Origin of the sequence: Acidocella aminolytica 101 = DSM 11237 (assembly GCF_900129125.1) — a bacterium.
Taxonomy (GTDB): Bacteria; Pseudomonadota; Alphaproteobacteria; order Acetobacterales; family Acetobacteraceae; genus Acidocella; species Acidocella aminolytica.
Genome location: NZ_FQVJ01000022.1, coordinates 1 through 55,849, shown reverse-complemented (window position 1 = coordinate 55,849; position 55,849 = coordinate 1). Strand labels below are relative to the sequence as shown.

Here is a 55,849-nt window from a genome sequence, read left to right as displayed (position 1 = left end):
TCAATTCCGGCGACCCGTCCGCCATTGCTGAGGTCGTACGCGACCTGCACCGCAATGCCGGCCAGCCGGACCAGAGCTTCTCTGAACGGCAGATTTACGAATCAGCCCTTGACCGTCTGGCCGCCGAATATGCGGCGCTGGAGCAGGTGGACAAACCCACCGCGATCGAGAAGCTGCTGGGACATTTGAAGTCCGAATAAGAAAAGGGGTGGCCTCGCAGCCCCTCAGACTGCTGACAAACCCCTGGCTTTTGCCGGGGGTTTTTTGATTCACTTTTGGGATGTTGAAGAAACCTTTCTCGCCGCAGATGGCGCTTGAGATTGTGACGCTGGAGAGCCTGGTCCCGCCGGGCCATCTGCTGCGCAAGATCGAGGCTGTGATTGATTTTTCATTCATCCATGAGCTGGTGGCCGGGCTTTACTGCCCTGATAACGGGCGCCCGCCGCTTGACCCGACGTTGATGTTCAAGGCGCTGTTCCTTGGCTATCTGTTCGGCATTCGCTCGGAGCGCCAACTGGTGCGCGAGATCGAAGTGAACCTGGCCTATCGCTGGTTTTTAGGACTGCGCCTGACGGATCAGGTGTTTGATGCCTCGACGCTGAGCCAGAACCGGCGGCGGCGCTACCAGGACAGCACCGTGGCGCAGGCGATTTTCGACCGGATCGTGGAGCAGGCCATCGCGCATGGTCTGGTGGATGGCACGGTGCTGCACACCGACAGCACGCATCTGAAGGCCAATGCCAACAAGAACCGGTACGACAAGGCCGTGATAGCCAAATCCCGTGCTGATTACTGGGATGATCTGGACGCGGCAATTGCCGAAGATCGCGCCGCCCACGGCAAGCCGCCATTGAAGCCAAAGCAACGCCAGCCCGCGGAGAAGGAGACCAAAATCTCCCGCACAGACCCGCAAAGCGGCTACATGGTACGCGAGGGCAAGCCCACGGGCTTCTTCTACCTCGACCATCTCACGGTGGACGGGCGTCACGCCATCATCACCGACACCTACACCACGGCGGCGAATGTGCATGACAGCATCGTCTATCTCGGCCGGCTCGACCGCCAGCGTGCGCGTTTTGGCTTTGACGTAAAAGCCGTGGGGCTGGATGCCGGCTACGCCACAGCCGGCATCGCCAAGGGGCTTGAGGACCGCAAAATCCCCAGCGTCACCGGCTATCGCCGCCTCACCCCGCCCAAGCCGGGCATGCTGGGGCCGAAGGATTTTACCTATCAGGACGACCCGGAAGGCTATCGCTGCCCGCAAGGCCAAGTGCTGACCTACGCCACCACCGACCGCGACGGCTACCGCCACTATAAATCCGACCCCGCCATCTGCCGGACCTGCCCGCTGCTCGCCTCCTGCACAGCCAACGCGAATGCCGAGCGCAGCATCACCCGCCACGTCTGGCGCGATGCGCGCGAACGCACCGACGCCAACCGCCTCACCTCATGGGGCAAGGCCATCTATAAGCGGCGAAAAGAGACCGTCGAGCGATCCTTCGCCGATGCCAAGCAACTGCTCGGACACCGCTATGCACGGTTCCGAGGGATAACCGGCGTCACCTGCCAATGCCTCCTCGCCGCCGCCGCACAAAATATCAAAAAAATCGCCATGGCACTTGCCAAAACACCAAGCCCAAGCCCGGCGTGAGGGCAAGACCACCTCACAAATCACACCCGCACAGAGCCAGCCGTCGCGTAAAACAATTCCCCGCCCAAAAATGAGCGGGGTTTGTCAGCGGTCTGGGGGCCGAAAGGCCCTCTTTTTTTATGCTGCCGTGCCGCCCACTGTTAGGCCGGAGAGCTTGATGGTCGGCTGACCCACTCCCACGGGCACGCCCTGGCCGTTTTTGCCGCAAGTGCCAATGCCGGGGTCTAGCGCCATATCGTCGCCGATCATCTCCACCTTGGTCAGCGCATCCGGCCCGTTGCCAATAAGCGTAGCGCCTTTCACCGGCGTGGTGATTTTACCGTTCTCAATCAAATAGGCTTCGGACGCGGCAAAAACGAACTTACCGGAGGTGATATCTACCTGCCCACCGCCGAAATTGACGGCATACAACCCGCGCTTCACGGAGGCAAGCATATCCGCCTTGCTGTCCTGCCCGCCGAGCATGATGGTGTTGGTCATGCGCGGCATTGGGGCGTGGGCGTAGCTCTGGCGGCGGCCATTGCCGGTGGCGCGCATGTTCATTAGCCGGGCATTCTGCCGGTCCTGAATAAAGCCGGTGAGAATCCCATCCTCGATCAGCACGGTGCGGGAGGTCGGCGTGCCTTCATCGTCGATGGTCAGCGAGCCACGGCGGCCGGGGATGGTGCCGTCATCCACCACCGTCACGCCCTTGGAGGCAATGCGGCTGCCCATCAGTCCGGCGAAGGCGGAGGTCTGCTTGCGGTTGAAATCGCCCTCCAGCCCGTGCCCAATCGCCTCATGCAGCAAAATGCCTGGCCAGCCGGGGCCCAGCACCACGGGCATTTCACCCGCTGGGGCGGCAACGGCGTTCAGGTTCACTTCCGCCTGACGGATCGCCTCACGCACGGCGTTCTGCCAGAAATCCGGAGCGATATAAGCGCCATAGCCGGACCGCCCGCCCGCGCCATGGCCGCCTGATTCGCGCTTGCCGTTTTCCTCCAGCACTATGGAGATGTTCAGGCGTACCAGCGGGCGGATATCCGCCACGCGCGCCCCATCGGCACGGATAATCTCGATCACCTGCCATTCCCCGGCTATGCTTGCCATCACTTGCACTACGCGCGGGTCGGCGGCGCGGGCGAAATCGTCGATCTGCTTCAGCAGCGCCGCGCGGTCCGCGAAGGGGGCTTCGCCCAGCGGGTTCACGCCTTCATAAAGTGGTGCGTTGGCGGGGGGGGGGGCTCCGGCGGTGAAGCTTTGCTCCATCGCCTTGGCGGCGCGGATGGTCTCCGCCGCCCGCGCGAGAGCCGGGGCGGAAACATCCCCGGCATGGGCAAAATAAGCGGCTTCCCCCAGCACTGCGCGCAGGCCAAAACCCCGTCGCGTGTCGAAGCTGGCGGCGCGGATGCGGCCATCATCGAGGGAGATGGACTCCGACTCCCGGTATTCCAGGAACAGCTCACCATCATCCGTGCCATCTAAGGCGGTGGTGAGGTGTTTATGCGCGTCGTCCAGATCCAGCCCTTGCGGGCCATGGAACAGCTCGTCCGCTTTGCGCAGCGCGTCACTCATTTCAAATACTCCTATCCCGCCGCCAGCGCCCCAGCGGGCACCGCCACCGCACCGCGCACCCCATGGCGGGCGCCGATGGCAGAGGCGAACAGCAGCACTGCATTCAGCTCATGCACAAAGCCGAGCTCGTTATTTCCCAATACAAGGGTGGCCATGCCCAGCACATATTGCAACGACACCAGCCCGCCGAGCAGCAGAAAAAGATCCCGGGTGACGGGCGGCAGCTTCATACGCAGCCCCATCACGGCGGTGGTGAGCGCCGTGAGCGCCGTGATGGTGGCCAGCAGCCGGTGGCAGAACTGCACCGTGCCCTTATTGGTAATGAAATTCATCCAGAATGGCGCCTGGCCAAACATATCCGGCGGCAGCATATGGCCATCCATGGAGGGGAAGGTATTAAATACTTTCAGCGCGCCGGAGGTGGCCACCAGCGCGCCGAAGCCCATCGTCACCCAGATCAGCGCCACCGTGGCGGTGCTGAAGACGCGCAGGGTTGTGGCCCCTTCAATCCGCACCGGTTCCGCGTTGCGCAGGCTCAGGCCAGTCCAGAGCAGCAGAAACATGATCGCCATGGCGGACATCAGATGTGGCGCCGCCCAGGCGGGTGGGGGAGAGAGCACGCCGGGCTCCATGCCCGTCTGCACCATATACCAGCCATAGGTGGCCTGCCCGGCGCCGAGCAGAAAGATAAAGCCCAGCCATAACGCCAATTTACGCTGAATCCGGCCCTTGATGAGAAACACCGCGAACGGCACCAGAAAGACGCAGGCCATGAACCGGCCCCAGCAGCGGTCCAGGAACATCGGCCAGAACAGGGCTTTGTACTGCGCCATGTCGATCGGGTGGGCGTGATATTGCGAGGTTTGCTGAAACAGCTTGTAGAGCTGGTTCCAGTCGGTGGCGTCCAGCGGCGGGATAAACCCGGTGAATGGTCGCCAGACCTGAATGCTGAATCCCGCGCCGATGGTCCGGGCATGGCCGCCCCCCACCACCATGCCGAACACCATGCAGGCCAGCACCAGCAGCCAGGTTCCAACGGCACGGTCCTGTTTCATGTCAGGTCTTCGCTCCGCGCAACCGGTAGAGCATCAGTAGCACGCCGCCCATCAGCAGCACGGCGTTCATCTGATGCACCACACCGATATCAATCCGCCCGGAGACCAGCGCCGTGACGCCCAGAATAAATTGCAGGATTACAAGCCCGCCCACCACCAGCGCGGCATCGCGCACCGGACCGGGCGCCTCGGCCCGTAAGGCGCGCACAGTGAGGGAGAGAATGCTAATCGCGGCCAGCACGGCGAGGCATTGATGGCCGAAAATAATCGCCGCCGGACTGTTCAGCACGCCGCTCACCGGCCAGCCAGGCGGGGGCATGCCATCGCCCACATTCTTGGCGATACTGAAATCCGCGATGCCATGAATCCCGGAGACCACGGTGCCGCCCCACATCGCCAGCAGTAGAAGCGCAAAGGCCACTTGCGTATGGCGGCGCAGCCCGGCCATGTTTTCATAACGCACGGGCTCAGGTGCGCGTACCACCAGCGCCGTCCACAGCACCGCACTGAACAGGAACATCGCCCCGAAGAAATGCAAGGAGAGCCGCCAGCCCGCAACTGCCGTGGAGTCCGGCCGGAAGCCGGAGGAAACCATAAACCAGCCGATAAGCCCCTGCACTCCGCCTAGCAGGAACAGCAGAAACAGCCATTTCACCAACCGCTTCTCAATCCGCCCGGTGAGCGCGAACATGATGAGCGGCAGCAGCAGCACCGCGCCCATCAGCCGCCCCCACATGCGGTGGATATATTCCGGCCAGAAAAGTTGTTTGAACCCGGCCAGATCCATGCCCTTATGCAAGATCTGATATTGCGGGATGGTCTTATAGAGCGCGAACACCTTGTCCCAAGCATCCTTTGAGAGCGGCGGCATCATGCCGATAATCGGCTCCCAATGCATGATGGACAAGCCCGAGCCGGAGTCACGCGTATAGCCGCCCAGCCCCACCATCACCCAGATCATGAAGGCGAGCAGAAACAGCCAGGAGGAAACGAGTTTACGGTTGGCCACGCTGGCAGAGCCGCCAACAGGGCGGACGGCATGCAAGGGGCTGTTTGTCGGGCGGGCTATATCGCTCGGCACGGGCGGGCTCCTTTTTTCAAGCTTCGGCGCAGGGACTTACGCCCCTTACGCCAAGATCGCCAGAGCCCCGGCTGAATATCTGCAAATCAATATGTAACGCGGTTTTCCCGTTCCAGCCACGCCTGGTAGGAATCCCGTGCTTCATCAAGGAATTCCGTAAGCTGTATCGCGGGCGTAGCGCGTTGCGCCGGAGGTTTTTCAAGCTGGCGGTAGAATTCATGGTCATCAAAACCAATTTTCTCCGCGTCCTCCGGTGCGCAGGCATAGTACACCTTGCCGATCCTGGCCCAGAAGATCGCGGACATACACATCGGGCAGGGTAGCCCGTTCACATAAATTTCCGTCCCTGAAAGATCGAACTTGCCCTCATTCTGCGCGGCGTTCCGAATGGCCGTGACCTCGGCATGGGCGGTGGGATCGGTGGCGGAGAGCACGCGGTTATGCCCCTCGCCGATAATTTTGCCGTCCCGCACGATCACCGCGCCAAAAGGCCCGCCATGCCCGCCCGCAACTCCTTGCCGCGCCAAGGCAATGGCGCGCTTCATGAAAGGCTCGTGTTCGCTCATTTTACTCCGCCGTACAGGTTCTGCCCTGGATCATGGCCAGAAATTCGCGTCGGGTCGAGGGGTTGTCGCGGAACTCGCCGATCATGTGGCTGGTCACCATGCTCACCCCCGGCTTGTGTACGCCGCGTGTGGAGATGCATTGATGGTTCGCCTCAATCACCACCGCGACCCCGCGCGGCTTCAGTACGTCCTGAATGGTGTTGGCGATCTGCGCAGTGAGTTTTTCCTGAATCTGGAAGCGCTTGGCGTAAGCATCCACCACGCGGGCGAGCTTGGAGATACCGACTACGCGGGTGCTGGGCAAATACGCCACATGCGCTTTGCCGGTAATGGGCACCATGTGGTGCTCGCAATGGCTCTCCAGCCGGATGTCCCGCAGCAGGATCATCTCGTCATAGCCCTCGGTTTCCTCGAAGGTGCGGGAGAGAATGGCAACCGGGTCTTCCTCGTAACCCTTGAAGAATTCTTCGTAGGATTTTGCAACGCGTTTGGGGGTATCCAACAGACCTTCGCGAGTGGGGTCGTCACCGGCCCAGCGGAGCAAGATTCGCACCGCCTCCTCGGCCTCGGCACGGCTGGGGCGCGCCTGGGTCTGCTTGTGTTTCACCGGCGTGGCCGATTTCGTCTGGATATTCAAAGCGGACTCCGTTTCATATCTGCATGCCCAAAAGGCCATAATGTTTACGGTTATATGGGCGGGCTAGATCAATCCACCAGCAAAGTTAATGCAACTTTGTATCCTGGTGCGGGCTGTCCAGGCTGAAGGCGGGCACCGCCACATCAAACGCCACGCCGGAGGGCAGGCGCTGCATGTGGTAGGTGCCGACCATGAACCCGGTGGCGGTGGCCAGTGGGGTGCCGGATGTATATTCAAACTGTTCACCGGGTCTTAACACCGGCTGTTCGCCCACCACGCCCTGGCCATGCACACGCTGCACCTGGCCCTGGGCATTGGTAATCAGCCATGTGCGTTTGAGCAGCTGCACGATCTCGCCGCCACCATTAATGATGGTGACGTGATAGGCCCAGAAATATTGCCCGGCCTCAGGCTTGGACTGTTCATCCAGATAAGCCACGCGCACCTGCACGGTGATGTCGCTCGTGGTGGCTTCAAACCCCGGTTCCATGCGCCAAGCCTAGCCCAGCCTTGAAGCCTGAACAAGCAAGTCAAGCTTTTGCCGGGGCGCGGCGGCGCTGCTAGAGAAAGATCATGCGCATCTCCTTGCCGTTCGGCCGTGCCGCCATTGCTGCCTGTATTCTGCTTTCAGCCTGTGCGGCGGGGCCGGGAATCGGCGCGCCCGCCACTGTCAAAACCAAGCCGGACCCGGCGCTGGGCGCCTTTTTGGCGGCGCGCTACGCGGATACGGCTGGCGACCCGGCCAGCGCGGCGCGCTATTATGCTTTGGCCTTGCAGGCCGACCCGGCGAATCGGCGGCTTGTGCGCGGCGGGTTTCTGGCCGGGGTGCTGTCCGGCAGCCAGGAGGCCGTGCATCTGGCCCCGCTTCTGCCGGACAATCCCCTAGCCTTGCTGCTGCGCGGTAACGAGGCCGCTCTCAATGGCGATTACGCAACGGCCAAAACATATTTTCAAAACCTGCCTGATGACCAACTGGCGGCGCTGATCCAGCCGCTGCTGCTGGCCTGGACGCAATTTGGCCAGGGTAACGAGCAGGAGGCGCCGAAAATTTTGCAACCCTCCTTCAATAATAGCGCGTTCGGGGCGGTTTATTTGCTTAACGCGGCGCTGATCGCTGATGCGGCGGGGGATACCAAGAGCGCCGCCGAGCTATATGGCGCGGTGTCGCCCGCCTCGCCCAATCTGCGCCTCGCCCAGATTCTCGCAAGCTGGTATGCTCGCCAGGGAGACCGTGGCCAAGCGGAGGCGGTACTGGCGGCGCTGGTGGCCGCGCACCCGGACCTGGCCATCGCCTTGCCGCAGCTGCGCCAGCAGATGAACGCGCCGGTTATCTCCACTCCGGCGCAGGGCATGGCGGAGGCTTACCTTACCCTTGCCGCCTCGCTCTCACAGCCGCAGGCGGTGTTTCTGCGCACCGTGTTTCTGCGCTTCGCGCTGGAGCTGCGGCCCAATCTTTCCGCCGCCCGGCTGATTTTGGCCAATACCCAGATCAACGGCGATGACCCGAGCTACACCCCAACCCGGGTGCAGATTGAAAACGCGCTTGCCACGCTGGGGCCCATCCAACCTTCTGACCCGCTTTACGGCCCGGCGGCGGTGCAGGAGGCCTCGCTCCACGCCATGCTGGGGGAGCCGAATCAGGCAGTAGCGCTGCTGGACCGGATTCTGACCAGCTACCCGCATAATGCAGGACTGCTGGCCGCCGCCGGTGACATCCGCCGCACCGCCAACCAGTGCAATCTGGCGCTGCCTTATTATCAAAAAGCCATAGCCGCCGTTGGCGACCCGCCGCCCGCCAATGCTTGGCCGCTCTTTTTCGACCGGGGCATCTGCGAGGACCAGATGGGCAACTGGGCTGCCGCCGAGCCGGATATCCAAAAGGCGCTGAGCCTTTCGCCCAACCAGCCTTATGTGCTGAATTATCTCGGCTATAGCTGGGCCAAACGCGGTGAAAAGCTGGATCAGGCGAAGGCGATGCTGAAAAAAGCTGTCGCGCTGGACCCGAATGACGGTGCGGTGCTGGATTCGCTGGGCTTTATCGAGCTGAAGCGCGGCAACACCAAACAGGCGCTCACCGTGCTGATCCAGGCGGTTCAGCTCTCCCCGGACGATGCGGAAGTCAACGCGCATCTGGGGGATGCATTCGCCCAGGCCGGACTTACGCTTCAGGCCGTGTATCAATGGGACCGGGCGTTGAACCTGAACCCGGACCCGGCGTTGAAAGCGGAGCTTGAGGCCAAGATCAACCAGACATCCGCCCCCGCCGCGCCATGAGCCTTACCTCTTTCGCGCCGGCCAAGGTCAATCTGTATCTGCACGTCACCGGCAAACGGTCGGACGGGTATCATTTGCTGGACAGTTTGGCGGTTTTCCCCGCCGTGGGGGACAAGGTCACGGTCTCGGAGGCAGCGTCCCTCTCGTTGAGCCTTAGCGGTCCGTTTGGCGCGGCGCTGGAAGGCGAGGCGGATAATCTGCTGCTGCAAGCTGCCCGCTCTCTGGCGCAGGACAGCGGCGCCGCCTTGGCGCTGGAGAAAAACCTGCCTGTCGCCTCGGGCATTGGCGGCGGCTCAGCGGATGCGGCGGCCTGCCTGCGGGCCTTGTGCAAATTATGGGGCGTGCAGGGAGCGGATTTGCCCGCGCTCGCGCTGCACCTGGGGGCTGACGTGCCGGTATGCCTGCGCTCCATTCCCGCGCGAATGCAGGGCATTGGCGAGGTTCTGGCCCCCGCGCCGCGCCTGCCGGAATTTGGCATGGTGCTGGTGAATCCCGGTGTGGCGGTGCCTACCCCTTCCGTGTTCAAGGCACGGCGCGGCGGCTTTACCCCGGCTCCCATGCTGCCCGCCATCTGGCCCAACGCAGCCGCGATGGCTTCCGCCCTCAAGCGCTGCACCAACGACCTGCAAGCCGCCGCCATTACCATTCAGCCGGTGATTGGCGAGGTGCTCGCCACCTTGTCCACCTTACCCGGGGTTTTGCTGGCGCGCATGAGCGGCTCGGGCGCCACCTGCTTCGCGCTGTTTGCTACACCGGCCGAAGCCGAGGCCGCCGCCGCACAAATTCCGCAAGAAAGCTGGTGGCGGTGGGGTGGGGGGCTTTACCAGCCGCCCCAGACCGGATTATGAGAGCCCGCACACGTTGGGACGTAGCCAAGCGGTAAGGCAGCGGATTTTGATTCCGCCATGCGGAGGTTCGAATCCTCCCGTCCCAGCCACTTTCACATTATTGGAAAAATCAGCCGCGCGGTGCAGCCTTTCTGGGGGTCGCTCGCCAGGTCCAGCGTCCCGCCCGCGTGCTCGGCCACGCGCCGCGCAATGGCCAGCCCAAGCCCGCGCCCGGCGCCATTGCTGCGCGTGGTGAATAAAGGCTCCCCCGCACGGGCCAAAATCTCCGGGGTCATACCGGCCCCCTCATCCCGCACAGTCACCACCACCCGGCCCGATTCGACGCCCGCCGTCAGGTGCACAGTGGTCCCGGTTTCAAACGCGTTGGCCAGAAGTTCCAGCACGGCCTGGCGTAGCCCGCAGGTATCGGCTGCCACGCACAGTGTTTCATCCGGTAGCTTTAAATCCAGCCCCTTGCAATCAGGCCGGATCGCCAGCTCTTGCAGCAGAGGGGCGAGGGGGATGGGTTCCCGCTCGTGCAATGTATGACCGGAGAATAACACTAGCCGCCGGGCCAGTTCCGCCGCCCGCCCGCTGGCCTGCCGCGCCCCGGCAATCAGGCTGTCCACCCCGTCTTGCGGATTTTGCGCGGCGCGCAATTCCACAAGCTCCAGATGGCCGAGAACCCCGGTCAGCAGATTATTAAAGTCGTGTGCGACACGCGCGGCAAATTTTTCTACCGTGGCGGCTTCTGTTGTGCAGGCTGCGGGTTTGGCCGCCATGCCGCGTGAGGGTGATCCGTCTTCCATTTCTGGACGTACATTCAATTGTTGGTAAGTTTAGCACAAGCCCCGCAATCATATACCGGCCATATGCCAACGGAGCGTTAGATACTTCATGCGGATATTACTTATTGAGGATGATGATGCCGTGGCCAGCTTGGTGACGGTGGGTATGAAAGAATCGAACCATCACGTCACCCGCTCCTCTGACGGTCAGAACGGCCTTAGCCTCGCTATGGCGGAGCGGTTCGATGTGATGATTTTCGACCGTCAATTACCCTGTGGGATGGATGGCGCGGATCTACTGCGCCATCTGCGGGACCGGCAAGTGACCACACCGGCCTTGTTTCTCTCCGGTCATGGTGAGCTGCAGGACCTCATGGCCGGGTTGGAAGCGGGCGGCGATGATTACATTGCCAAGCCCTTTTCTTTTACAGACCTGCTCAGACGGGTTGAGGCGCTGCACCAGAGCCACGCAGAAAGCTGACCAATCCCGCCGTTGAGCTGTCAGCGGCGGCTTTCTGCTTGCCTTCCACCACCGGCAGCAGGCGGGTAGCGAGTTCCTTGCCCAGCTCCACGCCCCATTGGTCGAAGGCGTTAATGTTCCACAGCGCCGCTTCGGTGAACACACGATGTTCATACAGGGCAATCAGCTTGCCCATGGTCGCCGGATCCAACTTTTCATAGGCAGTGACCAGCGAAGGGCGGTTGCCAGGGAATACGCGGTGCGGGTTGCCCCCTGCTTCGCTCAAGGTCCGGCCCAGCAGCAGGGCCTGCATCTGGGCCAGGCAGTTGGCGATCAACAGGTCGTGATGCGCGGCCAACTCCGGTTCATGCCCCTGGGCGGCGATATAGAATTCGCAGGGAATCACATCCGTCCCTTGATGGATCAGCTGGTAGAAGGCGTGCTGGCCATTGGTTCCGGGTTCGCCAAACACCAGCGGGCCGGTGGCATGGGCAACCGGCTCGCCCTCACGCGTCACGCGCTTGCCGTTGGATTCCATGTCGAGCTGCTGGAGATACGCCGCGAAGCGCGATAGCCGTTGGTCGTAAGGCAGGATGGCCCTTGCCGGATACCCCAGCCCGTCGCGGTGCCATACCCCCACCAGCGCCAGCAGCACGGGCAGGTTCTGCTCCAGGGGCGCGGTGCGGAAATGTTCATCCATCTCCCGCGCGCCCGCCAGGAAGGCCCGGAAATTCGTCGCCCCGATGGCAATGGCCACCGGCAGCCCGACAGAGGACCAGACGGAATAGCGCCCGCCCACCCAGTCCCAGAACCCGAAAATCCGGTCCGGTGCAATACCAAAGGCCGCGCATTTGTCCAGGGCTGTGGAAACGGCGCAGAAATGCGCCCCCACCGCATCCTCACCCAGCGCCTTGGCCAGCCAGTGCCGGGCGGACCCGGCATTGGTCATGGTCTCCACCGTGGTGAAGGTTTTGGACGCGACAATGAACAAGGTCCGCGCCGGGTCCAGCTCGCGCAACGTGTCAGCCAGATGCGCGCTATCCACGTTGGAGACAAAATGCAGGTGCGGCCCGTCATGGTATGGGGCCAGAGCGCCGGTGACCATGGCCGGGCCAAGGTCGGAGCCGCCTATGCCGATATTCACCACATCGGTGAACGCCTTGCCGTCCGAAGCGGCGATACTGCCGCCGCGCACGGCTTCGGCAAAGGTCAGAAACCGGTCCAGCGTCTCCCACACATCCGGCACCACATTCCGGCCCGCGACCAGAATACTGGCATTCGCGGGTGCGCGCAGGGCGGTATGCAGCACCGCCCGCTGCTCGGTTATGTTGATGATCTCGCCCGTGAACATTGCGTCGCGTTTGGTTTCCACGCCCGCCTCGCGGGCTAGGCGCAGCAACGCGGCCAGGCTTTCATCCGTCAGCGAGGTTTTGGAATAATCCAGCAAAATCCCGGCGCCATGCGCGGAAAACCGGGTGAAGCGGTCAGCATCCGCCGTGAAAAGGGAACGTATGTCCGGCGCGCTGGCTGCCAGATTCTTCACATCCGTCCAATCTGTCTGGCTCATCCAATCCCCCTTTTTAATTGTCTCTTCATGGCGACCTTAGCCATTCCACGCGCGAAGCCAAGGGGAGGGGCTAATCCTCCAGCCGCACGCCAGGGTGGAAGAAAGCATAGACCGCCCGTGCCGTGGCGCGGTTGATGCCGGAAACCGCCTCCAAATCCTTCAACCCGGCCCCTTTGACCCCCCGCGCGGAGCCAAAATGCAGCAGCAGCGCTTTTTTTCGCGCCGCACCAATTCCGGGGACCTCATCCAGCTCCGAGACGCTGATCTTGCGGCTGCGCGCGGCGCGATGGGTGGTGATGGCGAAGCGGTGCGCCTCATCCCGCAGACGTTGCAGGAAGTACAGAACCGGGTCGCGCGGCGGCAGTTGGAAGGGCTCGCGATGTTCCATGTGGAACCATTCGCGTCCAGCATCGCGGTCCGGCCCCTTGGCGATGCCGACCATCGGGATATCCTCCAGCCCCAGATCCGCCATCACCGCCTTGGCGGCGGAAAGCTGTCCGGCGCCGCCATCAATCAGTACCAGATCCGGCCAGGCTTCGCCGGTGCGGTCCGGGTCTTCCTCCAGCGCGCGGCCAAAGCGACGTTGCAGCACCTCGCGCATCATTGCGAAATCGTCCCCTGGGGTGATGGCGCTTTTGATGGCGAATTTGCGGTAGGCGGATTTCATCGGCCCTTCCGGTCCGGCCACCACCATCACGCCATACGCGTTGCTGCCCATGATGTGGGAGTTGTCGTAGGTCTCGATGCGCTTGGGCGTTTCGGCCAGGCCGAACAGCTCCCCCACGGCCGCCAGCAGCTTGCCTTGCCCGGCGGTCTCGGCCAGCTTGCGCTCTAGCGCCTCGCGCGCGTTGGTGGCGGCGTGGGCCACCACATCGGCCTTCTCGCCGCGTTGAGGGAGCATGATATGCACGCGCCGGTCCGCCTTCAGGCTCAACGCGTCTTCCAGCAAACCCTGCTCCGCCGCGGCATGGTTCAGCAAAATCTGCGGTGGGGGCGGTTTGTCGTCGTAAAACTGCGCGATGAAGGCGGCCAGCACGTCCTCCGGCCCGTCCTCCTTCGTGGTGGCGGGGAAGAAACTGCGATTGCCGTTATTGCGCCCGCCCCTGATAAAGAACACCTGCACGCAGGCCTGACCTGCCTGCTGATAAAGCGCGAAGACATCCGCCTCGCCCAAGCTCTCAGGGTTGATGACCTCATTGCCCTGCACATAGGCTAGTCCGCGAATCCGGTCCCGCAGGGCGGCGGCGCGTTCAAACTCAAGATTTTCAGCGGCTTGCTGCATTGCGGTAGCAAGGTCTTTCTTTACCGCGCCGGTCTTTCCCCTCAGGAAATCCTTGGCCTGGGCCACCAGCGCTCCATATTCCTCAGCACTCACCCGGCCCACGCAGGGCGCGCAGCAGCGTTTAATCTGAAACAGCAAACAAGGCCGGGTGCGGTTGGCAAAGACCGTATCCGCGCAGGTGCGGAGCAGAAACACGCGCTGCAAGGCCTGCACGGTTTGGTTCACCGCCCAGACTGACGCGAACGGCCCCCAATACAGATCGGACTTGTTCTGCGCGCCGCGATGTTTGCCGATGCGCGGAAAGTCCTGTCCTGCCGTGAGCACCAGCCAGGGATAGGTTTTATCGTCCCGCAGCAGAATATTGTAACGTGGCTTCAGGCGTTTGATGAGGTTGGCCTCAAGCAGCAGCGCTTCCGCTTCCGTGTGGGTGGTGAGGATTTCCATGGCGGCCGTGTCAGCCACCATGCGCCGCAGCCGCTCTGGCAGGCGGTTGATCTGTGTGTAGGAGGTCACGCGCTTCTTGAGGTTGCGCGCCTTGCCGACATAAAGTGCGTCGCCCTTGGTATCCAACATCCGGTACACGCCGGGGTTACCCGGCATGGTTTCCAGCGCTGTTTCAATCACCGTGACGCCTGTTTGCGGAGTCTCCAACTTATCCCCTCCGCCCTGTGGATAAGTTTGTGGAAGATCTGTGCCGGGGGTCGAAAACGAGACCTTTCCCGAGCGGCGACTCGGCGCAAGGGTTGACGCTATTACTCACAGTTAACATGCTGATTTTAAACAAAATTAACATTCGTTGAATGAATTATCCCCGTCTTCAGACCGGGCTGAAACCCGTTGATCCGGCACAATTCCGGGCCGTGGAAAACTAGCTGTTGCGGCGTTCGATTTCCACGCCCACACTGGCGGCATCGGCGATTACGTCCAGCTTTTCCACCATCACCCGAGCCACCCGTACGCGCGGGTTGGCGAGGCAGGCCTCGGCCACGCGCTCGGCCAACGTTTCCACAAGCTGTACGTGGCCCGCGGCGATAATCTGGCGCACGGCATTGATCACAGTGTCGTAATCCACAACCCGGCCGAGATCATCAGCCCCCACGGCGGGGCGGGAAATGTTGGCGGCGCCGTCATCCTCCACCGCGAGGTCGAGATTCACCCGTACACGCTGGGTGCGGCCATGCTCATGGGCATAGACACCAATCTGCGCGTCCAGCAGTAGGTCGCGGACAAACATGCGCCGCGTGGCGCAGGCGGCATCGGCGAGGCGGAAATGGTCCATGACCCGCGTTTTGCGCCGCGTTCAGCAGAATGGCAACAAAGCAAGCTTCCCGCGTGGCATGGATTGGTCTAGCCTGCCGGCATGAAACATTCCCTCGTGCTTCTGGCAGTGCCTTGCCTTTTGGCGGCGGCGGCGCCCGCTTATGCCCAACTCAGTGTCTCCAATGCCTGGATCCGCTATTTGCTGCCCAGCGTGCCTGCTGGCGGCTATATGACCCTGCATAACGACAGCGAAAGCGACGCGATTCTTACCGGCGCCAGCTCGCCGGATTGCGGCACGTTGATGCTGCATAAAAGCGAGGATAAAAGCGGCACGGAAATGATGGTGAAGGTGGACAGTATCAAGGTCCCCGCCCATGGCGAGGTGAAGTTCGAGCAAGGCGGGTATCATTTGATGTGCATGAAACCCAACATGAAACTGGATGAGCGTGTGCCGGTGACGCTGAAATTCAAGGATGGCACCGCCCTGCTGCTGACCATGCCGGTTTACGGCCCAGCGGGCCCCAGCGGGCAATGAAGCGCCTGCGTTACGCGCCGCTACTGCTGCTGGCGGCGGCGGCGCCCGCGGGTAAGCAGATTGTGCTGCATGGCAACGGCAATGGTGCGCTGCCCTGCGCCGCCTGCCATGGTGAGGATGGGCAGGGCAAACCTTCCACCGGCGCGCCCGCTTTGGCGGGGCGGTCAGCGGGGGATATTGTGTCGGCCTTGAACATGATGGCGGCGGGGCAGGGCGGCACGTCGCTGATGCGCTCCATCGCCGGGGCCTTGACCCTGGATCAACGCAAGGACGTAGCTGACTATTTCGCGTCTTTGCGGAAACCTGGGCCCTGAAAGGTTGGCATTGGGCACCTGAGCGCATAGATGTTGCGCCAGAATTTCATCTGTAAGGACGACGCCCCATGCCCGACGCCAACTTGCCCACGGATTATAAGGTCAAGGACATCTCCCTGGCTGAGTGGGGCCGCAAGGAAATTTCGATGGCCGAGGACGAAATGCCCGGCCTGATGGCGCTGCGTAAGGAATACGGCCAATCCAAGCCGCTGGCCGGAGCCCGTATCGTCGGGTGTCTGCACATGACCATCCAGACTGCTGTGCTGATCGAGACGCTGGTGACGTTGGGCGCTTCCGTGCGCTGGTCCTCCTGCAACATCTTCTCCACGCAGGATCAGGCCGCCGCCGCCATTGCCGCCGCCGGAATTCCCGTGTTCGCTTGGAAGGGCCTGAGCGAGGAAGAATTTTGGTGGTGCATTGAGCAGACCCTGCGCGGCCCGGATGGCTGGACGCCGAACATGATCCTGGATGATGGCGGCGACGTTACGCAGCTCATGCACGACAAATATCCCGGAATGCTAAAGGATGTGCGCGGAATTTCCGAGGAGACCACCACCGGCGTGCACCGGCTCTGGGAGATGGCCAAGGCTGGCAAGCTGCTGGTGCCCGCCATCAACGTGAATGACAGCGTCACCAAGTCCAAGTTCGACAACCTCTATGGCTGTCGCGAGAGCTTGGTGGATGGCATCCGGCGTGGCACGGACGTGATGATGTCCGGCAAGGTGGCCGTGGTGTGCGGCTTTGGCGATGTGGGTAAGGGGTCCGCCGCGTCGCTGCGCAATGCCGGTTGCCGCGTGAAGGTAAGTGAGATCGACCCGATCTGCGCCTTGCAGGCCGCCATGGAAGGCTATGAGGTGGTGACCATGGAAGACGCCGCCCCTGTGGGTGACATCTTCGTGACCGCCACCGGCAATGTCGACGTGATTACCGCCGACCATATGCGCGCCATGAAGCACCGTGCCATCGTCTGCAATATCGGGCATTTCGACTCTGAGATTCAGATCGAGAGTCTGCGGAACTATAAATGGGAGAACGTGAAGCCGCAGGTGGACGAGGTGGTGTTCCCCGACGGCAAGCGCCTGATCGTGCTCTCCGAGGGGCGGCTGGTAAATCTCGGCAACGCCACGGGCCACCCGAGCTTCGTGATGTCGGCCAGCTTCACCAACCAGGTGCTGGCGCAGATTGAGCTGTGGACCGCGCCGGAAGGCAAGTATGAGAAGCAGGTTTATGTGCTACCCCGCCATCTGGACGAGAAGGTGGCAGCTCTTCATCTGGCTAAGGTCGGCGCCAAGCTGACCCAACTGAGCCAGAAGCAGGCGGATTATCTGGGCCTCAACGTCCAGGGCCCCTTCAAGCACGAGCTGTACCGCTACTAATGCGGCGTTTCGGCAGCATCCTGTCCCTCACCGGGCTTGGCCTTTTGGCGGGCGGGATGCTGTTTTTCGGCGCGGTGATGGCCCCTCTGGTCTTCACCCGCCTGCCACTGTCCGTGGCCGGTCCGTTCATCCGCACGGCGTTCCCGTTTTTATATCTTTATTGCCTGATCACTGCCGGGCTCTCTTGCGCCGGATATGTGTCGCTGCGGCGGTTGCGGTCGGCCATGGTGCCGGGCTTTGCCATTCTGGCCACGTTGTGGAGTTGGTTCTGGATGCTGCCGCGTCTGGACGCCTGGCGCTTGGCTGGAAATGCCGCCGCCTTCACGCGCGGGCATGATGTGTCCACCTGGGTGTTCGGGTTTGAGTTCTTTCTGGTGATTCTGCTGCTGATCCGCGAGGGCATGGCGCGCGGCTGAGGCCGTTTTGCCAAGTTTTCCACCGTGCGGTTAATTAGCGGTATGGACCATATCGCCGCGCTCGTCGCTGAACCCAAGATCGACACCCATCTGCATGTAACCGACCCGGCGCGTTTCCCCTATCAGGCGGACAGCACCTATAACCCCACGGGACAAGAGATCGGCACTCTGGATTATCTGCGGACCGTTCTGGCCGCCTATGGGGTGGAAAAGGCGTTGCTCGTGCAGCCCACCTCCGGCTATGCCGAGGATAATGCGGCGTTGCTGGACGCGCTAGCGCAGTCAGGCGGGCAATGGCGCGGCATCGCGGTGCTGCCGCCGGATATCTCATTTGATGACTTAAAGGCGCTGCAAGCCCAGGGCGTGGCGGGGGCGGCGTTTCAGATGCCCGCGCATCCGCCCGGCCATTACTGCGCCTATGCGGGGTTGATCGAGAAGCTGGCCGCGCTCGATATGGTGCTGGACATCCAGTTTGAGGGTGAGGGGGTGTTTGAGGCCATGTCCCTCATCGAAGCCTCGGATGTGCGGGTGGTGATCGACCATTGCGGCCGCCCGGATCTGCCTGCCGGCCTGGATGGTTTTGCTTTCCGCGCGCTGCTCTGCCTAGCTGAACGCGAGGCGGAAACAACGATCAAGCTCTCCGGCCTGCATAAATTCGCACCTTTCCCCTGGCCGTTTGAGGCCGCGCATCCAGTGGTGGCGGATCTGCTGCGGGCTTTTGGGCCAGGGCGCTGCATGTGGGGATCGGACTGGCCGTTTCTGCGCCTGCCGGAGCGGTTGGATTTCGGCGCGGTACTGGCTTTGGCGGGGCGGCTATTTCCCGACCCCGCCATGCGGGCGGAAATTTTCCACGGCACGGCGGAACGGGTATTCTGGCGGGCGGGGGTTTAGCTCCCGCTGAAATCCACGATCGCGGCGAACCCGTCCTCGGTCCCGAAGGCCAATTGGGCGCCATCGGCGCTCCAGGCCAAGGCGGATACGGTGCCGCGCCCCGGGCCGCAGACCGGCAGTACACGTTCACGCGCCACATCCGCCACCAGCACCAGCCCGGTATCGAACCCGGCGGCCACCACCTCATGCTGCGGGTGGCAGGCGATGCGTTTCACGATGCCATCGCCCATGCCCAACTCGGTGGGCGGCTTGCCCATCGGCCCGCCGCCGAAGAACGGCCACAGCACAATGCTCTCCGCCCCCGCCGTGGCCAGCCAGCGGCCGGATTTGGTGAAGCCGATGGATTCAGGCTTGGTCGGGTAACCGGACATGCGCATGTGCTTGCCTTCCGGCAGGGTCCAGCCATGCAAGGCGTTCTCCTGCATGGTTGTCACCAGCGCCTCGCCCGCCGGGTGCAGCGCCACGCCGGTATGGCTGCCTTTCCATTCCAGCTTCGGTGGCGCGGCTGAGCCGGAGGCGGTGAACCACAGGCTCGCCCCGTTATAATGCGAGGTCGCCACGCGCTTGCCCTTGGTATCAAACGCGATGCCGGTGACGGTGGAGGGATGCACCAGGGTTCTCAGCACTTCGCCCGCCGGGTTTAGCACATAAAGATTTTTCCCTGCCGCGGCGGCCAGCAGCGGCCCCTTGCCCGCGAAGGCAGCCACATGTTCCACCCATTTGGAGCCGAATTTCACCAGCTCCCGCGCGGTGCCGTCCGGCTGGGTCAGCATCAGCCGTCCGTCATCCCCGCCGGTGACAAACCCGCCTGCGGGATGAGCGGCCAGGCTCATCGCCGCGCCGTCATGCACGGTGATGGTCTGGTGAGTAGGGCCCAGCCGCAGCGTGCCATCGCCCAGGGCGAAGCCAGGCGAACCCGTGGCGTCAAACAAAACCGCCGTGACATAGGCGCCAAACCGTGCCTCACGGCCGCGTTGATTTAAAAGCTGGTCAAGATCGGACATGCTGGTGTCTTGCCGCGCTCCGGCTCGGTGGGCAAGGGGGGTATAAATACCATAAGGTTGTAGTTTTTGCGGCATATCAAAGCGGTGCGCGCTGTTAAGATGTATCCGTAATGCTGGTTCAAGAAAAAACACGGCTTCCATCCAGGAGATTACAAAATGCGCTGCCATCGTCTCTCAACTACTGCGCTCGCCCTGGCCGGATTGGCTGGGGCGTTGGCGGTCAGCCATCCCGCGGAGGCGATTCCAGCCTTCGCGGCACAAACTGGCTTGGCTTGCGACGCCTGCCATATCGGCTTTCCGCAACTCACTCCATTCGGGCGTCTGTTCAAACTTGAAGGCTACACGCTGGGGGAACAGAAATACCCCCGTATCCATAATTTCTCCGCCATGCTGCAGGCGGGGTTCACCTATCTGAAAGACAAGGTGCCAGGCGGGCTGGCGCCGGATTTCCCGAGCAATCATGCCTGGTCCATTCAGCAGACCAGCCTGTTCTATGGTGGTGTACTGGATAAAGGGCTGGGGCTCGGCGCCTTTGTCCAGGGCACTTATGATGGCATTGCCCACCAATTCACTTGGGACAATCTGGACATCCGTGACGCGCATCTCGCCAAAATCAGCGGGCGGCAGATTATTTACGGTGTCACCTTCAATAACGCGCCGGGCGTAACTGATGTCTGGAATACGCTTCCCGCCTGGGGGTATCCCTTCATCCCTGATGCGCTGGGCGTTGGCCCCACCGCTGGGTTGGAAATCAGCAATCTGGCGCAAACCGTGTTCGGCGTAGGCGGTTACGCAGCTTATAACATCACCCCCGCGAATATGCTTTATGGTGAGGTGGATGTGTATAAATCCCTGCCCAGCCACACGGCGTATGCGCTGGGGGCAGGGCCGGCCAATGGCGTGGGCGGCACGATTCCTTACTGGCGCTTTGCCATCCAGCACAGCGTTGGAGAAAATTCCTTTGAATTCGGCACGTCCGGTCTGGTCGCGCATCCTTACCCGGATGGTTTCACCCATGGGCCGAAGGACGACATCACCGATATTGGGTTGGATACGCAGATTCAGCATATCACCGCGAATCAGGCGCTCTCTCTGCAGGTGGCCTGGTATCATGAGAACCAGCATTGGGGCGCGAGCTTCCCGCTGGGCGATACCGCTAATCTGAACGACACGCTGAATCAGGAAACGGTCACTGTCTCTTACCTCTGGCATGAGGTGCTCGGCGCGACGGAATCCTTCAGCAATATTTCCGGCAATGCGGATTCCGGCCTGTATGGCCCGGCCCCCATCACCGGCAATGCCAATGGCAAACCCAACACCGCCAGCTTCACAACCGAGCTGGATTATTATCCCTTCAATAAAGGCGGACCGAAAATCTTCCCCTGGGTGAATGCGAAATTCTTCCTGGAAGGCACGTTCTACCCTTATTTCAACGGGCTATCGCATAATTACGACGGCAGCGGCCGCTCGGCCTCGGCCAATAACATCTTCTTTGGCGGAATCTGGCTGGTGTTTTAAGCATTCTCTGCCTCCGCCTTCTCTTTGGGGGAGGCGGAAACGATGCAAAAAAATCTTGCTAGGTTTTTTGGGGCATGCGAAGCTTGGATATGGATTCAGCAGCCCAACCAACTGCGCTTAATTTACATGCAGAGATGCTCGTTCTCTGCGCACGGATTGGATTCAGCCCGCCCCGGTTCTGAAAACCGACATGCCTGCCTTGGTAGTGCAGGCATTTTCCATTTCAGAAATTATCGGAGCATAAATATGTTGGACGACCTTAACCACGGCATCGACTGGCAGGCGCTGGACGCCGCCCACCATTTTCATCCGTTCACCGACCATAAGGAGCTGCACGAGCAGGGTGTCCGTCTAATCACCTCTGCCGAGGGCGTGTATCTGCACGATTCCAATGGCAATAAGATCATGGACGGCATGGCGGGGCTGTGGTGCGTGGCCGCCGGATATGGCCGCCAGGACTTAGTGGAAGCCGCCACCAAGCAAATGTCCAAGCTGGCCTATTACAACACCTTCTTCAAAACCACGAACGAGCCCGCCGTGCTGCTGGCGCAGAAGATCTCCCAGATCGCCCCGGAAGGGTTCGAGCATGTGTTCTTCGCCTGCTCAGGGTCCGAGGCTGTGGATTCCGCCCTGCGCACCGCGCGCGTGTACTGGCAGACGCTCGGCAAGCCGGAGAAGAAGATCATCATTGGCCGTGAATATGGCTATCACGGTTCCACCACCCTCGGTGCGTCCGCCGGCGGTATGAAGGACATGCATCGCCAGGGCGGCGATATGCCGAACTTCGTGCAGGTGCTGCCGCCTTACTGGTACGGCAAGGGCGGACAGATGAGCCCGGAGGAATTCGGCCTCTACGCCGCCAAGGAAGTTGAGAAGAAAATCCTCGAACTCGGTGCCGAGAACGTGGCCGCCTTTATTGGCGAGCCCATCCAGGGTGCCGGCGGTGTGCTGATTCCGCCCGAGACATACTGGCCGGAAATCAATCGCATCTGCAAGCAGTACGATATTCTTCTGATCGCGGATGAAGTGATTTGTGGGTATGGCCGCACGGGCAAATGGTTCGGCACGGATTATTTCGGCATCAAGCCGGACATGATGACCACCGCCAAGGGGCTCACCTCTGGCTACCTGCCGCTTTCCGCAATGCTGATGAACAACCGCGTAGCGGATGTGCTCATTAACGAAACCGGCGAGTATTATCACGGCTTCACCTATTCCGGTCATCCGGTTTCCTGCGCTGTGGCGCTGAAGAATCTCGAAATTCTGGAAAACGAGAAGCTGGTTGAGGGCGCTACCGCCAAGGGCGCGCTGCTGCGTGAGAAGCTGAACGAGGCCGTAGGCGACCTGCCGATTGTGGGCGAGGTTCGCGGCGTTGGGCTCATCGGTGCCATTGAGCTGACGGCAGACAAGCGCACTCGCAAATTCTTCGAGAAGAATGGCCGCGTGGGCGCGATTTGCCGTGACCATTGCATCCGTAACGGGCTGATGATGCGCGCCACGCGTGACACCATGCTGTTCTCCCCGCCGCTGACCATCACGGAAGCGGAGATCGAGCTGTTTGCGGCAATGGCCAAGAAGGCCTTTGAGGCGACCTATGCCGATGTGCGTGCGGAGGTTGCTCAGTGAACATGATGTCGAACCCCGATAACGATGCCAAGATGACGCTGCTCACTGGAGCAGATTATATTGAGGCCTTCGCTATCGACGTGAACGGCGTACCCCGCGGCAAATGGATGCAGCGGGACAAAGCGAAGTCGTTGCTTGGCACCGGAATCGCCATTCCCCGTTCCGCTTATCTGCTGGATATCTGGGGCCGTGACATTGTGGAGGGCGGCATTGCCTACGACACGGGGGACCCGGACGGGCTCTGTGTCGCGGTGCCGCATTCCATCACTCGCATGGGCTGGGCCGAAGGCAATGTGGTGCAGGCGCTGCTGACCATGCGCGAGTCGGATGGCAGCCTCTATTACCTCGACCCGCGCAGCGCTCTCTCCCGCGTGCTGGAGCGTTTTGCCAAAATGGGTCTGACCCCCGCCTTGGGCGTTGAGCTTGAATTCTATCTGGTCGATCCCCGTCAGGACGGCATGAAGATCGCCCCGCGCGGCGCCGATGAATCCGGCTGGCGCGGCTGGCAGATCGACGCGGTCGGCCTGGGCGAGGTGCATGATTACGAGATCATTCTACGTGAAATGATGGCTTGCGCGAAGGCACAGGACATTACGCTGGAAACGCTAGTGAGCGAATCCGGCCCTGGCCAGTTCGAGGTCACGCTGAAATACTCCACCGATGCCCTGCGCGTCGCGGATAGCGCCACTTTGTTCAAGCGCACCATCAAGCAGGTAGCGCGCAAGCATGGCCTCACTGCCACCTTCATGGCCAAGCCTTACGGCCAGTGGGCGGGCTCGGGCATGCATGTGCATATGTCGGTCCTCGACAATGCGGGCAAGAACATTTTTGTCGGCACGCCTGAGCGCGCCTCGGCTGAACTGTATCACGCCCTTGGCGGCATCATTCATTCCATGCCGGATACGATGCTGACCCTGGCGCCGCATGCCAATTCCTACCGCCGTTTCGCGCCGGGTGTGCATGCGCCCACTTATGGCGATTGGGGACACGATAACCGCATGTCCTCCGTGCGCGTGATCACCGCCGACCCGGCTGCCTCGCGCATCGAACATCGCGTTGCGGGGGCGGACTGTAACCCTTATCTCGCCTTTGCTTCCTTACTGGGCACGGCGTTGCACGGCATTGAGACCAAGGCGGATCCGGGGCCCGAAACTCACGGCACGGTGCGCAGCCCCCTGGCCCCGCCATTGCCGATCGCCTGGTCCGGCGCGGTTGACCGTTTCGCCGGTTCCGAGATCATGGGTGAGATTTTCGGCAAGGATTTCCAGCGTTATTACACTGCCTGTAAACGCCAGGAGATCAGCGAGATGCGCAAGCGGATTTCCGATGTGGAATATGATGCCTATCTGAAAAACGCCTGAGACGCCGATGGAACATATCATCACACCGCACGAGGCCGGGTTCTCCATGCCCGCCGAGTGGGCTCCGCATGAAGGCTGCTGGATGATCTGGCCCGAACGGCCGGATAATTGGCGCCTGGGGGCGAAGCCCGCGCAAAAAGCGTTCACCGCCGTTGCCACCGCCATCTCACGGTTTGAACCCGTGACGATGCTGGTGAGCGCCGCGCAGTATGAAAATGCGCGTGCTACCCTGCCGCCGGAAATCCGGGTGGTAGAAATGAGCAGCAATGACGCCTGGGTGCGCGATGTTGGCTGTACCTTTCTGCTTGGCCGAAATGGTCAGCTGGCCGGGGTGGATTGGCCGTTCAAAAGCTGGGGCGGGCTCTATTTTCCCTGGGATAAGGACGATGCCATCGCCCAGAAGATGCTGGAGATGGAACGGGCAAAGCGCTTCCGTGCCCCGCTCGTCATCGAAGGCGGCGCCTTGCATGTGGATGGCGAGGGCACGGTGCTCGTAGTTGAGCAATGCGTGTTGAATGAGAACCGCAATCCGGACGTGACGCGGCAGGACATGGAGCGAATGCTGAAGGATTATCTCGGCGCCTCCCATGTCATCTGGCTGGAAAACGGCGTGCCGCACGATGAAACGGACGGGCATGTCGATAATCTTGCCTGTTTCGTGAAGCCCGGTGTGGTGCTGTTGACCTGGTGTGATGATCCCACTGACCCGCATTACCAGATCAGCCGTGAGGCCGAGGCGCGCCTGAAAGCCGCGCACGACGCCAAAGGGCGGGCGCTGGCGGTTGAGCGTATCCCGATGCCAAGCCCGATGTTTTACACCCAAGATGAAGCCGACGGCGTGGATGCAACTGCGAGCGGCATGAATCGAAAGGCTGGTGAACGTCTGGCCGGATCGTATGTGAATTTCTACATCGCCAATGGCGCTATCATCGCCCCCGCTTTCGGGGTGGAAACAGACGAGTCCGCACGCAACGTGCTGGCAAGGCTGTTCCCTGAGCGGGAGATTGTGATGGTGCCGGCACGGGAAATTCTGCTGGGCGGCGGCAATATCCACTGCATCACGCAGCAGCAGCCGAAGGCCAATCACTAAAAGGTCCTGGCGCGGTTTTTTCAAAACGCCGTGTGTCGCGTCCCTTGTAATCAAAGGCCGCACCAGGGACTTTTGTAACTTTTCGACAACAAACAAAAACCCCACATGGGGAGGAAATGGGATGAGTACAAAACTCAAAGCAGACTCTTTGTCCTTTTTTGAATCCATCATCATGGGCGTGGCGGGTTCGGCGCCGGGCTTTTCCATCGCCGTCGCCATTGCCGGGCTGCTGGCCACGGCGGGCAGCGTGTCGCCCAACGCGCTATTGATCTTCGCTGTGCCGATGCTCGGCATCGCGGTCGCCTATAAGGGGCTGACGCACAGAATGCCAAATGCCGGTGCCGCCTATGAATGGACGAAATCTGTGTTTGGTGGCTTCTTCGGTTATTTTTCGGGCTGGGCGCTGCTGGTGGCGGCCATGGTGTTCATGGTCACCGGATCGGTGCCGCTGGGCACCGCGACTTTGCAGTTAGTTGCCCCGGCTTATGCGGATAATGTCTTTCTCACCACCAGCATCGGGGGGATCTGGTTTCTCGGCATCGGGCTGGTGCTGATCACTGGCATTGAGCTAACCAGCAAGGTGCAGATGGTTATGAGCACCATCGAGCTTGGGATTCTCTTGATTATTTCCATCGCCGCCTTCGCGCATAGCGGCTCGCATGGGGCGGTTTCCTCTTTCTCCTGGTCCTGGTTCGGCTTCAACTACCCGGCGGGCAGCTTCGCGGCGTCCTCGCTCAGCGTTGTGTTTCTGTATTGGGGGTGGGATGTCACTTCCAATCTGGCCGAGGAGACCAAAGGTCAGGACCAAAATCTTGCAGGCCGTGGTGGCTTTCTTTCAATCTTCGCCACTATCGCCTCCTTCATCGCCTTTACTGTGGCAGCGTTGATGATGTTCTCGCTGAAGGATGCTTCCAACTTCTCAGACAATCTCATCTACCATGTTGCCATCGCGGCGGGGCTGGGCAAGGCGGGCGCTTATGGTGCGGCCCTGGTGCTGATCCTGTCTTCTGTCGCCACGCTGGAAACCACGATGCTGCAATTCTCCCGCACCTTGTTCGCCATGGGCCGGGACCGCGCTTTGCCGAGCTATTTCGGCCAGGTGCACGAGAAAACCGTGACGCCGGTGCGCACCATGTACCTGCTGCTCATGGTCGGGCTGGGGCTGATTGTTATTTCCAGCTTCCTGCCGTCGGTTTCGGTGATCTTGAATGACTCTGTGGCGGCCATCGCCGTACAGGTTTGCTATTATTACGGGCTGGCCGGTCTGGTCTGCGCCTGGGTGTACCGCAAGAGCAGTGGCTTCACCTTCGCGCAATATGTGGTTTTCCCGGCGCTGTCGGCCATCGCGCTGATCGGGCTTGGGTTCTATGCCATCACCACCTTTAACGACATCGTGAAGATTGTCGGCATTGGCGGGCTTGCCGCTGGGCTGTTGTTTTATCGCTCACGCGGTTACCGCCAGACGGTTGTTGTCGCGGCGGAGTAAGCGCTTGCAAACCGGGGCCAGACGGCCCCGTTTTTTACAGTGCATGCCGGAAGGTCAGATTGAATCGCGTCGCGCCGGTGAGCTTGTGCTCGCCGGTCTTTATGGGCGCGATGCCGTGGTAATATTTGCGCGCTGTTCCACCCCAGACCAGCACATCGCCGCTATGTAAGGGCAGGCGGGCGGGCTTATCTGTCCGTTTCGGCCCGCCCCAGAGAAAGATTGCGGACAACCCCAAGGACACTGAGACAATAGGCGCGGCGAAATTCCGCTCATCAATATCTTGATGCAGAGCCATCCGGGCGCCGGGTTCATAACGGTTGATCAGAGCCATATCCGGCACAAAGCCGGGAAACCCACTTTGCGCCGCCGCTCGCTGCGCCAGCGTCCGGAATGAATCCGGCATTTTCGGCCAGGGCTGTCCGCTTTGCGGGTCAAGCCGGGCATAACGGTAGCCGCGCGCATCGCTCACCCAGCCTGCCGCACCGCAATTTGTCATGGCGGCGCTCATCTCCTTACCGCCGGGTGTTTTCATCCGCCGGAATGGCGCGCGCGCCGCCACCGTGTCGATGGTTTGCAGCAATGCCTGTTCCTCGGCCAGGGCGAAGCCGGGCAGGCTGGTCAGGCCGGGTAAGGCGAGCGTTTCAGGAAACAGCTCGCCAGTCGTCACAGAGTCAGCGTGCCGGAAATCACTTCGACAGTTTCTCCGCCGATCCAGAAATTCCGTCCGTCATGCTCAACAAACACCCTGCCCGCGCGGCCAAGTGCGGTGCCTTGTGCGGCGACATAGCGGGCAGGGGCCATTCCAGCGGGAATCAGCCAGCGCGCCAGTCCGCCATTCAGGCTGCCGGTCACCGGGTCTTCTCCGCCAACATCATTCACAAAGCCCCGTACTTCAAAATTCGCCGGGCCAGTTGGGGCAGGTGCCACCACGCCAAGCTCCAGATCCCCCAGGGCGGTGAAATCAGGCTTCAGCCCCAGCACTGCCTCACGGTCTTTCAACATCACGCCAATCCAGCCAGGGGGCCGGTCTGAAAGTTTGCGCGTTGCCAGGATCGCCGCCTCCGGCACGCCCAGAATGGCGGCGATCCGGGTTTTTAGGTCAGCGGAAATATCAGACTGTACGGTTTCCGGGGCGGCAAACGCGAGGCGCGCGCCCTCTCGCCGGATTTGCACCAGCCCAGCCCCGCATTGCTGAATAATAAAATCGCTTTTTGGGGGGCAGCCCGCTGCCAGCCAGCCCTGGCATGCGCCCAGGGTCGGGTGCCCGGCAAAAGGCAGCTCGGCTTTTGGCGTAAAAATCCGTACCTTATAATCCGCGTCCGGCACGTCAGGCGGCAGCAAAAAGGCGGTTTCGCTCAAATTCGTCCAGTTGGCGAAGCGCTGCATGGCCGCGTCATCCAGCCCCGCCGCGTCATGCACCAGCGCCAGAGGGTTGCCAAAGCCAGGCTGGCGCGTGAACACATCGAGCTGCGAAAAAGAAAAACAGGGCATCAACTCACCATCAGCGCCACAACTAGCAGGATCGCCACGCCTTGCAAAATAACCCTCCAGCGCATCAGCAGATTGGCGCGACGCGGGTTGCGTTCAGGGTTTGCCATGCCAAGTACGCCCGCCATCAGCACGCCAATGACGGCCAACATATCTAACGCCAGCAGGATCAGCAGCACTCCCCTCATGCGGGTACTATACGCCGTCGCGGCGCTTTGCCTATCATCCGCCATAATTAAATGGCTTCATGGCCCCCAATAGGCTCGATTCATGCGTTTTTCCATTGTTTTCATTTTTCTGGCTATGTTGCTTCCGGGCCCGGCCTGGGCGGCCCAGCTGGCTTTGCCCGGCACCCAGGCAGAAACCCCGGCCAAGCCCAGCGCGCCCACCATCATTCCTGGCTCACCTTTGGCCACGCTCACCGGTGCGGGCGGGCAGACTAAGCCGCCCGCGCCACCGCCCGCTCCGTTTGGCACGGATAAAATAGGCTTTGCTCTCACCGCCATGGTGGGCAACGAGGCGACACGCACCTTCAACGATTTCGCCGCCGCGCTGCAGCACTCAACCCGCCTCGAGCCCGTACAGCACTGGCTGGAAAATGTCCTGAAATCGGCGCAGCGTCGGGATGATGTCCAGGCGATTCTCCGGGGCATTGCCGTGGCCATCTTGCCCGGTCTGCTGCTGGAAGCCACAATTCTGCTGCTGCTTCGCAAACCCGCCCAATTCTGCGCCCGCCAAGCTATGCCAGACTATGGTGGCGGCCTGCCCGACCCGGACCATGAAGACTTGGTTGAACCGTCTGTGCTTGAAGACAGTGAGCAGGCGCGGCGGCTTCTATCCCTCTACGCGTTGTTCCGCCGGCTGGGGCTTGGGCTGCTCAAATTCGTCCTGATGCTGTTGCCGCTGGCCGTGTTCGTGATCACGGAGCAGCTGTTTCTGTCCTCCGGGTTGATCGCCAACCGCGCGGCGCATCTGGCCATAACTGGCTTCACCAACGCTTATATTGCCCTGCGCTTTGTGCAGGAGATGCTGCGGCTGCTATTGTCGCCCAAGACTCCCAGCCTGCGACTCATCCGCCTTTCCACCCGATATGCGCGTTGGACGATGAGCCGGGCGATGGTGCTGTGCATGACCATCTTCGCCAGCTTCTGCCTTGTCTCGGGCATGGAGATATTGGGCCTCTCCAAAGACGGTGCGGGGGCGCTGATACGGCTTGCAGCGCTGGTTGTGCATCTCGAGATTGCGCTGGGTATCTGGCAGAGTCGTCGCGTTATCAGCCGCTGGATCGCCGGGCGCCCCGGCGCGGAAGGTGTCGTTGCAGGGCTCCGCCAGCGCTTCGCCAAAATCTGGTATGTGTTCGCGCTGTTCTATGTCATTGCCTTGTGGGTGGCCTGGGCGGCCGGGGTACATAATGCCGTCGGGCTCATGCTGCGTGCGGTGCTGGTGGTGTTCGCGGCGCTGCTCCTTGGTCGCCTGGCCTGGGCGGGCAGCAATAATCTGCTGGCGCGCCTGCTGCCGGATGCGGACACAGCCCCCGACCAGGACGGCACCAGCCTGCGCAAGCGCGCACGGGCTTATAACCCGCTGCTGCGGGCGCTGGTCCGCGCGGTCATCGGCCTGCTGGTGCTGGCGTTGATGTTCCAGGGCTGGGGAGTCAATGCGTTCTCATGGCTGCTCACCAACACCATCAGCCGCGCCTTGCTGAGCGCGTTGAGCAGCGTGGTCATCACCGCCGCGGTGGCGATCTTATGCTGGGAGGTCTGTAACCTTCTGCTCGACCGCCGGGTGGAAAAGCTCAACGCCAGCGGCCGTCCCCGTCAAGCCGCGCGGCTGCAAACGCTGACACCCATGCTGAAGGCGGCGCTGGGTGTTGTAATTGTACTGGTGGCGCTGATCGTCAGCCTGTCGCGGATCGGCGTAAACACCACCGGCTTGCTCGCCGTGTCCTCCGTGGTGGGTATTGCCGTGGGTTTTGGCAGCCAGAAGCTGGTGCAGGACATCATTACCGGCCTGTTCCTGTTGTTTGAGGATGCGATGCAGGTGGGCGATATCGTCACCCTCGCCAGCATGTCCGGCACGGTGGAGCGTTTGTCCATCCGCACCATCCGGCTGCGCGGTTTCGATGGTTCGGTGAATCTCGTCCCGTTCTCCTCCGTCACCACCGTCACTAACCAGACGAGGGATTTCAGCTTCGCGCAACTCTCCATCATGGTCGGGTATGAGGAGGATATCGACCGCGTGACGGCGGTGCTGAAAGAGCTTGGTGCGGCCATGCGCGCGGACACCGCCTGGGGGGCAATGATGCGCGATGATCTGGAGCTGTTCGGGCTGGATTCCTTCGCGGAGCTGGGATTGGTCTTTACCGGCCGCATCCGCACCGTGCCGGGCCAGCAATGGGCAGTGCGCCGGGAGTTTTATGCCAGGGTGCAGAAGCGCTTTGCCCAGGAGGGCATTGAACTGCCTTATCGCCGCCAGACCTTCAGCCTGGACATGCCCGCTGAAAAGCTAGGGCCGGGCTAAGAGGTTTGTTGGATTTGCGCGGCGCGGGCCGCTAGCTTCGTCCTAATGCCGCGTGGCAACTGCCGGACTGAGCGCGCCCTAGGGTAGGGCAAGGTGGTTAACAGCCCTGTATCGTGGCTTGGCACTTCCTTTGCGGCCCAGCCTTCAAGATACGGCCCGCCCGGCGGAACGAAGCAGCTTTCCAGTATGGTTGATTCAACTGACAGCAGAACATGCCGGGCGGTGCGTAGCCGGTGCACCCGCAAACCGCCCGGCATGGGTGGTAAACGGGTTATGAGCATGCCATCCACTAGGCAACGCGCTTCTACCAGCACGTTATCAATCAACATGGCTTGGGCAGGCGAGAGCATTAGGTTCCGGGCAGGTAAACCCTCCGCCAATGCGCCAGCCGGGATGCACACCGGTAGAACATGCAGCGGATCATCCATCAAAGTATCAATATAGCCAGCATCCCGCCCCAGGAGCGGTGTGGTTTGGCTATCCAAGGTCAGCAGGGAATCACCGGCCAGAAGCGTCTCCACCGGACGTTGTCCATTGGGGGTGGAAACCAACGCCCCTTCATTCAGCCATTGCTCAAACTCACCATCGGAGGTGGGCCTGATGTGATCGCTCAGGGAGCTTGAACCTACCGGCATGCCGAAGTGGCCATCTGGCGTTTCCACCAGGGGGTATCCAGGAACCCTTGTGCCCGCATACTCATACGACATGCAGCCCCCTCGTGACCAAAACCTCACAGCCCGCAGTGGACTATCCACAACCTGCCTGACAGTGTAGCAATTAAGTCACGTTACTTCACATACTTGTGAATAAAACTCAAAGTTGGTTTTTATTAAAAATTATTTCATTTCATATTAGCGGATTTCTTGGCTGGCTTTGCCTGCATCCCCAAGACGTTATTATTTACAAAGATGCGCCGGGTCAGAGCCCGCTTTCCGGCTGGAATCATCCCGTGCATGGCCTTGCTGGCTTCCGCGATCGCCAGCCCCGCGAATTGCGGTGCCAGAAGTGGCCCGCAACGCTCCGCCAGTCCAAAGAGCTTCAGCAGCGGCACGCTGGTGAAGGGCGGGGCGTACAGCGCAGTGGCCCGCGCCTCGACTTGAAAGAACAAGCCGGAGAGCAGCCGCGTCAGCTGCCCTTCCGAGTAAGGCTGGCCGTGGCCAAAGGGCGTGCTTTCCGCATAGGCCCACAACCCGCGCCGGTTCGGAGTAACCACAATCAGCCGCCCGTCATCCTTCAGAACTCGCCAAGCCTCGCGCAGCGTGCGCCGCGCATGTTCGGCCTGTTCCAGCCCGTGAATCAGAATAATCCGGTCGAAGGACAGGTCCGGGAAAGGCAGCTCTTCAGCTTCCGTCAGGCAGGAGAGTCCTGGCTGCCCGGCTGGCCAGGGGGCGGTGCCCATATAGGCCGGAGACACCGCGATGCAGCGGGCTTCTTCTCGCCAGACATGCAGAAACGGCCCGGTATGGCCAATGCCCAGCACCGAAAGCCCAGCCATGCGCGGCCATAGCTCAACCAGCTTGCGCCGTAACAGCGCTGCCGTCAGCCGCCCCAGAGGAGTTGCATAAAATCCAGCCGCATCTCGCGCATCGATCGCCATTATCCCTATATAGCGCGGCAGAGAGAAGGAGCGAGAGAGATGACCGTTACCGCGCAAGCCATCCCCATGCTGTCGGACAATTATTCCTGGTTGCTGACCGAGTCGGCCACCGGCAAGGTCGGCATTGTAGACCCCGCTGAGGCCGGCCCCGCCATCGCTGCGTTGGAAGCGCAAGGCAAGGGACTGGATTTCATCTTCCTAACCCATCACCATGATGACCATACTGGCGGCGTGGCCGAACTGGTGGCGAAATATCATCCGGTTGTGGTTGGCAACGGCGCGGACGCGCATCGCTTGCCCAAGCTAGATATCGCGGTGCATGAAGGCTCTTTGGTGGAATTCGGCGCGGCCAAGCTGCGGGTGATTGAAACACCGGGCCACACGCTCGGGCATATTTCTTATTACATCGCCGATGGCGACATTCTGCTCCCAGGCGACACCCTATTCAGCCTGGGCTGCGGCCGGCTGTTCGAGGGTACGGCGGCACAGATGTATAATTCCATTGCCAAATATAGCGAGTTGCCGGATGACACGTTGGTATGCGCCGGGCATGAATACACGGCCTCAAACGCCACATTCGCTCTCACTATCGAGCCGGAGAATAAAGCTCTCCAGGCTCGCGCGAAGGAAATTGAGGCTTTGCGCGCCAAGAGCCAGCCCACCCTGCCCGTGCGGTTGGACCTGGAGCGGGCGACCAACCCCTTCATCCGTGCCAAAAATGCCGAAGAATTTGCCAAAATCCGTACCGCGAAGGATAATTTCTGACATCCTTGCTGACCTATGCAGCTTTTTGGCAACAACAACGGAAAATGACGCTTGTGTTACATATTATCTCTGTCGCGGCGCCTTCCGTCTTTGTTAGGAGAGTTGTGACGTCAAGCCTCAACAAGAGGCACTGTCTGGGAGACTATATTTTGTACCGTGTACGGCTGCTGGCCGGCATTTTGCTGGCCAGCGCCGTTTCGGTGAATTTGGCATCTGCCGCGCCCTTTAAATCGGGCTATTGGGAATCAACAGGCCATCAGATTGTGCTGCAGATTGTGTCCTGCGGCGCGGATTTGTGTGGCTTCATCACCGGAATCGCGCTGGACCATCCGGATGACCCAATGCCGCGAGACTGGCGGGGACAGTCGCAATGCGGTTTCCTGATGCTGCGCGTCGCACCGGACGGCACCACCCGCCAGGGCGCGCCCCGCTGGAAGGGCGTGCTGCAAGACCCCCGCAACGGGGATGTGTACCGCACGATGGTAAGCTTTGATAAAGCAGGGCAGTTGGACCTGCACGGCTATATCGGCCTGCCGATTTTGGGTGAAACCCAGATCTGGCCAAAATTCACCGGCCAAATCCATCCGGGCTGCCATGTCCCCGCTTTGGATACGCCCTGATCCGGTCTGGTTTTTCCCTAGGCTCTCAAAAAAGTGATACTAACTATAATATCATTAGGCCAATAAACAGTATTTTTCAAAGCTGCTGGCAGGTTGTTAGGGTGACACGCTTTTTTTGGGAAGGAAGCGTTGTGAAAAATAAAAAACTTCAAACTCTCACCACGGGCCACGCCCGTATGACCAGCTTGGCTGTGCTGGCCGCGTTAACGCCGATGCTCGGCGCAACGGCCGCCATGGCGGACAGTGTCACCCATGCCAAGTTTGGGACATTGTCGAACGGCAAGACCGTCGATGAATATACCATGACCAACGCGCATGGGATGGTGGTGAAGTTCATCACTCTGGGTGGCTGTATCACCGCCATTGAGGTGCCGGACCGTAACGGTAAGTTGGGCAATGTTGTCCTTGGCTATAAAACCCTTGCCGGGTATGATGTGGACAACACCTTCTTCGGCGGCATTATCGGGCGCTATGCCAATCGTATCGCCAAGGGCACCTTCACGCTGGATGGCAAAACCTACCATTTGCCCATCAATAACGGGGTGAACTCTCTGCATGGCGGCACCAGTGGGTTTAACCTGCAAATGTGGAAGGTTGAAACCAAAACCGTGCCGGACGGCGTGGCCGCGGTGCTCACCTACACCAGCCCGGATGGACAGGACGGTTATCCCGGCACCATGAAGGTGCAGGTAACTTACACGTTGGAAGATTCCAATGCCCTGAAGATCAACTACCAGGCCACCACCGACAAGCCGACGGTCATCAACATGACCAGCCACGATTATTTCAACCTGAACGGCAACGGGTCCGGCTCGGCGCTTGGCCAACTTGTTGAGATCAACGCCGATAGCTACACCCCCACCGACGCCACCCAGATTCCCACGGGCAAGATCGACCCCGTGGCTGGCACGCCGATGGATTTCAGAACGCTACGGCCGATCGATTCCCGGATTCATGACGACTTCAAGCAGCTCATCATGGCGCGTGGCTATGACCATAACTGGGTGCTGAATAAGTCCAAGCCGGGCGAGATGAGCTTTGCGGCGGAAGCCTATGCCCCCAAGACAGGGCGGATCATGAAGGTCTACACTACGGAGCCCGGCGTTCAGTTCTATACAGGCAATTACCTGAACGGTACCGTGGTCGGCTCGGATGGCAAGATCTACCGTCAGGGCGCGGGCTATACGTTTGAAACGCAGCACTACCCGGATTCACCGAACCATCCGAACTTCCCCAGCACGGTTCTCAACCCTGGGCAGACTTTCAACTCCACCACCATCTTCAAATTCTCCACGGACTGAAGATGGCGGCATTAAAAAAGGCCGGGAGCAATCCCGGCCTTTTTTGGTTCAGGAACAGCGCTTACTTGTCACGGAAATGGGTTTCCTTGGCCTCGATCGCCGCCTGCGCCGCCGCCAGGCGCGCCACCGGCACGCGGTAGGGCGAGCAGGAGACGTAATCCAGCCCAACGCTCTCGCAGAAAGAGATAGAGGCCGGGTCGCCACCATGCTCACCGCAGATGCCGAGCTTCAGCTTTGCCTTTTTGGCCCGGCCCTTCTCGGCCGCGATCTTCACAAGACCGCCCACACCGTCTACGTCGATGGAGACGAACGGGTCCTTCGGCAGAATGCCCTTTTCCACATAAGCGGGCAGGAATTTCCCAGCATCGTCACGCGAGAGGCCAAACACGGTCTGCGTCAGGTCGTTGGTACCGAAGGAGAAGAAGTCCGCCGCTTCTGCGATTTGGTCGGCGGTGAGGGCCGCGCGCGGCAACTCGATCATCGTACCCACCGAGTATTCGATGGTCTTGCCTGTTTCCTCGAATACGGCCTTGGCAGTGGTTTCCACTTGGGCGCGGGTCAGGTCCAGCTCCTTCTTTGTGCCTACCAGCGGGATCATGATCTCCGGCACCGGTGCATTGGCGGTCTTCGCCACCTCAACCGCTGCCTCGAAGATCGCGCGAGCCTGCATCTCGTAGATTTCCGGGTAGCTCACACCCAGGCGGCAGCCGCGATGGCCGAGCATCGGGTTGGTCTCGGACAGTTCGCTGGCGCGCTCGCGGATGGTCGCAGCATCCATGCCCAGCGCCTCGGCCACTTCCCCCAGCTCCGCCTCGCCATGAGGCAGGAACTCATGCAGCGGCGGGTCGAGCAGACGGATGGTCACCGGCAGCCCTTCCATGATCTTGAACAGCGAGACGAAATCCTTCCGCTGGAAGGGCAGCAGCTTGGCCAGCGCCGTGCGGCGTCCGGCCTCGTCCTTCGCCATGATCATCTGACGCACGGCTCCGATGCGCTGTGGGTCGAAGAACATATGCTCCGTTCGGCACAGTCCGATGCCCTCGGCACCGAACTTGCGGGCGGTCTCGGCATCCAGCGGGGTTTCCGCGTTGGTACGCACCTTCAGACGGCGGGCTTGGTCGGCCCATTCCATCAGCGTGCCGAAATCGCCGGAGAGCTGCGGCTCAATCATCTTCACCGCGCCCGCATACACCTCGCCCGTCGCGCCATCGACAGTGATAATCTCACCCGCGCGCAGCGTTACGCCACCGGCGGAGAGCGTCTGTGCGCCGTAATCGACGGAGATCCCGCCCGCACCGGCCACGCAGGGGCGGCCCATGCCGCGCGCCACCACCGCGGCGTGGCTGGTCATGCCGCCACGGGTGGTAAGAATGCCCTTTGCGGCGTGCATGCCATGAATATCCTCAGGCGAGGTCTCTATCCGCACCAGCACCACGGCTTCGCCCTTCTGGGCGCGCATCTCGGCCTCATCAGCCGAGAACACCACCGCACCGGAGGCCGCACCCGGCGAGGCGGGCAGGCCCCTGGAAAACAGCTTCTTGTCCGCCTTCGGGTCGAGGGTGGGGTGCAGAAGCTGGTCCAGCGCGGCGGGATTCACGCGCATGATGGCGGTGTTTTTGTCGATCAGCCCTTCATTCGCCATTTCCACGGCGATGCGCAGGCTGGCGGCGGCGGAGCGCTTACCGGAGCGCGTTTGCAGCATATAGAGCTTGTTCTGCTGCACGGTGAACTCGATGTCCTGCATGTCCTTGTAGTGTTTTTCAAGGATTTCGCGGACCTTGTGCAGCTCTTTATAGGCTTCCGGCAGGGCATTCTCCATGGAGACTTCGCCTTCCTTGGCATAAGCCTGGGAGAGCGGGCGTGGGGTGCGGATGCCCGCCACCACGTCCTCGCCCTGGGCGTTCACCAGATACTCGCCATAGAACTCGTTGAGGCCGGTGGAAGGGTCACGGGTGAAGCACACGCCCGTGGCGCAATCCTCGCCCATATTGCCGAACACCATGGCCTGCACGTTCACCGCCGTGCCCCAATCGGCAGGGATATCGTGCAAACGGCGATACACGTTCGCGCGTGGGTTCATCCAGGAGCCGAACACGGCACCGATAGCCCCCCAGAGTTGGTCCTGCGGGTCCTGCGGGAACGGCTTGCCGATCTCATCGGCCACCATCTTCTTGTATTCCTCGACAACTACTTGCCAGTCGCCCGGGGTCAGCGCGGTGTCCTCGGTGACGTTGGCTTCCAGCTTGGCCTGCTCGATGATCTCCTCGAAGCGGTGATGGTCCACGCCCAGCACCACGGAACCATACATCTGGATGAAGCGACGATAGCTGTCCCAGGCGAAGCGCTCATCGCCGGAGGCGGCGGAAAGGCCCAGCACCGTGGTGTCATTAAGGCCGAGATTGAGCACCGTATCCATCATGCCAGGCATGGAGACGCGCGCCCCGGAGCGCACGGAAACCAGCAGCGGCTTGTCCTTGTCGCCGAACTTGCGGTCCACCGCCGCCTCAATCCGCGCCAAAGCCGCATCGACCTGCGCCTTTAGTTCGACCGGGTAGTTCCGGTCGTTCTCATAATAAGCGGTGCAGACTTCGGTTGTAATGGTGAAACCAGGCGGCACGGGCAGATTGATGCTCGCCATCTCAGCGAGGTTGGCACCCTTGCCGCCGAGCAGGTTACGGAGCGAGGCATTGCCATCATTCACGCCCGCACCGAAATTATACACCCACTTCGTCATAATCTCTGGTCTCCCTCAACCTTCAATCCGAGAAAAATCAGCCACTTGATTCACCGCTCCCGTGAAGCGCGCGAGCAATCGCAGACGATTGCGGCGCAAATCCGGCGATTCAGCGTTGACCGTAACTTTTTCAAAAAACGCGTCGATCACCGGGCGCAGAGTGGCTAGGCGGCTCATCGCGGTCTCGTAATCTTCAGCCGCCAGCAGCGGCGCCAGCGCGACGGCCTCCACTTTTTCGGCCAGGGCGCGCTCGTCATCTTGGCTAAAGAAAGCGGCGTCCGGCGCGTCCTCATGCGGGCCGTCCTTGGCGTTTTCGATCTTCAGGATATTCGCTGCTCGTTTGTAGGCCGCCAGCAGGTTTTTCCCATCCTCGGTGCGCAGCATGGCTTCCAGCGCTTCGACGCGCTTCATCAGCCGCACCAGATCATCGTCCTCACCGGCGGCAAGCACGGCATCCAGCACGTCAAAGCGCTTGCCCTCGCCGCGCAGCTTTACGCGCAGACGCTCGATTACGAACCCAAATAGTTCCGGCCCGGCCTTGCCCAGCAGCGGGTGCAGGTTCAGCCGTAGATCATTCTCCAGAATAATGCGGATCACTCCCAGCGCGCAGCGGCGGAGCGCGAATGGGTCGCCCGAACCGGTCGGTTTTTCGCCAATGATGAAAAATTCCCGCAGCGTATCCAACTTATCCGCCAGTGCCACGGCAACGGCCACGGTGCCGGTAGGCACGTCGTCTGAAGGACCTTTTGGCTGGTAATGAGACCGGATTGCCTCGCCAATCGCACTGCCCTGTGTCTGCCCGGCATTTTGATGCGCGACATAATAGCCACCCATTATGCCTTGCAATTCCGGGAACTCCCCAACCATGCCGGTGACCAGATCCGCCTTGCACAACATGCCGGCCAGCCGCGCCAGATTGGCGGCCTCGGCATCCTGTGGCGCCAGTTTCGCCGCGATCAGTTGTGCCAGTTCCGAGATGCGGATGGTGCGCTGATATTGCGTGCCAATCTTGGCGTGGAAGGTAATCTTTTCCAGCTTCGGCAGCAGGGTGATTAGCGGGGCCTTGATATCCAGCGACCAGAAATGCCGCGCATCGGAAAGCCGGGCGCGCAGCACGCGCTCATTCCCCGCGATAATCGCCGCCCCGCCATCCTCCGCTACCAGATTGGCGATGAATGCGAAATACGGAGCCGGTTTGCCCGCCGCGTCACGCAAGGCAAAATATTTCTGGTTGATCTTCATGGACAGCTCGCGCACTTCCGGCGGCAATTCCATGAATTCCGGGTCGATCCGCCCGATCAGCGCCACCGGCCATTCTGCGAGGCCCGTCACCTCATCCAGCAGCCCCTCATCGGGCGCCACGGTTAGGTTCAATTTCGCGGCCGCTTCCTCAATACCCTCGGCAATCTTCGCCCGACGCTCCTGCGGGGTGGCGATCACATGATGCTCGCGCAGCGTCTCCTCCCACACGGCGGCCGAGGAGATTTCAAACGGTCCCGGCCCATGCACCCGGTGGCCTTCCGTTTGGTTACCGGTTCCCACCGGCCCCAACTTAAAGGGCACCACCGCGCCATCCAGCAAACAGGTCACGCGGCGCAGCGGGCGCACCCAGGCAAATTCCCCGCCCGAGCCCCAGCGCATCGATTTCGGCCAGGGCAGTTTCGCCAGCAAGTCCGGCAGCGTCGCGGCAATAAAGCCAGCGGCGGGCTGGGCGGGGGAGTGCTTGTTCAGCACCCAGAAATCGCCCTGCTGCACCAGATCCTCTTTCGCGGCGCCATGCTTGCGCAAAAAGCCGGCTAGGGCCTGTTCCGGCGCAGTGAGGCGAGGCCCGCGTTCAGCCACCGCACTGGCGGGCACCTCCAGCGCAACCTCAGCTGCCAGGGCAATGCGTCGCGGGCCAAAATAGGTCTGCTTCACGTCGATATTCAGCGGCTTCAGCGCTTGGGCGCAAATGCCCTCAAGCTGTGCCGCCGCACCCGCCTGCATACGGGCGGGAATTTCCTCGGAGAAGAGTTCGATAAAGAATTCAGCCATCTTACTCTCCCGCAATCCAGGCTTCGGCGCAGGCCTTCGCCAGATTACGCACCCGCGCGATGTAAGCCGCGCGCTCTGCCACAGAGATCACGCCCCGCGCATCCAGCAGATTGAACAGATGGCTGGCCTTGATGCACTGGTCATAAGCCGGTTGCGCCACGCCCGCCTTCACTAGCGCCTGGCACTCACGTTCCGCATCCTCAAAGTGCCGTGCCAGCATTTCGGTATTGGCCAGCTCGAAATTATGTTTCGAGTAATCCTGCTCGGCCCGCATGAACACATCGCCATAGCTCACGCCCTGGCCGTTGAAATCCAGGTCGTACACATTCTCGACCCCTTGCACATACATGGCGAGGCGTTCGAGGCCGTAGGTCAGCTCTGCCGAAGGGGCCACGCAGGCAATGCCGCCTACCTGCTGAAAATAGGTGAACTGCGTCACTTCCATGCCGTCGCACCAGACTTCCCAACCCAAGCCCCAGGCGCCGAGAGTCGGGCTCTCCCAGTCATCCTCAACAAACCGGATGTCATGCTTGCGCCGGTCGATCCCGATGGCGTCATAGCTGGCGAGCAACAGCTCCTGGATATTGTCCGGGCTGGGCTTCAGCAGCGCCTGATATTGGTAATAATGCTGCAAGCGATTTGGATTCTCGCCATAGCGCCCGTCCGAGGGGCGGCGCGAGGGCTGCACATAGGCGGCCTTCCACGGCTTCGCTCCCAAAGCACGCAACGTGGTGGCGGGGTGGAACGTGCCGGCCCCCATCTCCACATCGTAAGGCTGCAAAATCACGCAGCCCTGCTTGGCCCAGAAGGCATGTAATGTCAGGATGATGTCCTGGAAGCTCTTTGGCTTCCCTGATGTGGTGTGGACTGTCATGGACCTTTGATTAAACTGACGCGCCGCAGCAATAAGACCCCGAGGCGGTAAGAGCAACCGGCAAGGATAAGTTAATGAGCACAATAGTGCACTGGAAAGGTCAAGATTTAGCTGGTGTGGCTTTGGCGGCACTGGTGGGCGGCGGCGCGTTCGTGTTCCGGGAGCTGGCCATTGTTCCCCGCGCTACGGTAGGGATATGCGCCGCATCCGCCGCACCCGGCTGGTGCGTGCCGCGCAGTTGGGTGCTGCAATGGCAATATCTGGGGCTGTTTGGCTGGGTGGCGCTAGCGGCCGGGCTTGCGGCATTTTTCTCGGGCAGCCGCATCCTGGCCGGGCTTGCGGTGGGACTCGGGATTGCCGCCGTGGTGAATTATAATGGAACAGAAGGTGTGGTCGGCGCGGCGCTGGGGCTGGTAGCGTGGCTGAGCTTGCTCACCGGCCGCCCTGGTTGGGTCAGCAAGCCCTAATTTTCCTGGGCTTTGGCCAGCAGGGCACGCACCGTCTCGGCATCCGGAGCGGAAAGCGCCTCATTCGCCAATTGCTCACAGGTCAGCAGCGTGCTGGCGCGCACTGCCTGCTTCACGCGTGGCACAGCATTGCCATGCATGGAAAGCTGCCGCAGCCCCAGCCCCAGCAGTAAGGGCGTTGCGGCCGGGCGGCTGGCAAGCTCCCCACAGACTGAAACAGGGATCCCAGCGGCGGTGGCAAAGCTGGTGGTGAGGTGAATCAGCCGTAGCACCGCCGGTTCCAGCGGGTCGTAAAGCTTCACCGCGCCGGGGGAGAAGCGGTCCGCCGCCAGCGTGTACATTGTGAGGTCGTTTGTGCCGATTGCGAAGAACTCAGCATGCTGGGCCAGTTGCGGCGCGGCCAGCGCGGCGGATGGTGTTTCCACCATAATGCCCAGCGGAGGCAGGTTCTCGGGCAGTTTCAGGTTCTTGCGGCGCTTCAGCCGACGCCAGACGCGGCGCATGGCCTCGCGGGTTTGGATTACCTCCTGAGCTACGCTGACCATGGGCAGCATAATCCGCACTGGCCCGGCGGCGGCGGCGCGCAGAATGGCGGCAAGCTGGGTTTCCAGCAGCGCCTCATGTTGCAACAGCGCCCGGATGCCGCGCATCCCCAAGGCGGGGTTAGGTTCCGGTGTTTCAGGCAGATAGCGGGAGAGCGCCTCGATCTCTTTGTCAGATCCCCAATCCAGCAAGCGGATGGTCACTGGGTCGCCATCCATGGCTTCCACGATGTCCTGGTAAATTCGCGTCTGGGTTTCCTCATCCGGTGCTGTCTCGCGGTTCATGAACATGAACTCGGAACGCAGTAGCCCGATCCCGCGCGCGCCGGATTCGGCGATCATTTTCAGCTCGAAGGGCAGTTCCAGATTGCTCTGCAGTTCCACCTGGAAGCCGCAGCGAGTTTGGGCGGGCAGGTTTTGCAGCCGCGCTAGGGAGCGGCGGGCACGCGTCTGGGCGGAGAGCTTTTTGCGGGCTTCATACAGGCTGGATTTGGAGGGGTTGAGGATTACCTCACCGCTATCGCCATCTATGATAACCAGGCTGCCGGCTATGGCCTTATCCAATAACCCTTCAACCCCCAGAATAGCGGGCAGGCCCAGCGCGCGCAGCATCACGGCGGTATGCCCGTCCAGCCCGCCCTCGGCAGTGACGATACCCGCGAATTGTGCGGGCTGGATCAATGCGGCTTCGGCAGGGCGCAGATCCTGCGCCGCAAGGATGCTGCCTTGCGGCAGTGGGGTGAAGGAGCGGAAGGGCTGGCGGGTGAGGTTACGGATAAGTCGGCGTGCCAGCTCCCGTACTTCCTCTGCACGGCGCTGACGGCTGGCTTTGTCGCCGCCCGCCTGGGCTAGAATGGTCTCCGCTTGTGCTTCGGCTTCCTCATGTGTGGCGGCCTCGGCACCATGCGCGCCGCTTTGGATGCGGGATTTGATGCCGCGCAACAGCCGGGAGGCTCCCAGCATGTGCAGATAAACATCCAGCAGCGGGGCGATTTCAGCTTGGCTGTCTTTGGGCAGGGCAGTGAGCCGGGCTTTCAGCTTTTGAAGCTGATGACGGGAGCGGGTGACGGCGTCTTCCAGACGTGCCAGTTCAGCGGGGATTTCGGCGGGGCTTGGCTTTTTGTCGGAAACAACCAGCGCGGCCTCGGCGGCTTCATGCAAAGGGCCTATGGCGATGCCCGGCGAAACAGGCTGGCCGGAGAAGCGCCGCTCCCTGGGGCGGGCGGTACGCTTAGTCTGTTTCATGGAAGCCAGCCTCGATCAGCGCCGTGATGGCGTCGAGTGCTTCCCGTGCGTCGAACCCCTCGGCGGAGAGTGTGACGGTACTGCCAATTCCGGCCCCCAGCATCATCAGCCCCATGATGGAGCGGGCAGAGACGGACTGACCATCTTTGGCGACTTCCACATTGGCGGTAAATTGCTCGGCCAACGTGACCAGCTTGGCGGCCGCGCGGGCGTGCAGGCCGCGGCGATTCACAATGCCGATCTCGGCGGTGATGGTAGACCCGTCCATACGCTATTTACTCCGCGGCGTTGCAGGCGTTGGGGGCCTGAGGCTGTAAATCGTGTCCGGTGCAGATATATTTCTTCCCCGCCGCTTCGGCGGTATGCACGGTTTCCAGCAGCGTCATCTGGCCGCGGATTTTGGCGAGCTTGATCAGCATGGGCAGATTAACGCCACCCAGAACCTCAATATTAGGCTGGGCGGCTAGTGACATGGCTAGGTTGGAGGGGGTGCCGCCAAACATGTCGGTAAGGATGATGACGCCATCACCATCATCGACCTCAGCGATGCGCTTGGCGATTTCGGCCTTCTGGCCTTCAAAGGCGGCGTCTGATTCGATGCAGACCGTGGCAAGATTTTGTTGCTTGCCGACAACATGCTCCATGGCATCGCGCATGGCCAAGGCCAGCGTGCCATGAGTAACGAGAACGAGACCGATCATGGGATTTGGCTCATTCCTTTACGGACGGGTCCGTGCCCGGCGTAGGGGGCATAAACTTTGCCGCCTCCCGATGTGTGACGTTGATACGCCAGCCCGCCTTGGCGAGAGGGTTGTACAATTTTTCTACCATATAAACCGATCTGTGTTGTCCGCCGGTGCATCCGACACATATTGTTGCATATTTCTTTCCTTCCTGCACGAATCTCGGCAGCAAAAATTCAATAAGATTCAGGACTTTGTAGAAATATACCGCAAAATCAGAGTCTTGCTCGATGAAGCTGCCAACTTCCGGGTTAAGCCCCGAAAGAGGCCGCAGATTTGGGTCGTAATGGGGATTTCTCAAGAAGCGTGCATCGAAGACCAGATCCGCTTCTGGCGGAAGGCCAGCCGCGTAAGAAAAAGATACAAGCGAAACCGTGAGGCCGAGGCCGTTGGCGCCAAAACGCTGCTCCACCATGTTGCGCAACCGGGGCAGGGGTAATGTGGAGGTGTCCAGCCGCCAGTCCGCCGCGTGGGCGAGGGGGGCGGTGAGTTCACGCTCCAGCGCGATGCCCTCGACGATGGCGCCGGTTTGGGCCAGTGGGTGACGGCGACGGGTTTCTGAATAGCGGCGCAGTAGCACGTCATCGTTAGCGCTGGTATACACTAGAGTGGGGTCCAGCCCATTATTCTGGCGCAGCTTGGTCAGGGCCTCCAGCACGGCGGCGGCGGAGAAGCCGCGCGAACGGGCGTCGACCCCGATCGCGAGATTTTGCTCGGCGTGGCTGGTCAGAGCCTCAAGAGTGTCAAGCGGGGGGTTGTCCACGGTTTCAAAGCCGAGATCCTCCAGCGCGCGCAGCAGCGAGTTTTTGCCCGCGCCGGACAGGCCGGTGACCAGAACCACCTGCAATTTGGCTAGATTGTCACTCATGCGGCGAAGGTACCCGTATGGTTGATCACGCGACCGCAAGCGGCTTCCAGTGCCAAGGCGGCGCGCGCGGCGGCGGAGGGATGAGTGTAATCGAGCGCGATTTCAGGAAGGCCGAGTTCTGGGTGGCGGCGAGGCAAGGGCAGGCGCTCAGCCCGGGGATTGCCCAGCGTGATGACCAAGCGCAGCCGGGCGGGGGCAATGTAAGGCAGTTTGAATAGGCCCAGCCCACGGACCTCAAGCAGTCCGGCAAGGGCAGGCGGGGGGCTGGCCAGGTCGTCTTCAATTAACACCTGATCGTCCGCGACCAGGGTGAAGCCTCTGTCGATCAGTTGGAGCAACAGATCGGATTTCCCCGCGCCGGACGGCCCGAGGAGCAATAAAGCATCACCGCCCGGCTGGTGTTGCCGGGCGGCACAAGAGGCGTGCCAGTGCATGGTAACCCGACTGTGGCAAAAATCGGGCGCACGTGAAAGGCTTGACAGATGACGTTAATGCCAAAGCCGATTTTGTCAGCCGCGCGGTGCGTCGCCGTCCGGCAGCTCGTAGCCCGCGGTTTCCAGCATAGCGCGGTCCGAAACCTCAACCAGCGCCGCGCGGTCAAACCCGTTAAAGGCGGTGCGTAGGCAGGTGCCGTAAGCGCCGAGTTGGCCGATCTCGATCCAGTCGCCCTCCTCGACATCATCTGGCAGCAAGAAGGGGCCGTTCATTACGTCCAGTGAATCGCAGCTGGGGCCGAAAAAGCCGAACGGGGCATCCTGCGCGCCCTGGCTGCGGCGGGCGCGCAGCAGGCGGGTGGGGAAGCGGAACCGCAAAGCCCCAGCATCAGCAAGGGCGCCGTACACGCCGTCGCTAATGTAAAGCATGTTGCCACGGCGCAGCTGTACCTGCACCACTACGGAGGCACCGCCGCCGACTAAGGCGCGGCCGGGCTCGGCCCAGAGTTTCAGCCAGGGCATGTCCAGCGCATCATAAGCGGCGTCTATCTCGGCCATAAAGGCGCCAAGCGGGGGTGGGTCCATATCAGGGTAGGCGACGGGGAAGCCGCCGCCGATATCCAGCACATCCACCCGCACCCCGGAGGCGCGGATGACCTCACCGGCGAGTTGCATGGCGTCGCGCCACGCCAGCGGGTCCATGCATTGCGATCCGACATGGAAGGCGAGGCCGAGCTTGCCCGCCAGCGGCCGCGCGGCGCGCAGCAGGGCGATGGCGGCTTCTGGCTCGGCGCCGAATTTTTTGGAAAGATTGATGGCAGCCCCTGTCTCCGGCAAGGCGAGGCGGATGAACAGGCCGGATTTGCTTGTGTGCTGCCCCAGCTCCTGCATGATCTTCGACAACTCACTCTCGGAATCGAGCACGAGGTCGCGTACGCCATGCTGCTCCCAGGCTTCGCGGATGGCGGAGCGGGCTTTGACGGGGTGCATGAAATGGATATCAGCGCCTGGGAACAGGCGGCGGACGAGTTGGACCTCTGAGATGGAGGCGCAGTCGAAATGCCGGACGCCGCCCGCCCACACGGCGCGCAGCACGGCGGGTTCAGGGTTGCACTTCACGGCGTAGAGCACGTCGCCATTGAACGCGGTGCTGAAGGCATGGGCGGTAGAGCTGATCACATTGGGGCGCACGCAATGCAGTGGCTCCTCCGGGCGGAGCGTTTTAACCATCTCATTGACGCTGGGGAGGATTTTCTCCTCGGCGCGCAAAGAAATGTGATGGTGCAGCGGGCCGACGGCTGCGCGATTTTCGATCAGGCTCATGATTGTGGTCCCCGGTAATGGCGGTGGGAATTGCATCCCGCCATGAAAAGCGAAATGAAGGAAAACACCCTGCGGCCTGCACGCTTGGGCATGCTTTGGCAGTCAGGTGGTTTGGCTCAGATGCTGGTCTGGGGACTTCGCATCACAATATTGCGCTCTATCAGCAACATCAAAACTCTCCCAATTGATCCCGGCTTCTGGGGAAACCGACTCTCGACCTACCAGGATGCGTCTCGTCGTTGCTGTACCCGGTGGTTCTGGGTTCGCGGCACGTGCGATGCATCTAACGATCTCTACATAACGTAGAGAGTAAGGGCTTTAAGGCATATCTCCTTGCAAGTGTTATGCTGATTTTGCATAAGTCATTCGTTTACAAGCCATTTTGGGCTGGTGTTTGAAAAGCTTCAGGCCACGACACGGGAAACCTGCGGTGCCAAGGAGCGGGTAGGGTGGTCCTGAAGCTGATTGTCCGGGCGGTGGTCGATAGCCATATAGCCGCGGCCCCAGTTGGTCTCGATGAAATCCTCAACGCCGAGGGCTTGCAGCTTCTTGCGGATTTTGCAGATGAACACGTCGATGATTTTGGGATTCGGCTCGTCCAGTCCGCCGTAAAGATGGTCGAGGATGGCTTCCTTGCTCAGCACCACGCCTTTGCGCAGGGCCAGGATTTCAGCGATTTGGTATTCTTTTTTGGTGAGGGTGACCGGTTTGCCGTTCGCGTAGATTTTCTTCGCGTTCATGTTGATCTCAACCCGGCCGATACGCAAAGCGTTTTCCTGGAAGCCGCGTGACCGGCGGATGAGGTTCTGTACCTTCATGAAGATCTCTTCATGGGACAGGGCATCCACGATCAGGTCGTCCGCGCCAGCTTGCAGGACACGAAGGCGCGCGGCTTCGCTCATGGAGCGGGCGATGGCGATGAGCGGGGCGCGGACACGGCCCAGGCGCAGCTTGCGGATGAGTTCGAGGTCGCCCAGGCGGCTCTCTGACAGGCGCAGCAAGATGGCGTCGTAATCGTAAAATTTGACAAGATCGAGCGCTTCCTCCGGGTCGCTTGTTTCGTCGACGATCGCCATGCGCGAACGCAGGAAAGCGGTCAAAAGGTCTTTTTTATTAGAAATCGTCTCAAAAGAAAGTATCTTCATGGTAGCCTCGGTTGTATTTTTCCGTGAAATACAACCAATGAGGGTATTCGTCAATAAAATTATTTAATATTCGCGTAATGCGTGTAAAAATTAAGAAATATAACAAAAAATGATTAACAATCGATTGAGGGATGTGGTGGTGCGTGTTTGGGTTAAGTTTATCAAAGGCTTAGTGTCCGTTAAGAACAGCGCCTTATGCTTAAGAAAAAGTTGATGGATTGAAAAAACGCCACTATGCAGGCGCGCAAATGCGTTCGGCCTCACAGCGGCTGGCTACCGGTGCGCATTTTTTCCAGATTGTTAGGGCGCCGTTAGGCGCCGGTGCTGGCCGTTGCGGCGGTCGCCGCACAGGCATGGAGCACGGCGGTGGCCGTGTTGTCCCGCTGGGGCGGTGTTGATGCGTGCGGGGGCGCTGACGACTTGTTCGGGATGCTTGATCTCAGTGCGGATTTTGGTTTGTGTTTCGGCCAGATTGTCAGGATCGAAACAACAGCAGGACGGCCCGCCTGCTTCGGGAGTGGCGGAGCTGTTGGAGGCGGTGACGGGTTAGCCGAAGCAGAGCAATTCCGTGACCGAGGCCCCCACCCCTCATAAAGAGACGGGTAGAAGGTGAAGAGGCAGTGGTGGTAAAGCGCGACGAGCTGGGATTCCGAGGCTGCACGAAGAACTTAATCTTGCTGCCGAGATAGTCAGCATTGTCGAGCGGCTTCATCAGATCCGTGGTGAGCCAGCCCGTCCTGCCCGCGAACACTAGGGTGGGTACGCCGTAAGTGGGCGGATTGTTCAGCATATGCCGCCAGATGTGGACCACGCCACCATGGTTTTTGCGGACCTCAATGCTGCCGACCATCAGCACGTAAGGCTCAGTTAGCAAGGTGGACAGGGGGGTGATCGCTGTGGCGCTGTTGCTGCCGGGCGGCACTAAGGTGCGCGGGGGACACGACGGTTGCGGCGCTCCAGGCAGACGGCGAAGTCTTTGAGCGTGTGGTTGGAGATGGCGAACGCACGGTCTGAGCGGGGGAAGGCTTTGTCCAGCCACAAGGAACATCCTGAACCATTCCGGGGGGATATCCGGGATTATGTCGTGCGCGAACAGGCTGAAATGGGCGTCGGATTTGGTGAGATGGTCGGGGAAGGCGGCAGAATGGGGGCGCTCCCAGGAGGCGCCGAGATTGATCAGCCAGTCGCCGGTGGCGAAGGTGATGGGCTGGGCCTCTTTCGGGGCGGAGGAGCTGGCGGTCTGCGCGGGTTTGGGGGCAGGGCGTAGGCTGGTGGCAAAAGCGCGGACCAGGGCTTTGCCCGCGCGTGAGCCATTGATGGTGGCGCGGTATGGTTCACCGAGCGGAAGGCAGTAGGCGGGGGCAGGCGGTGCGCGGCGGTGAACAGGCAGGAGGGTTGGCTGGCGCTGGTGGTCTGACGGGAGTGGCTTGTGGGATGGGATGGTCAGCGGCCGCTCGGACGCGGGTTCGCCGTGGGACGGCCACTCCAAGGCGGGCATTGCACCGCAAAAACCGGCTGGCTAACGTACGCGGTATGATAAAACGCATGGCAAGCGGGCTGGTTTTGGCGGTTTCTTTGGCGGGGTGGGCACAGGCGGCGGATTTGCCGGCGCGGGCACCTGGGCTGTGGCGGAGCAGCACCAGCGTAACGGGCCCGGACGGGCAGACCGTCGCGCGGGATGTGGTGACGCTCACTTGTATCGACCCGGCGACCGACCAGGCGTTTCTGCTCAGTGGCCAGAGCCGGTGCAGCAAGCTGAATATTTCCGGGGCGGGGGCGGATTATAAGATCAACGGCACCTGCGCGCAGCCCGGTGGAACGGTGACGATTGATGAGACGCTGCATTATGCCAGTCATAAAGACGTGCAACTGAAGGCGGATGTGCATGATGCGGCGGGAGAGATGAGCCTGACCTCTGCCCTGCAATGGCAAGGGTTGTGCCTGCCGGGCATGCAGCCTGGGGATGAAGGGCGCGAGGTGAATGGCGCCTTTGTGAAGACGGGCAATATCAACGATCCGCAATCCTGATGGCGGTTGGGTTTCGGGGCGTGCTGACGCGGCCGGATGTAGGGCGCTTGGGGTTGATGGCGGTGCTGGGGTTTTCCTCCGGCTTGCCCTGGGCGCTTTCAGGCCCGACATTGCGGCTGTGGATGGCCAGCGAGCATGTGGCGCTTGGGCTGATTGGCCTGACGGCGAATATCGGGCTGGCTTATCTGCTGAAATTTGTCTGGGCACCGTTTTTTGACGAGGCGAAGCCGCTTTTTCTCGGGCGGCGGCGGGGCTGGCTGATTACGGTGCAGATTGCGCTGGTGCTGAGTATCCTGGCGCTGGCGGTGAGTGACCCGGCCCGGCATGTGTGGCTGACGCTCGGGCTGGGTGCGGTGGTGGCTTTCTGCTCGGCCAGCCAGGACATTATTATAGATGCGTGGCGCATTGAGAGTTTCGCCCCCCGGCTGCAGGGCGCGGCGCTGGCCTGTGAGGTGTGGGGCTGGCGCGTGGCGTTTCTCGTGTCCAATGCCGGTGTGATCGCGCTTTCCGTGAAGACCGGCTGGCATGTGGCTGTGGGGCTAATGGCGCTGCTGGCCTTGCTGGGGCCGGTGGCGGCGTTGTTCGCGCCCGAGCCGAATGTGACGCGCGAAGCGCAGCCCTTCGGAATTGGCGCGCGGTTTGCTCAGGCTGTGCGCGAGCCGCTGCAGGAATTTCTGACGCGGCGCGGTGCGCTGGTGGTGATTGCGTTTATCATCGTCTTCCGGTTGGGCGGGGCGCTGGGGGCGACGATGCTGGGGCCGTTTTACCTCTCGTTGGGCTATAACCGCGCGTTGATCGCGGTGGCGAGCGGACCAATCTCATTATTTTGCGGGCTGGCCGGAACCGGGCTGGGTGCACTTTTGGTGATGCGGCTGGGGGTGGGGCGGGCATTGCTGCTGACGGCCTTGTTGCAGGTGGGGGCGTTGTGCTTATACCCGCTGCTTGGGCTGTTTCCGCATTTTCCCCATATACTGCTGATTATATCAGCGGTGGAGGCGTTTACGGACGCGTTCTCGGATACGGCATTTCTCTCTTATCTCTCGGGGCTGTGTCATCCGGAGCATACGGCGACGCAATATGCGCTGCTCTCCTCGCTGGCACCGCTGGCGCTACATACCATTGCCGGGCTTTCTGGGTTTTTGGCGGCGCAGATGGGGTTTATTGCGTTTTTCGTGCTGGCGGCGGGAGCGGCTTTGCCGGGGATTTTGCTGCTGCTGATGATTCTGCGGTTTTATCCGCCAGCCGAAAAACGCGGCGTGGCCGTCAGTTAACCCGCACGCGGGCGGAGTTTTGTGTATGCTGCCCGGCATAGCCACAGGAGGATGCGGATGTCTAAGAAAATTCTGATGATCGTCGGCGATTTCGGTGAGGATTACGAGATTATGGTGCCCTTCCAGGCCCTGCAGGCTGTGGGGCACAGGGTGGATGCGGTGTGCCCGAAAAAGGCGGCAGGGGAGATGATTGCCACCGCTATTCATGATTTTGAGGGCGATCAGACTTATTCAGAGAAGCGCGGCCATAACTTCGCGTTGAATGCGAGCTTCGACGATGTGAAGGCGGAGCAATATGACGCGCTGGTGCTGCCCGGTGGGCGGGCGCCGGAATATTTACGGCTGAATCCGGCGGTGATCGGGATGGTGCGGTACTTCTTTGAGACCAAAAAGCCGGTGGCGGCGATTTGCCATGGGGCGCAGATCCTCGCTGCGGCGGGGGTGCTGGAAGGGCGGCGTTGCTCGGCTTATCCGGCCTGCGCGCCGGAGGTGGAATTGGCCAAGGGGCAATTTGTCGAAATTCCGGTTTATGAGGCGGTCACGGATGGGAATTTAGTGACCGCCCCGGCTTGGCCCGCGCACCCGACCTGGATTGCGCAGTTCCTGGCGGTGCTGGGGACGAAGATTTCCGGCTGATCAGAGCAAGGTGAGTTGATCGCCCGGGCGGATTGTGCCGCCTTTTGTAACCTCGGCGAAGATGCCGAAATCGATATGGCCAAAATGAGTGCGCAGCTCCTTCACTGGGTTGGCGTCGCGGATGGCGGTGTCCGGGTTGACCATGGTGGCGGCGCAACGGTCGATGCGTTCCTGGATAAGTAACTCCACCTCGCCGATGGCGAGTTTACAGCCGAGCCAGGAGAATTCCGTCCAAGGGGAGGCGCCCGCGAAATAGATATTGGCGCGGAAGCGGCGCTTATCGCGTTCCGCTCCGACGGCTTCTTCAAGGGCGGCAAGGGAGGACAGGCTGATGAGGCTGATGACCTGTGTTTTGTGGTCGCAGAAGCTGTAGCCGGGGAAGAAGTGGAACTTGGGCGCTTCGCCCTGCGCACCGAACCGCGCCTCGGGGCCGAGTGCGGTGATGAGGTAATGGGAAAGCTGGCTCTGGCCATCGGGCGTGAAGGGGTTGGCGGATAGTGTGCCGTGCGGCCCGGTAATGGTGAGGGTTTGGGCGTTTTCGTCAAAGTGCGTGTGCAAGGCGGCGGTACCGGGATTTTTGGCCAGGCACATGAAGTTCATCTTGGAGATCCACGCCGGGTTGGATTCGTCCAATACCGCGTCACCTTGTCTGAGCGCGAAGGCGCGGTCCCATGGGATGCAGCGACCTGGAGTGAGGAGGGCTTGGGTGAGGGGCTCCGGGGTGAGACCTTTGACCGGGTAGCGGTAAAGGGAAGTAATATGCATTGCGGTTTTCCGTTGCGGCGGGACTTGAGCCAAATCATGGCCTTGCCCATATTAAGCGGGCAAGGTTGCGTCGCCTAGTGAGGGGCGTGGCCTGAACGTTGCCTGAAATGCAGGGACGATGAAGGGAGCATAAAATGGATTTTGAGAAGTTCACGGAGCGGGCTCGCGGCTTCATTCAAGCGGCGCAGACTATTGCGATGCGTGAATATAACCAGCAGATCACGCCTGAGCATCTGCTGAAAGCGTTTCTCGATGACGAGGAAGGCGCGGCGAGCGGGTTGATTCGCATGGCGGGCGGTGATCCGGCCGGTGTGAAGCAGATCGTGGATGCTGCCGTGGCGAAATTGCCGAAGGTCTCGGGCTCGGGTGCCGGGCAGCCGGGGGTGACGCCCGATTTGGTGCGCGTGCTGGATGCCGCGCAGCAGGCCGCGACCAAGGCGGGCGACAGCTTTGTGGCGCAGGACCGGATTTTGGTGGCTTTGGCGGTGACCGATAACGCGGCCGGGCGGGCTTTGAAGGCGGCGGGGGTTTCGGCCCAGGCGCTGGAAAAGGCTGTGAATGATGTGCGCAAGGGCCGCAAGGTGGATAGTGCCACAGCTGAGCAGCAATTCGACGCATTGAAGAAATATGCCCGAGATGTGACGCAGCTGGCGCGGGACCAGAAGTTAGACCCGGTGATTGGGCGCGATGAGGAGATAAGGCGCACGATCCAGGTGCTCGCGCGGCGGACGAAGAATAATCCGGTGCTGATCGGTGAGCCGGGTGTGGGTAAGACCGCGATTGTGGAAGGGCTCGCATTGCGCATCGTGAATGGCGATGTGCCGGAGAGCCTGCGCAATAAGCGCGTGCTAGCGCTGGACATGGGCGCGCTGGTGGCCGGCGCGAAGTTCCGCGGTGAGTTCGAGGAACGGCTGAAGGCGGTCTTGAAGGAGATCGAGTCCGCAGAGGGCGAGATTATCCTGTTCATCGACGAGATGCATACGCTGGTAGGGGCGGGCAAAGCGGATGGAGCGATGGATGCCTCCAACCTGCTGAAGCCGGAACTGGCCCGGGGCGCACTGCATTGCGTAGGGGCGACGACGCTGGATGAGTATCGCAAATATGTGGAGAAGGATGCGGCGTTGGCGCGGCGCTTCCAGCCCGTGTTTGTGGATGAGCCGAGCGTTGAGGACACCATCTCCATCCTGCGCGGGATTAAAGAGAAGTATGAGCTGCATCATGGTGTGCGGATCACCGATAACGCGTTGGTGGCGGCGGCCACTTTATCCAACCGCTACATCACCGACCGGTTTTTGCCGGATAAGGCGATTGATCTGGTGGATGAGGCGTCGTCTCGTCTTAGGATGCAGGTGGATAGCAAGCCAGAGGCGCTAGATGAGCTAGACCGGCGGCTGATTCAGCTGAAGATCGAGCGTGAGGCGCTGAAAAAGGAGACCGATGCGGCCAGCCGGGACCGGTTGGAGAAGTTGGAGTTCGAGCTGGGCGAGCTGGAGGAGCGGTCCTCCGAGATGACTGCCAAGTGGAAGGCCGAGAAGGCCGAACATGCCGAGGTGCAGAAGGTTCAGGAGCAGCTGGATCAGGCGCGCAACGAGGTAGAGATGGCGCAGCGCAAGGGCGATCTCGGGAAGGCGTCCGAGTTGCTCTACGGGCGGATTCCTGAGCTTGAGAAGCTCTTGGCCGCCAAGCAGGACGGCACCATGGTGACGGAAGCGGTGACGGAGGAGGCGATTGCCGCCGTTGTTTCGCGCTGGACCGGCGTGCCTGTGGAGAAGATGCTGGAAGGCGAGCGGGCCAAGTTGCTGCACATGGAGGATAATCTGCGCAATCGCGTGGTCGGGCAGGAGGCCGCGCTTGTCGCGGTGTCCAACGCCGTGCGGCGGGCGCGGGCCGGGTTGCAGGACCCGAATCGGCCGATTGGTAGCTTCTTGTTCCTTGGGCCGACAGGTGTGGGCAAGACTGAGCTGACCAAGGCGCTGGCGGAGTTTCTGTTCGACGATGAGCGGGCGATGGTGCGGATCGACATGAGTGAGTTCATGGAGAAGCACTCGGTTTCTCGGCTGATTGGCGCGCCGCCGGGTTATGTTGGCTACGATGAAGGTGGTGTGCTGACCGAAGCGGTGCGGCGCCGGCCTTATCAGGTCGTACTGTTCGACGAGGTGGAGAAGGCGCATGAGGATGTATTTAATGTGCTGCTCCAGGTTCTTGATGACGGGCGGCTGACGGATGGGCAAGGGCGCACGGTGGATTTCAAGAATACCATCATCGTGCTGACCTCCAATCTTGGGTCCGACATTCTAGCCGCGCAGAAGGAAGGCGAGGATGTGCGGATGGCCGAAGCAGGCGTGATGGCCAGGGTGCGCGAGCATTTCCGGCCGGAATTCCTGAACCGGTTGGATGAGATTGTACTGTTCCGCCGGCTGCAGCGTGTGGATATGGGCTCTATTGTAACCATTCAGCTGAAACGGCTGGAGGGGCTGCTTGCGGAGCGCAATATCAGGCTGGATCTTGACCAGTCCGCCAGGGATTGGCTGGCGGAGGCGGGGTATGATCCGGTTTATGGCGCCAGGCCGCTGAAGCGGGTGATTCAGCGCAACCTGCAGAATCCGCTGGCCGGGTTGATTCTGGAAGGCGCCGTGAAGGACGGGGATACCGTGAAGGTTTCCGGCTCTGACCAAGGGTTGGTGATCGGCGGTCATCTGGCCGAGGCGGCGTAAGGGTTAAGCTCCCCCATGTGATGAATTTGGGGGAGCTTTTTTATGGCCGATACCGCGTTACTCGTGATCGATGTGCAGAATATTTATGAGCTGCCTGATTCGCCGCTGTGCGTGCCGGGATTTAAGCAGTCGCTAGGGCGGATCAACCGGTTGGTTGAAGGTTTTGAGGCGGCGGGGGAGCCGGTCATTTATGTGCGGCATGTGCATCGAGCCGATGGGCGTGATGCGGGGCGGATGTTCGATTTCTCAGGCGCGGCGGAGCCTGTGGGGTTTGTGGATGGCTCGGCGGAGGCGGAGTATGTGCCTGGGCTGAGGATTGTACCGGATGGTCTGCATATGACCAAGCACCGCTATTCTTGTTTCGAAGGCACGGAGCTGGAGGCGATTTTACGCAGCCTGGGCGTGAAGACTGTGGCGATTTGCGGGTACATGACGAATTTCTGCTGTGAGACCACGGCCCGCGCGGCGCATGACAAAGATTATTTTGTTAATTTCATCGCGGATGCCACGGGTGCGCCTGATCTGGGTGAAGAGTACCGTCAGTCGGCGATTATTCAGGCGGTTTGCGCCACTTTAGGGGCTGGGTTTGCCCGGATTTTGACGACGGAAGAGTATCTCCAAGCTATGCGTTGATTGCATATCTCTATTTTTTAGTGAGAGATTTGGCATTTTTTTTGGATATTATGTTTTTTGGTGGCTTTTTTGCTGGTTTTTTATGTTTTGGCTTAGTTGGTATGGGTGCGTTGACAGTTGCGTGTGGTGGGATGTAGAAGCCCGTCCACCGGCGGCTGACGAGGGGTTGATCTTCTGAGGTTGGGTGGTTAGATTGGACGGCCTTGCTGATGGACTGGTGTTCTGAAGTATGGTTGTTTGGTTTAGATCTTTGACAATTGCATAGGCTGGGAAGGGATACGCTGGTGGCGTTTCTGGCTTCGGATTTTGGACCATGATTGGTTTAGGATTTGGGGTTTCTGGATCTCGGATTTGGGATTTGGGTGATGATATTGAGGGGCAGGATTAGTTCTGTTTTTACCTCTGTCGTTTGGGAGCGTTTTTGGTGTATTTCTTTTGAAATTACGTACAGAACGCTTCGAATATCTTGGGTCATTAAAGGCT

At 61.0% G+C, this 55,849-nt stretch carries 53 protein-coding genes and 1 tRNA gene (1 of these 54 cut by a window edge); 26 read left to right on the top strand and 28 right to left on the bottom strand.

Going from position 1 to position 55,849, the window contains the following annotated elements; translation table 11 throughout:
* Together BUB54_RS12340 and BUB54_RS12335 are read left to right on the top strand one after the other, a co-directional pair.
* Positions 1 to 200, top strand: the 3' end of a protein-coding gene (locus tag BUB54_RS12340) for a CarD family transcriptional regulator (protein WP_241869480.1). It extends 469 nt beyond the left edge of the window; the window shows 200 of its 669 coding nt (coding positions 470–669); the start codon falls outside the window, past its left edge; the stop codon is at positions 198 to 200.
* Between the two features lie 80 nt (positions 201 to 280).
* On the top strand, positions 281 to 1,651 hold the full coding sequence (locus tag BUB54_RS12335; RefSeq protein WP_073211688.1) for an IS1182 family transposase: 1,371 nt from the start codon (positions 281 to 283) through the stop codon (positions 1,649 to 1,651).
* A gap of 117 nt (positions 1,652 to 1,768) precedes the next feature.
* Here BUB54_RS12335 and tldD read toward each other — a convergent pair whose 3' ends face one another.
* From tldD to apaG, 6 genes are all read right to left on the bottom strand, one after another.
* Complete coding sequence (gene tldD / locus BUB54_RS12330; protein ID WP_073211684.1) at positions 1,769 to 3,205, bottom strand: metalloprotease TldD; 1,437 nt, start codon at positions 3,203 to 3,205, stop codon at positions 1,769 to 1,771.
* Between the two features lie 11 nt (positions 3,206 to 3,216).
* A complete protein-coding gene (locus BUB54_RS12325; RefSeq protein ID WP_048880299.1) occupies positions 3,217 to 4,260 on the bottom strand; it encodes a COX15/CtaA family protein in 1,044 nt (347 codons plus the stop codon).
* A gap of 1 nt (position 4,261) precedes the next feature.
* Positions 4,262 to 5,341 (bottom strand): COX15/CtaA family protein, encoded by a 1,080-nt coding sequence (locus BUB54_RS12320; protein ID WP_083553816.1) that lies wholly within the window; start codon positions 5,339 to 5,341, stop codon positions 4,262 to 4,264.
* Between the two features lie 86 nt (positions 5,342 to 5,427).
* Positions 5,428 to 5,907, bottom strand: coding sequence for a nucleoside deaminase (locus tag BUB54_RS12315; protein ID WP_048880297.1), 480 nt, complete (start codon positions 5,905 to 5,907; stop codon positions 5,428 to 5,430).
* 1 nt (position 5,908) lies between these two features.
* Positions 5,909 to 6,544 carry a GTP cyclohydrolase I FolE gene (gene folE / locus BUB54_RS12310; RefSeq protein WP_241869468.1) on the bottom strand — a complete coding sequence of 212 codons (636 nt, stop codon included), beginning with the start codon at positions 6,542 to 6,544 and terminating at the stop codon, positions 5,909 to 5,911.
* An 85-nt stretch (positions 6,545 to 6,629) separates the two neighbouring features.
* Positions 6,630 to 7,034: a Co2+/Mg2+ efflux protein ApaG gene (gene apaG, locus BUB54_RS12305; RefSeq protein WP_048880296.1), complete on the bottom strand. Its 405-nt coding sequence runs from the start codon at positions 7,032 to 7,034 to the stop codon at positions 6,630 to 6,632.
* An 83-nt stretch (positions 7,035 to 7,117) separates the two neighbouring features.
* On the opposite strand from apaG, the gene BUB54_RS12300 reads away from it, so the two are divergent.
* From BUB54_RS12300 to BUB54_RS12290, 3 genes are all read left to right on the top strand, one after another.
* Complete coding sequence (locus tag BUB54_RS12300) at positions 7,118 to 8,818, top strand: tetratricopeptide repeat protein (protein WP_048880295.1); 1,701 nt, start codon at positions 7,118 to 7,120, stop codon at positions 8,816 to 8,818.
* Entirely contained in the window at positions 8,815 to 9,666 is an 852-nt protein-coding gene (locus BUB54_RS12295; RefSeq protein WP_048880294.1) for a 4-(cytidine 5'-diphospho)-2-C-methyl-D-erythritol kinase, read from the top strand. The genes BUB54_RS12300 and BUB54_RS12295 overlap by 4 nt, the downstream gene beginning before the upstream one ends.
* A 14-nt stretch (positions 9,667 to 9,680) precedes the next feature.
* Positions 9,681 to 9,755: transfer RNA gene (locus tag BUB54_RS12290), tRNA-Gln, on the top strand.
* 3 nt (positions 9,756 to 9,758) lie between these two features.
* Here the strand turns inward: BUB54_RS12290 and BUB54_RS12285 are convergent.
* Complete coding sequence (locus BUB54_RS12285; protein WP_082075783.1) at positions 9,759 to 10,454, bottom strand: sensor histidine kinase; 696 nt, start codon at positions 10,452 to 10,454, stop codon at positions 9,759 to 9,761.
* Positions 10,455 to 10,542: 88 nt separating this feature from the next.
* Here BUB54_RS12285 and BUB54_RS12280 point away from each other — a divergent pair, with 88 nt between their 5' ends.
* Complete coding sequence (locus BUB54_RS12280; RefSeq protein WP_048880305.1) at positions 10,543 to 10,914, top strand: response regulator transcription factor; 372 nt, start codon at positions 10,543 to 10,545, stop codon at positions 10,912 to 10,914.
* On the opposite strand, the gene pgi is transcribed toward BUB54_RS12280, so the two are convergent.
* From pgi to folB, 3 genes are all read right to left on the bottom strand, one after another.
* Positions 10,871 to 12,460 carry a glucose-6-phosphate isomerase gene (gene pgi / locus BUB54_RS12275; RefSeq protein WP_048880292.1) on the bottom strand — a complete coding sequence of 530 codons (1,590 nt, stop codon included), beginning with the start codon at positions 12,458 to 12,460 and terminating at the stop codon, positions 10,871 to 10,873. The genes BUB54_RS12280 and pgi overlap by 44 nt on opposite strands.
* 70 nt (positions 12,461 to 12,530) lie before the next feature.
* Complete coding sequence (gene uvrC / locus BUB54_RS12270) at positions 12,531 to 14,393, bottom strand: excinuclease ABC subunit UvrC (RefSeq protein ID WP_048880291.1); 1,863 nt, start codon at positions 14,391 to 14,393, stop codon at positions 12,531 to 12,533.
* Between the two features lie 217 nt (positions 14,394 to 14,610).
* Positions 14,611 to 15,021 carry a dihydroneopterin aldolase gene (folB, locus tag BUB54_RS12265; RefSeq protein WP_048880290.1) on the bottom strand — a complete coding sequence of 137 codons (411 nt, stop codon included), beginning with the start codon at positions 15,019 to 15,021 and terminating at the stop codon, positions 14,611 to 14,613.
* Between the two features lie 81 nt (positions 15,022 to 15,102).
* Here folB and BUB54_RS12260 point away from each other — a divergent pair, with 81 nt between their 5' ends.
* The 5 genes from BUB54_RS12260 to BUB54_RS12240 all read left to right on the top strand — a co-directional run bounded on the left by BUB54_RS12260 (position 15,103) and on the right by BUB54_RS12240 (position 18,534).
* Positions 15,103 to 15,537: a copper chaperone PCu(A)C gene (locus BUB54_RS12260; RefSeq protein WP_048880289.1), complete on the top strand. Its 435-nt coding sequence runs from the start codon at positions 15,103 to 15,105 to the stop codon at positions 15,535 to 15,537.
* Positions 15,534 to 15,851, top strand: a complete 318-nt coding sequence (locus BUB54_RS12255) for a c-type cytochrome (RefSeq protein WP_052948447.1) — start codon at positions 15,534 to 15,536, stop codon at positions 15,849 to 15,851. Before BUB54_RS12260 ends, BUB54_RS12255 begins: the two co-directional genes overlap by 4 nt.
* Before the next feature lie 68 nt (positions 15,852 to 15,919).
* Positions 15,920 to 17,227, top strand: coding sequence for an adenosylhomocysteinase (ahcY, locus tag BUB54_RS12250; RefSeq protein WP_048880288.1), 1,308 nt, complete (start codon positions 15,920 to 15,922; stop codon positions 17,225 to 17,227).
* On the top strand, positions 17,227 to 17,643 hold the full coding sequence (locus BUB54_RS12245; RefSeq protein ID WP_048880287.1) for a DUF4149 domain-containing protein: 417 nt from the start codon (positions 17,227 to 17,229) through the stop codon (positions 17,641 to 17,643). The genes ahcY and BUB54_RS12245 overlap by 1 nt, the downstream gene beginning before the upstream one ends.
* Positions 17,644 to 17,685: 42 nt before the next feature.
* A complete protein-coding gene (locus BUB54_RS12240) occupies positions 17,686 to 18,534 on the top strand; it encodes an amidohydrolase family protein (RefSeq protein WP_048880286.1) in 849 nt (282 codons plus the stop codon).
* Here BUB54_RS12240 and BUB54_RS12235 read toward each other — a convergent pair.
* Entirely contained in the window at positions 18,531 to 19,538 is a 1,008-nt protein-coding gene (locus BUB54_RS12235; protein ID WP_048880303.1) for a WD40 repeat domain-containing protein, read from the bottom strand. The two genes, BUB54_RS12240 and BUB54_RS12235, sit on opposite strands and share 4 nt — an antisense overlap.
* 156 nt (positions 19,539 to 19,694) lie before the next feature.
* Between BUB54_RS12235 and BUB54_RS12230 the strand changes: the two genes are divergently transcribed.
* The 5 genes from BUB54_RS12230 to BUB54_RS12210 all read left to right on the top strand — a co-directional run bounded on the left by BUB54_RS12230 (position 19,695) and on the right by BUB54_RS12210 (position 26,619).
* Positions 19,695 to 21,056 carry a hypothetical protein gene (locus tag BUB54_RS12230; RefSeq protein ID WP_048880285.1) on the top strand — a complete coding sequence of 454 codons (1,362 nt, stop codon included), beginning with the start codon at positions 19,695 to 19,697 and terminating at the stop codon, positions 21,054 to 21,056.
* Positions 21,057 to 21,302: 246 nt separating this feature from the next.
* A complete protein-coding gene (locus BUB54_RS12225; protein WP_048880284.1) occupies positions 21,303 to 22,682 on the top strand; it encodes an aspartate aminotransferase family protein in 1,380 nt (459 codons plus the stop codon).
* Between the two features lie 2 nt (positions 22,683 to 22,684).
* Entirely contained in the window at positions 22,685 to 24,043 is a 1,359-nt protein-coding gene (locus BUB54_RS12220) for a glutamine synthetase family protein (RefSeq protein WP_048880283.1), read from the top strand.
* Positions 24,044 to 24,050: 7 nt separating this feature from the next.
* Positions 24,051 to 25,133, top strand: coding sequence for an agmatine deiminase (gene aguA / locus BUB54_RS12215; RefSeq protein ID WP_048880282.1), 1,083 nt, complete (start codon positions 24,051 to 24,053; stop codon positions 25,131 to 25,133).
* 121 nt (positions 25,134 to 25,254) lie between these two features.
* Positions 25,255 to 26,619 (top strand): APC family permease, encoded by a 1,365-nt coding sequence (locus BUB54_RS12210; RefSeq protein ID WP_048880281.1) that lies wholly within the window; start codon positions 25,255 to 25,257, stop codon positions 26,617 to 26,619.
* Positions 26,620 to 26,653: 34 nt separating this feature from the next.
* Here the strand turns inward: BUB54_RS12210 and alkB are convergent, their stop codons facing one another.
* Genes alkB through BUB54_RS12195 form a run of 3 tightly spaced genes read right to left on the bottom strand, consistent with a single transcriptional unit; the run spans position 26,654 to position 28,340 of the window.
* Positions 26,654 to 27,286, bottom strand: a complete 633-nt coding sequence (gene alkB / locus BUB54_RS12205; RefSeq protein ID WP_048880280.1) for a DNA oxidative demethylase AlkB — start codon at positions 27,284 to 27,286, stop codon at positions 26,654 to 26,656.
* Positions 27,283 to 28,110, bottom strand: coding sequence for a PhzF family phenazine biosynthesis protein (locus tag BUB54_RS12200; protein ID WP_048880279.1), 828 nt, complete (start codon positions 28,108 to 28,110; stop codon positions 27,283 to 27,285). Before BUB54_RS12200 ends, alkB begins: the two co-directional genes overlap by 4 nt.
* Entirely contained in the window at positions 28,110 to 28,340 is a 231-nt protein-coding gene (locus tag BUB54_RS12195) for a twin transmembrane helix small protein (RefSeq protein WP_241869467.1), read from the bottom strand. Before BUB54_RS12195 ends, BUB54_RS12200 begins: the two co-directional genes overlap by 1 nt.
* 37 nt (positions 28,341 to 28,377) lie before the next feature.
* Here BUB54_RS12195 and BUB54_RS12190 point away from each other — a divergent pair, with 37 nt between their 5' ends.
* On the top strand, positions 28,378 to 30,627 hold the full coding sequence (locus BUB54_RS12190; RefSeq protein WP_048880278.1) for a mechanosensitive ion channel domain-containing protein: 2,250 nt from the start codon (positions 28,378 to 28,380) through the stop codon (positions 30,625 to 30,627).
* Here BUB54_RS12190 and BUB54_RS12185 read toward each other — a convergent pair.
* Positions 30,624 to 31,334: a Hint domain-containing protein gene (locus BUB54_RS12185; protein WP_082075782.1), complete on the bottom strand. Its 711-nt coding sequence runs from the start codon at positions 31,332 to 31,334 to the stop codon at positions 30,624 to 30,626. The two genes, BUB54_RS12190 and BUB54_RS12185, sit on opposite strands and share 4 nt — an antisense overlap.
* A 134-nt stretch (positions 31,335 to 31,468) precedes the next feature.
* Positions 31,469 to 32,224: a class I SAM-dependent methyltransferase gene (locus tag BUB54_RS12180; protein ID WP_048880276.1), complete on the bottom strand. Its 756-nt coding sequence runs from the start codon at positions 32,222 to 32,224 to the stop codon at positions 31,469 to 31,471.
* A gap of 39 nt (positions 32,225 to 32,263) precedes the next feature.
* Between BUB54_RS12180 and gloB the strand changes: the two genes are divergently transcribed.
* The 3 genes from gloB to BUB54_RS12165 all read left to right on the top strand — a co-directional run bounded on the left by gloB (position 32,264) and on the right by BUB54_RS12165 (position 34,910).
* Entirely contained in the window at positions 32,264 to 32,989 is a 726-nt protein-coding gene (gloB, locus tag BUB54_RS12175; protein WP_048880275.1) for a hydroxyacylglutathione hydrolase, read from the top strand.
* A 44-nt stretch (positions 32,990 to 33,033) separates the two neighbouring features.
* The gene (locus tag BUB54_RS12170; RefSeq protein WP_082075781.1) at positions 33,034 to 33,609 is read left to right on the top strand and encodes a DUF2147 domain-containing protein; all 576 of its coding nucleotides are present in this window, start codon (positions 33,034 to 33,036) and stop codon (positions 33,607 to 33,609) included.
* Positions 33,610 to 33,740: 131 nt separating this feature from the next.
* Entirely contained in the window at positions 33,741 to 34,910 is a 1,170-nt protein-coding gene (locus BUB54_RS12165) for an aldose epimerase family protein (protein ID WP_199444753.1), read from the top strand.
* A gap of 61 nt (positions 34,911 to 34,971) precedes the next feature.
* Here the strand turns inward: BUB54_RS12165 and ppdK are convergent, their stop codons facing one another.
* Genes ppdK through BUB54_RS12150 form a run of 3 tightly spaced genes read right to left on the bottom strand, consistent with a single transcriptional unit; the run spans position 34,972 to position 40,552 of the window.
* A complete protein-coding gene (ppdK, locus tag BUB54_RS12160; RefSeq protein ID WP_048880273.1) occupies positions 34,972 to 37,644 on the bottom strand; it encodes a pyruvate, phosphate dikinase in 2,673 nt (890 codons plus the stop codon).
* 15 nt (positions 37,645 to 37,659) lie between these two features.
* Positions 37,660 to 39,678, bottom strand: coding sequence for a glycine--tRNA ligase subunit beta (gene glyS, locus BUB54_RS12155; RefSeq protein ID WP_048880272.1), 2,019 nt, complete (start codon positions 39,676 to 39,678; stop codon positions 37,660 to 37,662).
* A 1-nt stretch (position 39,679) separates the two neighbouring features.
* Entirely contained in the window at positions 39,680 to 40,552 is an 873-nt protein-coding gene (locus BUB54_RS12150; RefSeq protein ID WP_048880271.1) for a glycine--tRNA ligase subunit alpha, read from the bottom strand.
* Positions 40,553 to 40,626: 74 nt separating this feature from the next.
* Here BUB54_RS12150 and BUB54_RS12145 point away from each other — a divergent pair, with 74 nt between their 5' ends.
* Entirely contained in the window at positions 40,627 to 41,019 is a 393-nt protein-coding gene (locus tag BUB54_RS12145; RefSeq protein ID WP_048880270.1) for a hypothetical protein, read from the top strand.
* Here BUB54_RS12145 and ptsP read toward each other — a convergent pair.
* The 8 genes from ptsP to BUB54_RS20815 form a co-directional block, all read right to left on the bottom strand.
* Positions 41,016 to 42,806 (bottom strand): phosphoenolpyruvate--protein phosphotransferase, encoded by a 1,791-nt coding sequence (gene ptsP / locus BUB54_RS12140; protein WP_048880269.1) that lies wholly within the window; start codon positions 42,804 to 42,806, stop codon positions 41,016 to 41,018. The genes BUB54_RS12145 and ptsP overlap by 4 nt on opposite strands.
* On the bottom strand, positions 42,793 to 43,074 hold the full coding sequence (locus tag BUB54_RS12135; protein WP_048880268.1) for an HPr family phosphocarrier protein: 282 nt from the start codon (positions 43,072 to 43,074) through the stop codon (positions 42,793 to 42,795). The genes ptsP and BUB54_RS12135 overlap by 14 nt, the downstream gene beginning before the upstream one ends.
* Positions 43,075 to 43,081: 7 nt before the next feature.
* Positions 43,082 to 43,507 (bottom strand): PTS sugar transporter subunit IIA, encoded by a 426-nt coding sequence (locus BUB54_RS12130; protein ID WP_048880267.1) that lies wholly within the window; start codon positions 43,505 to 43,507, stop codon positions 43,082 to 43,084.
* A gap of 10 nt (positions 43,508 to 43,517) precedes the next feature.
* Positions 43,518 to 44,417, bottom strand: a complete 900-nt coding sequence (rapZ, locus tag BUB54_RS12125) for an RNase adapter RapZ (RefSeq protein ID WP_048880266.1) — start codon at positions 44,415 to 44,417, stop codon at positions 43,518 to 43,520.
* The gene (locus BUB54_RS12120; RefSeq protein WP_048880265.1) at positions 44,414 to 44,851 is read right to left on the bottom strand and encodes an HPr kinase/phosphorylase; all 438 of its coding nucleotides are present in this window, start codon (positions 44,849 to 44,851) and stop codon (positions 44,414 to 44,416) included. The genes rapZ and BUB54_RS12120 overlap by 4 nt, the downstream gene beginning before the upstream one ends.
* Before the next feature lie 75 nt (positions 44,852 to 44,926).
* Positions 44,927 to 46,174 carry a type III PLP-dependent enzyme gene (locus tag BUB54_RS12115; RefSeq protein ID WP_048880264.1) on the bottom strand — a complete coding sequence of 416 codons (1,248 nt, stop codon included), beginning with the start codon at positions 46,172 to 46,174 and terminating at the stop codon, positions 44,927 to 44,929.
* A gap of 404 nt (positions 46,175 to 46,578) precedes the next feature.
* Complete coding sequence (locus BUB54_RS12110) at positions 46,579 to 47,319, bottom strand: response regulator transcription factor (protein WP_048880263.1); 741 nt, start codon at positions 47,317 to 47,319, stop codon at positions 46,579 to 46,581.
* A 475-nt stretch (positions 47,320 to 47,794) separates the two neighbouring features.
* The gene (locus tag BUB54_RS20815; protein WP_048880262.1) at positions 47,795 to 48,817 is read right to left on the bottom strand and encodes a hypothetical protein; all 1,023 of its coding nucleotides are present in this window, start codon (positions 48,815 to 48,817) and stop codon (positions 47,795 to 47,797) included.
* Between the two features lie 35 nt (positions 48,818 to 48,852).
* Between BUB54_RS20815 and BUB54_RS12100 the strand changes: the two genes are divergently transcribed.
* Genes BUB54_RS12100 through BUB54_RS12090 form a run of 3 tightly spaced genes read left to right on the top strand, consistent with a single transcriptional unit; the run spans position 48,853 to position 51,254 of the window.
* Entirely contained in the window at positions 48,853 to 49,347 is a 495-nt protein-coding gene (locus BUB54_RS12100) for a DUF3617 domain-containing protein (protein WP_175556507.1), read from the top strand.
* The gene (locus BUB54_RS12095; RefSeq protein WP_048880260.1) at positions 49,347 to 50,618 is read left to right on the top strand and encodes an AmpG family muropeptide MFS transporter; all 1,272 of its coding nucleotides are present in this window, start codon (positions 49,347 to 49,349) and stop codon (positions 50,616 to 50,618) included. The genes BUB54_RS12100 and BUB54_RS12095 overlap by 1 nt, the downstream gene beginning before the upstream one ends.
* Before the next feature lie 57 nt (positions 50,619 to 50,675).
* Positions 50,676 to 51,254: a DJ-1/PfpI family protein gene (locus BUB54_RS12090; protein ID WP_048880259.1), complete on the top strand. Its 579-nt coding sequence runs from the start codon at positions 50,676 to 50,678 to the stop codon at positions 51,252 to 51,254.
* Here the strand turns inward: BUB54_RS12090 and BUB54_RS12085 are convergent, their stop codons facing one another.
* Complete coding sequence (locus tag BUB54_RS12085; RefSeq protein WP_048880258.1) at positions 51,255 to 52,019, bottom strand: MOSC domain-containing protein; 765 nt, start codon at positions 52,017 to 52,019, stop codon at positions 51,255 to 51,257.
* 134 nt (positions 52,020 to 52,153) lie between these two features.
* Here BUB54_RS12085 and clpB point away from each other — a divergent pair, with 134 nt between their 5' ends.
* Together clpB and BUB54_RS12075 are read left to right on the top strand one after the other, a co-directional pair.
* Positions 52,154 to 54,733 (top strand): ATP-dependent chaperone ClpB, encoded by a 2,580-nt coding sequence (clpB, locus tag BUB54_RS12080; RefSeq protein ID WP_048880257.1) that lies wholly within the window; start codon positions 52,154 to 52,156, stop codon positions 54,731 to 54,733.
* Positions 54,734 to 54,775: 42 nt separating this feature from the next.
* Entirely contained in the window at positions 54,776 to 55,366 is a 591-nt protein-coding gene (locus BUB54_RS12075; protein ID WP_048880256.1) for a cysteine hydrolase family protein, read from the top strand.
* Positions 55,367 to 55,849 lie beyond the last annotated feature (483 nt).

Bases quoted from the DNA above. Each gene is read 5' to 3' on its own strand.
- BUB54_RS12335 (WP_073211688.1), top strand. From the start codon at position 281: ATGTTGAAGAAACCTTTCTCGCCGCAGATGGCGCTTGAGATTGTGACG.
- tldD (WP_073211684.1), bottom strand. From the start codon at position 3,205: ATGAGTGACGCGCTGCGCAAAGCGGACGAGCTGTTCCATGGCCCGCAA.
- BUB54_RS12325 (WP_048880299.1), bottom strand. From the start codon at position 4,260: ATGAAACAGGACCGTGCCGTTGGAACCTGGCTGCTGGTGCTGGCCTGC.
- BUB54_RS12315 (WP_048880297.1), bottom strand. From the start codon at position 5,907: ATGAGCGAACACGAGCCTTTCATGAAGCGCGCCATTGCCTTGGCGCGG.
- apaG (WP_048880296.1), bottom strand. From the start codon at position 7,034: ATGGAACCGGGGTTTGAAGCCACCACGAGCGACATCACCGTGCAGGTG.
- BUB54_RS12300 (WP_048880295.1), top strand. From the start codon at position 7,118: ATGCGCATCTCCTTGCCGTTCGGCCGTGCCGCCATTGCTGCCTGTATT.
- BUB54_RS12295 (WP_048880294.1), top strand. From the start codon at position 8,815: ATGAGCCTTACCTCTTTCGCGCCGGCCAAGGTCAATCTGTATCTGCAC.
- BUB54_RS12285 (WP_082075783.1), bottom strand. From the start codon at position 10,454: ATGGAAGACGGATCACCCTCACGCGGCATGGCGGCCAAACCCGCAGCC.
- BUB54_RS12280 (WP_048880305.1), top strand. From the start codon at position 10,543: ATGCGGATATTACTTATTGAGGATGATGATGCCGTGGCCAGCTTGGTG.
- pgi (WP_048880292.1), bottom strand. From the start codon at position 12,460: ATGAGCCAGACAGATTGGACGGATGTGAAGAATCTGGCAGCCAGCGCG.
- folB (WP_048880290.1), bottom strand. From the start codon at position 15,021: ATGGACCATTTCCGCCTCGCCGATGCCGCCTGCGCCACGCGGCGCATG.
- BUB54_RS12260 (WP_048880289.1), top strand. From the start codon at position 15,103: ATGAAACATTCCCTCGTGCTTCTGGCAGTGCCTTGCCTTTTGGCGGCG.
- BUB54_RS12255 (WP_052948447.1), top strand. From the start codon at position 15,534: ATGAAGCGCCTGCGTTACGCGCCGCTACTGCTGCTGGCGGCGGCGGCG.
- ahcY (WP_048880288.1), top strand. From the start codon at position 15,920: ATGCCCGACGCCAACTTGCCCACGGATTATAAGGTCAAGGACATCTCC.
- BUB54_RS12245 (WP_048880287.1), top strand. From the start codon at position 17,227: ATGCGGCGTTTCGGCAGCATCCTGTCCCTCACCGGGCTTGGCCTTTTG.
- BUB54_RS12240 (WP_048880286.1), top strand. From the start codon at position 17,686: ATGGACCATATCGCCGCGCTCGTCGCTGAACCCAAGATCGACACCCAT.
- BUB54_RS12235 (WP_048880303.1), bottom strand. From the start codon at position 19,538: ATGTCCGATCTTGACCAGCTTTTAAATCAACGCGGCCGTGAGGCACGG.
- BUB54_RS12230 (WP_048880285.1), top strand. From the start codon at position 19,695: ATGCGCTGCCATCGTCTCTCAACTACTGCGCTCGCCCTGGCCGGATTG.
- BUB54_RS12225 (WP_048880284.1), top strand. From the start codon at position 21,303: ATGTTGGACGACCTTAACCACGGCATCGACTGGCAGGCGCTGGACGCC.
- BUB54_RS12220 (WP_048880283.1), top strand. From the start codon at position 22,685: ATGATGTCGAACCCCGATAACGATGCCAAGATGACGCTGCTCACTGGA.
- aguA (WP_048880282.1), top strand. From the start codon at position 24,051: ATGGAACATATCATCACACCGCACGAGGCCGGGTTCTCCATGCCCGCC.
- BUB54_RS12210 (WP_048880281.1), top strand. From the start codon at position 25,255: ATGAGTACAAAACTCAAAGCAGACTCTTTGTCCTTTTTTGAATCCATC.
- BUB54_RS12200 (WP_048880279.1), bottom strand. From the start codon at position 28,110: ATGCCCTGTTTTTCTTTTTCGCAGCTCGATGTGTTCACGCGCCAGCCT.
- BUB54_RS12195 (WP_241869467.1), bottom strand. From the start codon at position 28,340: ATGGCGGATGATAGGCAAAGCGCCGCGACGGCGTATAGTACCCGCATG.
- BUB54_RS12190 (WP_048880278.1), top strand. From the start codon at position 28,378: ATGCGTTTTTCCATTGTTTTCATTTTTCTGGCTATGTTGCTTCCGGGC.
- BUB54_RS12185 (WP_082075782.1), bottom strand. From the start codon at position 31,334: ATGTCGTATGAGTATGCGGGCACAAGGGTTCCTGGATACCCCCTGGTG.
- BUB54_RS12180 (WP_048880276.1), bottom strand. From the start codon at position 32,224: ATGGCGATCGATGCGCGAGATGCGGCTGGATTTTATGCAACTCCTCTG.
- gloB (WP_048880275.1), top strand. From the start codon at position 32,264: ATGACCGTTACCGCGCAAGCCATCCCCATGCTGTCGGACAATTATTCC.
- BUB54_RS12170 (WP_082075781.1), top strand. From the start codon at position 33,034: ATGACGCTTGTGTTACATATTATCTCTGTCGCGGCGCCTTCCGTCTTT.
- ppdK (WP_048880273.1), bottom strand. From the start codon at position 37,644: ATGACGAAGTGGGTGTATAATTTCGGTGCGGGCGTGAATGATGGCAAT.
- glyS (WP_048880272.1), bottom strand. From the start codon at position 39,678: ATGGCTGAATTCTTTATCGAACTCTTCTCCGAGGAAATTCCCGCCCGT.
- BUB54_RS12150 (WP_048880271.1), bottom strand. From the start codon at position 40,552: ATGACAGTCCACACCACATCAGGGAAGCCAAAGAGCTTCCAGGACATC.
- BUB54_RS12145 (WP_048880270.1), top strand. From the start codon at position 40,627: ATGAGCACAATAGTGCACTGGAAAGGTCAAGATTTAGCTGGTGTGGCT.
- ptsP (WP_048880269.1), bottom strand. From the start codon at position 42,806: ATGAAACAGACTAAGCGTACCGCCCGCCCCAGGGAGCGGCGCTTCTCC.
- BUB54_RS12135 (WP_048880268.1), bottom strand. From the start codon at position 43,074: ATGGACGGGTCTACCATCACCGCCGAGATCGGCATTGTGAATCGCCGC.
- BUB54_RS12130 (WP_048880267.1), bottom strand. From the start codon at position 43,507: ATGATCGGTCTCGTTCTCGTTACTCATGGCACGCTGGCCTTGGCCATG.
- rapZ (WP_048880266.1), bottom strand. From the start codon at position 44,417: ATGAGTGACAATCTAGCCAAATTGCAGGTGGTTCTGGTCACCGGCCTG.
- BUB54_RS12120 (WP_048880265.1), bottom strand. From the start codon at position 44,851: ATGCACTGGCACGCCTCTTGTGCCGCCCGGCAACACCAGCCGGGCGGT.
- BUB54_RS12115 (WP_048880264.1), bottom strand. From the start codon at position 46,174: ATGAGCCTGATCGAAAATCGCGCAGCCGTCGGCCCGCTGCACCATCAC.
- BUB54_RS12110 (WP_048880263.1), bottom strand. From the start codon at position 47,319: ATGAAGATACTTTCTTTTGAGACGATTTCTAATAAAAAAGACCTTTTG.
- BUB54_RS20815 (WP_048880262.1), bottom strand. From the start codon at position 48,817: ATGCCCGCCTTGGAGTGGCCGTCCCACGGCGAACCCGCGTCCGAGCGG.
- BUB54_RS12100 (WP_175556507.1), top strand. From the start codon at position 48,853: ATGATAAAACGCATGGCAAGCGGGCTGGTTTTGGCGGTTTCTTTGGCG.
- BUB54_RS12095 (WP_048880260.1), top strand. From the start codon at position 49,347: ATGGCGGTTGGGTTTCGGGGCGTGCTGACGCGGCCGGATGTAGGGCGC.
- BUB54_RS12090 (WP_048880259.1), top strand. From the start codon at position 50,676: ATGTCTAAGAAAATTCTGATGATCGTCGGCGATTTCGGTGAGGATTAC.
- BUB54_RS12085 (WP_048880258.1), bottom strand. From the start codon at position 52,019: ATGCATATTACTTCCCTTTACCGCTACCCGGTCAAAGGTCTCACCCCG.
- clpB (WP_048880257.1), top strand. From the start codon at position 52,154: ATGGATTTTGAGAAGTTCACGGAGCGGGCTCGCGGCTTCATTCAAGCG.
- BUB54_RS12075 (WP_048880256.1), top strand. From the start codon at position 54,776: ATGGCCGATACCGCGTTACTCGTGATCGATGTGCAGAATATTTATGAG.